We start from the raw sequence: 57,237 nt of genomic DNA on the forward strand, positions 1-57,237 counted from the left end.
GCTTCGCTCCAACGTTCCACTCAGTCCAGAACCGGGGGCGGGCCGCACCATGGGGTGAATGTTCTTTGGGGCTGGGGAAATCGGTGCGGATGAGAAGCTGGGCTGACGCCGTTAAGCTGCCCGCATGGCAGGCAGGTGGAATGCGCTGGGGAAGCAGTTGGGGCTCGTGGCCAAGGAGCAGGGGTCGCAGCTGGTGAAGCAGCAGGGTCCGAAGTTGATCGGGCGGGTGGCGCAGTCGTTGGCGCGGGGGCGGGCGGTGGCGCGGAAGCCGAGTGCGCCGACGGTGCGGCCGACCTCCTCGGCGGGGGTGCCGTCGCGGGAGCGGGCGCGGCAGATCGTGTACAGCCCGCAGTTGGACGGGCGGGCGGATCCGGGGGAGATCGTATGGACCTGGGTGCCGTATGAGGAGGATCCGAGCAATGGGAAGGATCGGCCGGTGCTGGTGGTGGGCCGGGAGCGCGGCACGCTGCTGGGGTTGATGCTCTCCTCCAATGAGGATCACGCGCATCACGACAATTGGGTCGGGATCGGGCCGGGGGCGTGGGATCACGCCGGACGGCCGAGCTGGGTGCGGCTGGATCGGGTGCTCGATGTGCCGGAGGGTGGTATCCGCCGCGAGGGCGCGATCGTGCCGCGCAAGACATTCGACCTGGTCGCGCATCGGCTGTGCGCCGAATACCACTGGTACTAACCAATATTTATCCGAGTGTATTGACGGATCCGAGTAATAGCCCGAGACTCTCCCCGTGCGGGCGGGTGAAATGTTCGCGGGCTTTCGGATCGAACGCAAGCTCGGCGCGGGCGGTATGGGTTCGGTATATCTGGCGCGCCATCCGCGACTCCCCCGGCAGATCGCGCTCAAGGTGCTCTCGGAGACAAGCAGTTCCGATGCCGAGTTCCGGGCGCGCTTCCTGCGCGAGGCCGAACTCGCCGCGCGGCTGGCGCATCCGAACGTGGTCGCGATCCTGGACCGCGGTATGGAGGGCGAATCCCTCTGGATCGCAATGCAATACGTACAGGGCTCGGACTCCGCCGAACTGCTGCGCAAGTTCCCACTGGGCCTTCCCGTCGAGCGCGCGGTGCATATCGTCACCGAGGCGGCGCGCGGACTCGATGCCGCGCATGCGGCGGGAATGCTGCATCGGGATGTGAAACCCGCCAATATCCTGGTCTCGCCCAGCCCGGACGGACCGGATCGGGTACTGGTCACCGATTTCGGAATCGCCCGCGCCATAGGCGAATCCACCGAGCTCACGGTGGCCGGAGAGGTATTGGCGACGGTCGCGTACGCCGCACCCGAGCAGCTGCGCGGTGAACCCCTCGATCATCGCGTCGATGTCTACGCCCTCGGTGCGACGCTGTACCAATTGCTCACCGGCTCGACACCTTTCCCCTACACCTCGGCGGCGGCGGTGATGCAGGCGCATCTGGCGGAGCCGCCGCCGCTACCGAGCATCGCCAATCCCGCACTGCCGCAATACCTCGACCGGGTGATCGCGCGGGCGATGGCGAAGGAGCCGGATCAGCGCTATCAGAATTGCGGCGAACTGGCAGCCGCGGCCGCCGCGGCGCTGCGGGGCGAGCAGGTCGCGGAGGTTCCGCGCGCCCGCACCGGCGGCAAACGGCTGCTGTCGACCGCGATCACCCTGGTCGCGCTGGCGCTGGCGATCACCGCCACGGTCTTCGTGATCAGCCGGGACGGCTCCGAAAGCACCTCTCCCCCAACGGCTTCCCCCGCTCCGATCGCCGATGATTCCGGCCCCTGGGGTACGGTGGGATTCGCCGTCGCCGCCTTCCCCAAGCTGCTCCCGCATTCGCCGACGAGCAGCGGATTCCGCGGACTGTGGTGTGAAGCCCACGATCAATCCAGCCATGTGGTGCCCCTGGATGTACGTCGGCCTTTGGTCTGGCTCGAGTGCAGCGCCGACGGCGATCCCGTTGACATGATCTGGCTGGACTGTATGACCAGCCGTTTGACCTGGCCGGATAAGACCTGGGAGATCACCGCATCGGGTGAGCGGCAGTGGACGCGCGGTAACAGCACCGGCCGAATCATGTGGGGCGACAACCAGGTCAACGGTCATCGCCAGGGCAATGTGCGCATTAATTTCGATGATCCGGGGCGCAGCTTCTGTGTGATGGAGTTGTTCAGCTCGACCGTCTCTGGACAGGACATCCTCGACACCTGGTGGCCCGATGCTCCGATCTAGATTCGCGGCCCTCAGCCCGGGCCGCCGAATATTCGCCGCGCTGTCCTGCCTCGTCGTCGCAATCCTGGTGGCGGTGCTGTCGTGGGGCGCGCGCACGGTGCCCGGAACACCGGTCTCGGCCGATATCTCGTTGAGCGACTTGGACTTCGGCGAGTTCGGTGCGGAGACGCTCAGCGAGCCACGCAATGACAAGGAACGCTACAGTCGGCTCATCGAATCGGCGCGCATGTCCGAGGCGGTGGCCGATCCACGGGAGGTCGACGCGTCACTGAGCCCGCGCGCGCCCGCACCGATACCGCGCGCGGCCGATACCACCGGCATTCTCGCCGATGTGGCCAGCCCGATTCTCACCAAATACGGGATGCTGGCGGGATATTCGGTGGTCGGCTGCCCACCGGCCAACTGTCCGACCTTCAATCGCCCATGGTCGCTGCGGATTACCGCACTGCGATTGCCCGATGATGCGGCGGCCCGCAGCGCGGCCACCGAGATCGAGGCGGCCGATTTCGCGGTGAGCCCGGACAATGTCGCGGTTACCCTGCCGGAATATCCTGCGGCACACGGCCATTGGCGTCCCACCGTACCGACCCTCGGCATAATCCTGGCGCACGGACCATTCGTCGTCACCATCTTCGTCACCTATCCGAATCCGGATCTGGGCGAACTGAGCACACTGGCCACCAAGGCACTCTCGGTGCAGGTGCCGAGACTGGACCGCTTCGCGCCGACCCCGGTCGCGGAAATGGCGAATCTGCACCTGGATTCGGACAACATGCTGCGCCGCATGGTGCCCACCACGCGCGGCGAGTGGTCCTATCCGTACATCAGCAAGCTGCAAACGGAGAACGCGGCGGGCGAAGGCATCTACGTCGAATCGAGCGGGGTGGTGTTCGGCCACACCGGTGCCGCACATGCCATTCCCGGGGCCGCCCAAAGCGCCGGAATACCCGCCGACGCCATCGAGAGCATTGCCATGATCGACCGCAATTGGATGATCCGGCTGCGCGATGCGCCCAGTGCCCGCCGCCTGGCGGCCGAGGAATCCAGCTACGGCCGCAACCAGTCACCGATGGCGGATCCGGCCGTGCCCGATACCAAATGCCTTCGGCGAGAAGGAATTGTGCCGGTCTACTACTGCGTCGTTCGGGACGGCCGCTATGTGGCGGTGGTGAACGCGACCGATGAGAAGACCGTTCACCAGCGTGCCGCGGCACAGTACGCGCTACTCGTGCGGAACAGGTAGGGCCGCGAGTGCGCACACTCGGGCCGGGTGCCCTGGTCGCCGGATATCGCATCGAACGACGTATCGGCAGCGGTGGAATGGGCAGCGTGTACCTCGCCCGGCATCCGCGACTGCCACGCTATGACGCGCTGAAGATCCTGTCGCACGGGGCGGACGAGGAGTTCCGGGCGCGCTTCCTCCGTGAGGCCGAATTGGCGGGGCGGCTCGATCATCCGAATATCGTCGCCATCTACGACTGCGGCAGCGATGACGACATGCTGTGGATCGCCATGCAATTCGTCGACGGCTATGACGCGGCGAAGCTGTTGAAGGAGCAGGAACGAGGACTACCCGCCGAACGCGCGGTGGCCATTGTGACCGGGGCGGCGCGGGGACTGGACGCGGCGCATCGCGCCGGGCTGCTGCATCGGGATGTGAAGCCCGCCAATATCCTCATCGCGCCCGGCGGGGCGGACGGGACGGATCGGGTGCTGGTCGCCGATTTCGGAATCGCGCGTGCGACAACGGAATCCGGTGGGCTGACGGCGGTGGGTCAGGTACTCGCGACGCTGGCGTTCGCCGCACCCGAACAGATCAGCGGCGGTGCCCTCGATGAGCGCACCGATGTGTACGCGCTCGGCGGCACGCTCTACCAGTTGCTGACCGGTGCGGCGCCCTTCCCCCGGGACACCGTCGCCGCGGTCATGCACGCGCATTTGACCGCGCCCCGCCCCGCACCCAGTGTCATCGAGCCGGCGCTGCCCCGGGCGCTCGATTCCGTTGTGGCACGGGCCATGTCGATCGATCCGGCAGGTCGCTACCGCAGTTGCGGCGAGCTGGCGGAGGCGGCGGCCGGGGCGCTTTTGGTGCCGAACGCACCGTTGCGGCGCGGATGGATTCCGGGCCGGGATCGGCGGCGCGGCGCAAGCGGACGTGACGGCGCGAGCGGACGTGACGGCGCAAGCGGACGTGGCAGCGCAAGCGGGTACAGCAGGGCAAGCGGGCGCGGCCGGGTCGGGCGCGGGCGTGCGGTGGTGTTGATCGCAGCGGTGACAGCGGTGGTAGCGGTCGCCGCTGTCGTCCTGGTGGCCACCCATACCTCCGGTTCCGATGCCGCTACCGCCACCGGTACCTCGACCACCGTCGCCGGATCTCCCTGGCACGCTTTCGGTTTCATCGCCGATGCCTTTCCCGCACTGCTGCCGTCGACGCCTTCGGGTCGCGGGTATCAGAACCTGCGCTGCACCGCCTCCGATAATGCGAGCAAGGCGGTGTCCATCGACGAGGCCCTGGATCAGCCGGTGCTGGTCTGCACGAACGGCGATATCAGCCTCTGGGCGACCTGCAATACGAACCGCTCGGCCATGCCCGCGCTGGAGATCACCGATAAATCACTCGGCAATGCAGCCTGGTCGCGCACATCCGGCACCGGGGCGGCGGAGTGGACGACCTTCGAGACCGACGGACAAGCCCGGGGCCAGTTGAAAATCCACTTCGACGACGCCGCGCGTAGCTTCTGCAAACTGCGGATCACCGGCGCGAACTCCGGTCGCGAACTCTACGACCAGTGGTGGCCCAACGCCCCGATCTAGCGAGGACCAGGTTGTGACGAACGAACACACGCGGCGGGCGCTACGGCGCGCGGCGACCATCGCGGCGAGCCTGACCCTGCTGGCCGGCCTGCTCAGCGGCTGCGGCGGTGATGTCGTACCGGGCAGCCCGCACCCGGCCGCACCGGATCTGTCCGGACTCGACGTGGGCGAGCTGCCCACCGAACAGAGTGCCGCGCCCGCCAATGACAATGACACCTACGGGCGGGTCCTGGAATCCGTGCGCCTGGGCGAGGCGGTGATCAAACCGACCGATTTCGACAAGGATCTGGTCTACGGCGGTTCGGCACTGTTGCCGACCGCCGGTCGCGCCGCCGTGCTCGCACCGGAGATCGCGCTCGAACCCATCGCCGAGCTCGGCATGATCGCCGGTTACGCCGTCAACGGCACCGATGATCCGAACGCCCGCGGGCCGAAGATCGGCGAGTCCAAGGTGCTGCGCCTGACCGTACTGAGCTTCCGTGAGGACCCGACCGCGCGGCTGGTGGCCGGGCGGATCACCGCCGCGGCCGCCGCCCTCAGCCCGGATACCCGCCGCGTCGACATCCCGGGATTCGCCGACGCGTACGCCGTTTCGCGACCGCGGTCACCGGTGCTGGTCACCGCCATCGCGCATCAGTCGTACGTCGTGGTGGTGTATGTGGCCGATCGAGTTCCGGATACCGTCGCGCTGGCCGCGCGCACCGCGGCCGCCATCACCGCGGAGCTTCCGCTCCTGGACGGATTCACGCCGACAGCATCGGACAAGCTGTCCGCCATGCCATTCGACAGCGACGGGATGCTGCGCCGACTCCTGCATCCCGATCCCGGGAAATGGCCGTACCCGGCGGCGGATCCGCTCGGCGCGACCCCGGTGGATACGACCTGGTTCGCCTTCGCCAATGGCACCGGTGTCGTCTACGGGCCGCGCGCGCTATCCCACCTGTTCGGGCGCGGCCCGGCCACCGGTGAGACCAATCACGATGACGTCGAACGCGCCGCCTTCGCCGGTAATTGGTGGCTGCTGCGGCTACCGGATGAGAATCATGTGGCCACCATGTACGCCCGTGTCCTGGCCAAAACGGCTGCGAATGGCGATATTCCGGCCTCCGCCCCCGTGGGAGTCCCCGGCTCCGCTTGTTTCCGGGCGAAGGACGCCGATGACAACCATCGCGAAACCCGCTACCGCTGCTATGTCTCCGACGGCCGCTACTGGGCGGTCATCACCGCCCAGGACGAGAAGACCGTCCGCCAACGCGCCGCCGCCCAATACGCGGTACTCGTCCGCAACCGCTGACCCCCGTGCATAACCGCCACCCCCACAACGGCAGACCCAACCTGTCGGCCCCTCGACGGACTCGGGGGACCGGCACCACCTCTCGCCACGGCCCCGAGCCCCGCTCCGCGAGACAGGGGCCCGGTGATCTCGAAAAGCTGTCAGCTCAACATGTTTCGCGACCGGCCGAACAGGAGCCCGTAGACCAGAGCACCCAGCACACCGCCGACGAGTGGGAAGACGATGAAGACCCACAGCTGCGCGGGCGCACCATCCTGGAAAAATGCCACCGCGATACTGCGCGCCGGGTTCACCGAGGTGTTGTCCACCGGGATCGAGATCAAGTAGATGACGGACAGCGTGCCACCGATCGACAGACCCGCCAACGGCACATCCGAGAGCTGATCGGTGGAGGCCAGCACCACGAACACCAGCAGCGCGGTCAATACGACCTCGACGGTGATCGCCGCCGCCAGCCCGTAGCCATTGATGGTGATCCCGGCGAGTTCGACTCTGGACGGGCTGTGCGCACCCCAGCCGTTCGCGCCCAGACCATCCTTGGCGCGGTCATAGGACGGCAGGTTCTTGGCGATCGCGTAGATCACGGTGCCGGCGAGCAGACCTCCGATGATCTGCACCACCCAGTACAGTCCGGCGACCGCGATCGAAATCCGGCCCAGCAGTAGCTGACCCACCGTGACCGCCGGATTCACATGGCAGCCCGAGATCGGGCCTATCGCGTACACCAGGAACATCAGCGTGAGGCCGAAGGCCAGCGCCACACCGAGCGCACCGACCCGATTACCCGCTAGCACTGCGGTACCCACGCCGCCGAGCACCAGTACGAAGGTGCCCAACGCCTCCGCGAACAGTTTCCTGCCCAGTGCGATCGGTTCGAAATCGGCGATTTCCTCGGTTACTTCCTGCGCTGTGGGAGACATCAGCCACCTTCCCGGATCGACCCGCCCTGAAGGGAGAGCACCTGCGTTCTGCTGCATCACGCGTCACGCGAGTCGAGTGATCTCCACTTCCACTTCCAAATCAGTCGACCCGCTTCCGCTGAAGATACCTTTCAACGGGGGCACATCCGCGTAATCACGGCCAACTCCGACCGAGACATGTTGCTCGGTGACGGGGATATTGTTGGTCGGGTCGTAGCCCCACCACTGGCCGGTCCAGGCCTCCACCCAGGCGTGCATCTGTCCGGCGACGGTGCGTCCCACCTCGGCGGCGGGGTCGGGGTGCAGATAGCCGGAGACGTAGCGACTGGGAATTCCCATGGTGCGCAGCAACAGCAGGGTCAGGTGCGCGTAATCCTGGCAGACGCCCTGCCTTTCGGCGAACGCCTCGACCGCGGAGGTGTGCACATCGGTGGTTCCGGGTAGATAGTTCATTTCGCGATGCACCCACTCGGCTCCGCGCACAACGGCTTTGGCGGGTGGGACGCCGCGCGCGAGCTGCCGGGCGACCGGGGCGAGTCTGCGTTCGCGCGGGACATACGCGGTGGGCGTGAGCAATTCGTCGAAGCAGTCGATGACCTCTTCGGCGCGTAACTCCTCCCAGGACAGTTCCTCGGCGGGTCCGGCGAAAGGTTCGGTCTCCACCACCGATGCGCTGGTGACCTCCAATTCGGTATGCGGGGCATGCAGGTCGAAGGCCGTCACGATGGTGCCCCAGTAGTCGACGTAGCGAAAGGAGCGGGTGGAGGGCACCGTCTCGACCCGATTGAGGATGACGTTCTGCCTGCTGTCGGCGCGCGGAGTCAACCGCGCCTCGTTGAACGAGCGGGACACCGGCGTGTCATAGACATACCCGGTGGTGTGCACCACTCGCATTCTCCAGCTCATGCCGCGCCCCGGGGGTACGTGCCCAACGCGCTCATGCTGTGTCCTTTCCGGCATGAACGGGCGCACCGCGTCTTTACGCGGGCTGCCTCCTTCGTGCCCAACCCGTTCATACCGTGTCCTTTCCGGCATGAACGGGCGCACTGCGTGGTTACGCGGGCTGCCTCCTTCGCGCCCAACCCGCTCATACCGTGTCCTTTCCGGCATGAACGGGGGCACCGCGTGGTTACGCGGGCTGCCTCCTTCGTGCCCGACCCGTTCATGCCGGCTCCTCGACCCTCGTACCGTTGCGGCCGTGCAAACCGGTCCAGGCGACCCAGGATTCGGCGTGGAAGTACTGCGACGCCACGGCTTCTCCGACCTCGTGGCAGGTTTCCTGAAGCCAGAGCAGGCGGCTGGGGAGATCCTCGAGCAGGACCGAGGCGGGTAGGTATTCGAGTTCGCTCCGCGCCCGGCCCAATAGTCGATGCGCCTCCTGCCGGGCGGCGAAACGACTGTTGGGGCGTTGATCCAGTTCCTGTAGGCAGGTTTCGGCCACCTTCAGGGAATGGAATACCGAACGCGGGAAAAGCCGGTCCAGCAGGATGAATTGGGCTATTTGATTGGCATCGAGAACGCCACGATGCGTTCGCAAATAGGGGTCGTGAGCTCCGGCCGAGCGCAATACCGTCACCCAGGCCGGGGAAGAGGTGCGATCACCCGCACGTGAAAGCAATAGGCGCACAGTCATATCGACGCGTTCTATGGATCGGCCCAGCAGCAGAAAACGGTAACCGTCGTCCCGGCTCATTGTGGAATCTGATAGCCCGGCGAACATGGCGGCCCGATCGGTGATGTAGTGACAGAACTCGTGCGGCCCGAGCGCGCGTGCGGCGCGTTCGGCGGCGGCGAGTCCATTATAGGTGGCATTGAGACATTCCCACATTTCAGTGGAGGCGACTTCTCTTGCGCCCCTGGCATTTTCGCGTGCACGACCGACGGAATCGACTATCGAGCCGTCGCGATCACGGCCGAAGGCGACGCGCTCGGTCACCGACCAGACATCGAGCTCCTCCTCCGGTGGATCAATACTCAAGACCCGCAACAGGACTCGGGAGGTTCGATCCGGGTCCACCGTGGCGTCTTCGAGTAATTGATGTACCGCGACATCGAGAATACGCGCCGTGTACTCGGCGCGTTCTATATAACGGCCGATCCAGAATAAAGATCCGGCATTGCGCGCCAACATAATTCAACCGCCTAGCTATATCTGATCCGCCTCCGCTGCGCTGCGGCTTTCGTGGCCCGTCCCGCCGCTTCCCGCCTCCGCTCCCCCGCTCCGTCACTCCAGAACCGGGCGGGCCACGAACTTCAGGTTGGAACCGATGGAGCGACTGTTATTGCTGTTGTTGATTCGCCCGTACGGGCAGGGATTCCGGCGACTGATCGCGTTCACCGGGAAGGGCCATTTCGCCGACCAACTGATCACCGGACAGTTCCCGCTCGGCCACAGAGGTTCTCGGAGCCAGCACCCAGGTGTCCTTACTGCCACCGCCCTGGCTGGAGTTGACGACCAGGGAGCCCTCGGGGAGTGCGACCCGGGTCAAACCACCCGGCAGCACCCAGATGTCGTCGCCGTCATTGACGGCGAAGGGGCGGAGATCAACATGTCGGGGTGCCAAGCACGGGCCGATTTTGCTTGGCACAGTGGACAATTGGACGACGGGCTGGGCGATCCAGCCGCGCGGATCGGCGCGCACCTTGCGGCGCACCGCGTCCAACTCCTTCTGGGTGGCATCCGGGCCGATGACGATGCCGTAGCCGCCGGAGCCCTCCACCGGTTTGACCACCAGCTCGGCCACCCGATCGAGCACCTCGTCGCGCTCGTCGGGTTCCCAGCAGCGGTACGAATCCACATTGGGCAGAACGGGTTTCTCACCCAGGTAGTACTCGATGAAGGCGGGCACATAGGTGTAGACCAGCTTGTCGTCGCCGACGCCATTGCCGACGGCATTGGCCAGCACCACCGTGCCCGCGCGGGCCGCGTTCAGGATTCCGGCGATACCGATCATGGAGTCCGGGCGGAACTGCATGGGGTCCAGGAAGGTGTCGTCGATACGGCGGTAGATGACATCCACCTGCCGCTCGCCCGCCGTGGTGCGCATATAGACGGAACTGTCCCGGCAGAACAGGTCCCGGCCCTCCACCAGTTCCACGCCCATCTGCCGGGCCAGCAGCGAATGTTCGAAGTAGGCGGAGTTGTACACACCCGGGGTGAGCACTACCACGGTGGGATCCGCCTCATTGGGCGCGGCGGCCGCGCGCAGGGCGCGCAGCAGATTGCTCGGATAGTCGCCGACCGCGCGCACCCGATGCGAGGCGAACAGGTCCGGGAAGACGCGCGCCATGGTGCGGCGGTTCTCCATCACATACGAGACACCGGACGGTGAGCGCAGATTGTCCTCGAGCACCCGGAAGTCGCCGTGCTCATCGCGAATCAGATCGATACCGGCGACATGAATGCGAACGCCATTGGGCGGAATCAATCCGGTGGCCTCGCGATGGAAATGCGCGCAGGAGGTGACCAGGCGTTTGGGGATGACCCGGTCGCGCAGAATCGTCTGTTCACCGTAGACATCGGCGAGGAACGCCTCGAGCGCGCGCACCCGCTGTTTGATGCCGCGCTCGAGTTTGGTCCACTCCGTGGCGGCTATTACCCGGGGCACCAGGTCCAGCGGGAATGGCCGCTCCTGGCCCGAGAGCGAGAAGGTGATGCCCTGATCCACGAACGCGCGGGCCAGCGCCTCGGCCCGGGCCGCCAGGTCCGATGCGTCGATGGCGGCCAGGGCGGCGAAAATGCCCCGGTACGGGGCGCGCGGCCGGCTCGCGGGATCGAACATCTCGTCGTAAGCCTGCGCATAGCGCCCTGGACGGTATCCGGCGAAGACTCCGGTGTGCGCACCGTCGATCTCGGCGCGGCCGTTCGGTTCGGGAGCGGCCGCGGCCGCTCGTGCGGCTGCGGCGGGGGTCATGCAAAAATAGTCCATCACGCAGGAGCAACACGCAGTTGGACCGGGATAAATTTCTCGTATCGGGGGGATTGCGAGCGGGGTCGATTTCATACCCCGAAGCGTTGCCTGGTAACCTCGACCGTCGGTGCTGCGCTACAGGCTGCATAGTGCGCCCGAAGAACTTTGCTTCCCGCATAAACCACCACACGAAGGAACACGAGGAAACAAGCGTGGCAAACATCAAGTCCCAGATGAAGCGGATCCGCACCAACGAGCTTGCGCGTCAGCGCAACCAGTCGGTCAAGTCCGCGCTGCGCACCTCGATCCGCAAGTTCCGCGAGGCCGCTGCCGCGGGCGAGAAGGACAAGGCGATCGAGCTGCTGCAGTCGGCGAGCAAGAGCCTGGACAAGGCCGCCTCGAAGGGCGTCATCCACGCCAACCAGGCCGCCAACAAGAAGTCCGCGCTGTCGCTGGCCTTCAACAAGCTCGGCTGACAACCCCGGTAGACATACCGAACTTCATGCTTGGAACAGCCACCGTGGCCACGATGACCACGGTGGTTCTTGTTGTATCAGCCCTGGGGACTTGCTGAGTCGCGCGGTTCCCTGCAAGATGGCTGCCATTGGGCCGGGGGCCCGTTCGAACGTCGGGGGACGTTGTTCACCACCTGCGTTGGGAGATCTCTTGACACCGCTACGTCGTACGAATTCGTCCTTGATCCGTGTGGCGGTGGCCGCCGGCGCGGTCACGCTCGCGGTGATCGGCGGGGTTGGCACGGCTGCCGCCCGGCCGATCGGACCGTTCGATGTGGGCGGGGCGATCGAGGTCGAGTACGACCAAGCGGGTGGGCCCGGATTCTTCGGTGATCCGACCGGACCCGAGAGCGATGCCGCGGGCGGGGGCAAGAAGCAGGAATTCGCCAATAACGTCTCCATCTACTGGACACCCGCGACCGACGCGCACGCCATCGGCGGGGCCATCCGCGAGAAGTGGCGCGCGATGGGCGCGGAGGCCGGGGCGTTGAAGTTCCCGACCACCGATGAGGGCGCGACCGGGAAGCCGGGACGCTTCCAGCACTTCCAGGGCGGGTCGATCTACTGGTCCATCGGATCCGGCACCCATGTCGTGAGCGGCGCCATTCGCGACAAGTACGCGGCGGCCGGGTGGGAGAACAGCCCGCTGGGGTTCCCCATCTCCGATGAGGCCAAGACCAACAAGGGTGACGGGCGCTACCAGATGTTCGAGGGTGGGGCGATCTACACCTCGCAGAAGGGCGGAACCCGGACCATCTGGGGCGCGATTCGCGACGAGTGGGTGCGCAACGGCTCGGAGAACGGGCGCTACGGGTACCCGACCAGTGATGAATTCGATTACAAGGACGGCAAGGCGCAGCAGTTCGAGGGCGGTCAGATCACCTGGACACCGTAGAGCGGTCAGATCGGACCCGATACAGCAAAGCGCTACCCGTCATTCCGGCGAGCTTTCGGCCGGAATCCACACGGCCCGGTCTGGCTTTCGCGGTGTGGATCCCCGCCAATAACATGCTGCGATAACGACGGGCGACCCCATGCCGGATGACGACGGGCGACCCCATGCCGGATGACGACGGGCGACCCCATGCCGGATGACGACGGGCGACCCTGAGGCCGGTCCATCCTCAAGCGCGACCGATGCGGGAACCGGTGCCGTTCAGGCGGATTCGCGGAGGTCCAGAATTCGGGCGAGGGCGTGTTCGAGCGCGTAATTGGTGTCCGCCGCACCGCTCAGGCCGACTCGCCGCACCGCTCAGACGGACTCGCTGCACCGCTCAGGCCGATTCGCTGCGCCGCTCAGACGGATTCGCGGAGGTCGAGGATGCGCGCGAGGGCGTGTTCGAGCGCGTAATTGGTATCCGCCGCACCGCCTTTGACATCGGCGTTCAGGCCCGCGACGATCTTGAGGGCCGCGCCGATGGACGCGCCGTTCCAGCCGCGGGCCTGGGCCTGGGCCTTCTTCACCTTCCACGGCGGCATGCCGAGATCGCCCGCGAGTTTGAACGGGTCGCCGCGGCCCGCGGAGCCGACGCGGGCGATGGTGTGCACCGAATCGGCGAGGGCATCGGCGAGCAGCACTGCGGGGACACCGCGGTCGGTGGCCCAGCGCAGCGCCTCCATGGCGGCGGGGCGGTCGCCGGAGACGGCCAGATCGGCGACGTCGAAGCCGGTCACCTCGGCCTTGCCGGAGTAGTAGCGGTGCACCGCGGCGATATCGATCTTGCCACCGGTATCGGCCACCAATTGTGAACTGGCGGCGGCCAATTCGCGCAGATCGGAGCCGATCGACTCGATCAGGGCCTGCACCACGTCCGCCGAGACGCGGACGTTCGCGGCGCGGAACTCATTGCGCACGAACTCAATTCGCTCACCGGCCTTGGTGAGTTTGGCGGCCGGATGCACCACCGCGCCCATCTTCTGCAGCGCCGGTGCGAGTGCCTTGGCGCGCCCGCCGCCGGCGTGCAGCACCACCAGCACCACGCCTTCGGGCGGTGCGGAGGCGGCATCGGTGAGCACCGCGACCGCATCCTTACCCGCCTCGGCGGCGGCCTCGAGCACGATCACCCGATCCTCGGCGAACAGGGAGGGGCTCAGCAGCTCGGCCAACTCCGGGGCGCTGGCATCGCCCGCCCGCAGCCGATCCACCGGCATCGAGTCCGGCTGGGACGAGGCGGCCCGGGCCTGCGCGGTAATCGCCGACACCGCCCGCTCGATCAGCAGTTCTTCATCGCCGAGCACGAGATGCAGGGGTGCGGGTCGTTGGCTCACGCGCTCGATCCTACGAGCCCGCCCCGACAACCCCGGCACCCGTCACCCCGCGCCGAGTCGCGTACGCGATCCCGCGATGACGAGAACGCACAGCACCGCGGCGATCACCCCGGAACGGACTCCGGTGGGGAGTGTGATCGAGGCGCCGAGCGCGGCGGCGTGATCGGCGACGGTGAGCAGCCACCAGAGCGGTGGTGCGGTGCAATACAGCACCAACTCCCCGAGCGGGGCCCAGCCGCAGGCCAGCAGCGCCCCGATCGCTCCCAATACAGTGATCGGCGCGATCACCGGTTCCACCAGCACATTGACCACGATGGCCACCAGGCTCAGATGCCCGGTGATGGCGATGACAACGGGTGTGGTGACCACGAACGCGGCGGCCGCCACCGCGAACGCGTCGGCGGGCACCCGCCACCAGCCGTGCGCGCGAAGCCGATCCGACCATCCGGGCGCGAGCACTATGAGCCCGGCCGTGGCGAGGACCGAGAGCGCGAACCCGGCGTCCACCGCCAATCGTGGCGACCACGCCAGCAGCGCGATGATCGCGGTGCACAGCGCGGGTAGCGCCTGTTTGCGCCGCCCGGTGCACAGGGCCAGCAGCGCGACCGCGCCCATGACGGCCGCCCGGAGGACGCTCGGCGAGGGCCGGGCCAGAATCACGAAGAGCAGCAGGGCGATTCCGGCCGCCACGGCTCCCACGCGCGGGTCGACGGTCAGGGTTCGCATCGAAACCACCACGGCCCCGAGCAGAATGGTGATATTCGCGCCGCTGACAGCGGTCAAATGCGCCAAGTCCGTCTCGCGGAAGTTCTCCCGCACCTGCTCGGGCAGCCGCGAGGTATCCCCGATCACCAAGCCCGGCAACAACCCTGCCGCATCGCCGGGCAGCGCGCGCTGTGCGGCCAGCGCGAAGTCCGCCCGCACCCGCCCGGCCCCGCGCTGCCACCAGGGTGGGACCCCCACCGCCGACGGCGGCCCCTCCGCGCGCAGTACGGCGACCGTCAGATCCGCCCGCCAGGCCGCCGACACCCGAGCCCGAAACACCACCTCCTGTCCCGGCAGCAATCCCTTCCAGCCCACCTCGGGCGCCAGCACCGTTACCGCACCCCCACCCCGCACCACTTCCCCGCCCACCCGGAACTCGACCAGATCAGCCCGCACCAGCACCTTCTTCCCCCCGAACCGCTGCTCCCCCAACTCCTTCGGATCATCCGCGACCACCACACTCACCCGCACCCGTTCCTCCTTCCCCACCGCCCGCAACGGATGCCCCTGCACCCGCCATTCATGCCAGGCCCCCGCCCCCGCAAACCCGGCCCCCACCGAAAACGCCCCCAACAACACCCACCCCATCCCCTTGCGCCACCCCCGCCCCTCCGGTCGAATCATCAACCCCCACAACCCCACCGCCAACAACAAACACCCCACCGCCGTACAAACCCCCACCCGCCACCCACCCACCAGTGCCACAATCGTCGCCCCCCAACAACACACCGCGGCGGGCACCAACCGAGCATCCAACTCCTCCGGCGCTTCCTCGCCTTCGGCGGCGGCTCGCCGGGCATTCTCATCGACAGCCATCACCCCGCCGTTCTTTCGCTACCACCGCCGGACCGGTCGCCCGGAGGATGTCCCCGGCTTCCACCGGCCGGACCACCTCGGCGCTGCTTGCGCCCGCCGTCTTGATTCGGCCACGCGGGCGGCCGGATACTCCCGAGATCGGCTGTGCCACCGAGGGTGTGGATTCCGGCCAAAAGCGCGCCGGGATGACGGGGGACGACGCGACCCCACCGTCGACGTCAGCAGGAAGCCGCCGCAGCCCGCCGAGATATGTGCCGTTCATATGGTCACCGCCGTGCGGAGGCGGTTCAGGCGGGAGGGGCCTATGCCTTCTATTTCGGACAGTTGGTCTATCGAGGTGAAGCGGCCGTGTTGGGTGCGCCAGGTGAGGATGGCGCGGGCGGTGATGGGGCCTACGCCGGGGAGGGTGTCGAGTTGGGCTTCGGTGGCGGTATTGAGATTGACCTTGGCGGTGGGGCCGGTGGTGCGGGACGGGGCGGTGGATGTCCCCGCGGTGGAGGGGGTTCCGGTCGCGCTGATGACCTTGCTGCCGACCTGGACCTGCTGGTTCGCGGGGCGCGGGCCGGTGCGGCCGATTACGAGTTGATCGCCGTCGCAGAGGTGCTGGGCGAGGTTGAGGCCGGACAGGTCGGCTTCGGGGCGGGGAGTCGCCGCTTTGAGGGCATCGGCCACTCGGGCTCCGGAGGGGAAGCGGCGCAGGCCACCGTGCTCTACCAGTCCAATGACGCTGACGACCAATTCACCGGTGGAGGCGGGATGGCCATTCACATCGTTCGGTGACCCGGCTGACGGATTCGGTACGGCCACGGGAGCTTGCGGCCCCGGAGCCGCACCGGGTGGGACGGCGGGCGCGGCTGCGCGGCCGGTGGACACGGTGGACCCGCCGGATTTGGGAGCGGAACCGTTCGGAGCGGCTCCGGGTACCGCGGCTGCGGCGTTCTCTCCCGGTGCGGTGGCCGCGCCGGGCATCGCGGTTTCTCCGACGGTAATCGGTGGAACCGGTTGCACTACCGGCCTTTCCCGGAATGAGACGAGTGCCGCCAGCACAACCGCGACCGCCGCCACTGCCGCCAGCACGAGTGCACCGCGCGGACCCGGATCCCACCTGGTTCCACGAAAACGCTCGGGCACCAGGCGCTCATGCCAGAGCGAGACCGGGCCGCACGGCTCGGAAAGCCATGCGGGCGTGGATGACCCATCGGCACCGTGCGTGTCGGCCTGCGGGTCGGGATCATATCGGCCTGCTGAGTCCCGCGCGCACGCCGAGGAGTTCGGAAATCCCGCGCGCTCATCGGAGTCCGAGTCCCGCTCGCGTGGGGACGGATTCGGCTTCGTAGCCGCACCGGGCTCCGAACGCCGCTCATTGTCGGACGGGTCGGTGTCCCAGCCGTCGGCGTCGCAGTTGCGGATGGTTCGGCCGGGGGTGGCGAGGGATTCGGCGTTCCAGCGGGGTGGGTGGGGCGGGGTCGGGGTGAAGGGGGGCGGGTCGGTGAGGCCGCCGAGGCGGCGGCTGACCTCGCTGCGTTCGTCGGTTTTCGGCATGCGGTCGACGGTATGACCGGCGGTGGGTTCAGCCTCGGGGGCGACCTGGGGTTTTCGCTTGCCTGTGGATACTCTCCAGCGTTGTGGAGAGCGTGATTCCAGATTCGGCGCACCGCACCGGCAGCGCTACGACCTGCTAATTCATCTTCTCAGCCGCAGCCGCCGGGTACGACGAGCGCGCCCACCGCGCCCATCCCCAGGTGCACTCCGAGGGTTGGTCCGAACTCGGTGACGATCAGTTCGCGAATGCCGGGGATGAGGTCGCGGAGCTGACCGGCGACGGTGCTCGCGGCCTCCTCCGCACCGAGGTGCTGGACCGCCACCGCGGCTCCGTCGTCACCGGCCGCATCGACCGCCGCCGCAACGAGTTTGGCGAAGGCTTTGGAGCGGGTACGGGCTTTCTCCCGCAGTTCCAGCCGGCCCTCGACGATCTGCAGAATCGGTTTGGTCACCAGCTCGGTGCCGAAGAACGCCGCCGCGGTGCTCAAGCGCCCACCGCGCCGCAACTGTTCGGTGCGGTTGACCACGATGAACGCGCGCCCGCGACTGGCCGCGGCCACCGCCGAGTCGTAGACGATATCCAGGGAGGCCCCGGAGCGGGCCCGGCGCGCGGCGGCCAGCACCGGCAGTCCGGTGCCGAGTCCGGCACTGAGCGAATCGACCAGCCGCACCCGATCGGCGGCGTCCATATCGCGCACCGCCTGCCGCCCGGCCTCCCAGGTTCCGGAGAGTTGCCGCGAAATATGCACCGCGACAACACCGTCTCCGCCGCTGAGGTCGAGCGCCCGCTCGTACGCGGCCTTCAGATCACCCGGTGACGCCCCGGAGGTCGTGACCGTGGACGAGCTGTAGTCGATATCGCAGTCGTCCACGCCCTCCCGGATCTCCCGGTCGTCGACGAGCACATGCAGCGGTACCGCGAGCACGCCCAGTTCGGCGACGAGATCAGCGGGCAGGCCGGCCGACGAGTCGGTGACAACCACGACGGCCATCGGCTAGCGATCCTCCTCGCGCGCAACGCCTTTCATACAGTCCGAACCTGCCCGGCGGTCACTTCGGAAAGCACCTTCACCATGGCCTGGGCGACGGCGACATGCCCCTCCCAGCCCCAGTGGATGCCATCGGGATTGGCGTCACCGTGGAAGACGTTCTCGCGCACGGCTTCTCCGAGATCCACCAGCGGCACCGAATGCGCCTCGGCCCACTTACGCGTCGCCCGCACCATGGGTTCGCGTCCACTGTGATGCCGTGCGTACGCGTCACACTGATGCACGGACGGCAGCACCGCCACCATGGGCAGTTCGGGCCGCAAGCCCGCCAGCGCGTTTCGTGACTGTTCGAGGTAGTCCACGCTCACCGCGGGCGGCAGCGCCACCGGCCATCCCAGTGGAGAAAGCTTGGGCTGCAACCAGTTGTACGCGGTCCGCACCTGCCGCCGCGCGAAAGACGGTCGCACATAACGGATCAGCTCACGCAGCGCGGTCGGCAGCGGTGACGGCAGGGAATCCATCCCGCCGGTGGCGAACACCACGGCTCCGGCGCGCGGCACGCTCGCCCACACCCGCGGATCACCGATCAGCGCCCAGTAGGCGTCGCGGCAGGTCCAGCCGATGCGCGCGACCAACTCCACATCCCAGCCGAGTTCGGCCGCAACGAGATTCGGCCAGATCTTGGGATGGTTCGCGGCCAGCCCGCCCTTGGGTCCGAAATAGGACAGCGAGTCAGCGATGACCAGCAGCACCGGGCGTTCGCCGGGCATGGCCGGTGCGGGGGTGTCAGAGGACATCGGGAGCTACCTTCGCCAGCGCGTTCCATACATCGAGACGCCAGCCGGGCCGATCCAAGCTCGGACCGTGACTGGTCAACTGCACCCAGCTGGTATTGGCCAGCCCGCCCAGGGCGGGCCAGTTCACCGGGGGGAGGTCGAGAATGGCCGCGGTCAGCGCCGCGATCAGCCCGCCGTGCGCGACCAGGATGATGGTACGGCCGGGCCAATCCGCGCGCTCGGTGAACAGTTCCTGCACCACCGGCAGCGCTCGCGCGCCGACCTGCAACTTGGATTCACCGCCCGGCGGGGTGAAGGCGGCGTCGAGCCGCCATTCCTTGCGCGCCCCGGGGGAAATGGCGTCGACCTCGTGATGGGTCAACCCCTCCCACTGGCCGAGGTCGGTTTCGCGCAGCCGGGTGTCGGTGACGACCGGCAATCCGGCGTGTTCGCCGACGCACAGCGCCGTGTCGTGGGCGCGCCGCAGATCCGAGGAGATGATGGCGATGACATCACCGGTCGCCATCTCCGGTGCGCAGTCCTTGGCCTGGCGGCGGCCGATATCGCTGAGTTCGGTGTCGATCTGGCCCTGCATGCGGTCGGTGGCGTTCCATTCGGTCTGCCCGTGCCGCAACAGGATCAACCGGCGGACGCCGGCGAGCTTGCTCACTACTCGGCTCCGGCCTCATCGTCTCCGGCAGCGGCTGCCTGGGCGCGCTGGTCTTCGAGTCCTTCGACGGGCACCTGCGGGCAGTCCTTCCACAGGCGCTCGAGGCCGTAGAAGTCGCGCTCGTCATTGTGCTGGATGTGAATAACGATCTCGACGTAATCCAGTAGCGCCCAACGGCCTTCGCGGGTGCCCTCGCGGCGCACCGGCTTGTACCCGGCGTCGCGCAGCTTGTCCTCGACATTGTCGACGATGGCGTTGACCTGGCGCTCGTTGGGCGCGGACGCGATCACGAAGCAGTCGGTGATCACCAGCTGTTCCGAGACGTCCAGAATCACTACGTCCGATGCCAGCTTCTCGTCGGCCGCCAATGCGGCCACCGTTGCCATCTTCACCGCTTCGACGGATGCGCTCACCCTGTTGCTACCTTCCCGTTGCTGTCCGGCACATACAGGTGCCGCTTGGATATGTATTGCACGACCCCGTCTGGGACGAGGTACCACACCGGCCGACCTTCGCTCGCCCGTTTCCGGCATTCGCTCGATGAGATCGCCAGGGCGGGAATCTCGATCATGGTGACGGCGTCGGCGGGGTAGTCGCGAAGGTGTTCGGCCAGATGGTCGATATTCAATTCGTACCCCGGACGACTCACTCCGACGAATTTCGCCAGTTCGAACAATTCGGCCCAATCCTGCCAGGTGAGGATGCTGGCCAGCGCGTCGGCACCGGTGATGAAGTACAGATCCGCTTCCGGATACTGTTCTCGCAGCTCACGCAGGGTGTCGACGGTGTAGGTTTTTTTGCCGCGGTCGATATCGGTACGGCTGACCGAGAAGCTCGGATTGCTCGCGGTGGCGATGACGGTCATCAGATAGCGGTCCTCGGCCGAGGAGACGTACCGGTCGGCTTTCTGCCAAGGCTGTCCCGTCGGGACGAACACCACCTCGTCCAGCGCGAACCGATTCGCCACCTCACTGGCCGCGACCAAGTGCCCATGGTGGATGGGGTCGAAGGTGCCGCCCATCACCCCCAACTTGCGGCGCCCGTTCGTATGCACAAAAACCGAGCTTACCGGGGGGCGATTGGATTAACCCGGCAGTGGCGTTCCAGACCATGCCGACCGAGCGGTTCGCCCGGCCCCCCGACCCGCCCAGCGCGCATACCTGTGACGCCGATCCGCCCGGTGACGACCGCGCATATGCCGAGGTACACGCGCCGATTCCGACTGCGGCCACCAAATTCCGGCAATGAGCAGGGGCCCCGCCACCGCCAACTGCCCGAGCACGACCATCGCGAAGGTGACCCACTGCCCCATCCCGTTCACAGCCCACCACCGAAACTGTGCAGCCGCGGCAGGACCAACTCCGGCTCGCCGACAATAAGATGGCAAACCCGCCGCACCACCTCGGGCGCACCGACATGCTCGAGCGTCGGGGTAACCACCGCCCCCGCACCCGTGCGGCGCACCACAATCAGCAACCGCGACACCGGTTCCCGCACCTGGGCCCCAACCCGCAAGGTCTTGACGAGGTCGTACCCGTGCTCCCCCGCCAACTCGAGCAGATCCAATTCCGCCCGCTCCCAAGCACTTCCGCTCAATTCCAACCGCAGATAACCAACCGCCTTCGGCAGCGACGACCTCAAAGGCTTCGGAGCCATATACGGACGAGTCATCCCGAACCTCCCTGTGTCGGTGTGAATGAACTCAGCTTGGGTGCCGCGCCGGGCACAGGCGACGGCCGATAGCGCACCTGCCGTACGTGCAGAATCTGCCGTTGACAAGCAAAGATTGCTCTGATCGGCGTTGCGGGTTTCGAGCCGCGACCTAAAGTTCCTGCATTGGCATCGACGCGGGGAGGGCCCGATGGACGATGAAAGCAGCGGTGCGATATGGGAATTCGCACCCTTTCGCCAACTGTTGGCGGCAGGCCGAATCGGCCCGGCGCTGGCGCTGGTCCGAAAGGCGATGGGGCTGTCACAGGCTGATTTCGGCGAACTGCTGCACTGGGATCGTGCCCATACCGGCCGGGTCGAACGTGGCGACGTCGCAACGGTTTTCGACGTACGTGAACTGCGGCGGATCGCCGACGCGCTGGGACTTCCACGCCTGGCGCTGCTCCCGCTCTTGCTCGAATCGGACGATGCGCGGACGATCGGAATCGGGGGCCGAGAAGGAGCCGATGACGTGGATCGACGACAGTTCGGACTAGCGGCCGCCGTGGCGGGTACCGGAGTAACGGCGTGGGCGACACCGATTCAGGTCAAGCCAGCGCATCTGACCTACATCAAGACACTGACCGAGCAGTTGTGGGTGCATGACAATCTGCACGGTGGTGGCGGGATCGCTCGACGTGCGAATCGGCAATATCGATTCGTTCGCCGACTGATGGACAACGGCATCTACAGTCCGTCGGTCGGTCTCGAACTCACCAGCGCCGTGGGATGGCTGTCGAATACGGTGGCCTGGCTGGCCAGGGACTGCGGCCGACCACAATTCGCACGACAACAGCTTATGGAATCGGTACTGCTCGCCGAGCAGAGTCGCGATTTCACCCTGCTCGCCGCGACCGTTGGCGACCTCGCCACTCTCGCGGCTGCCGCCCCCACCACGAACCTCGAACCGGTCCGCCTGGCTCAGCGTTCGACCGAGCTCGTTCGCAGCGCGTCATCGGTCCGACTGAACGCGCTGAAGGCCGCGGAGGAGTCGACGGCATACGCGGCGGTCGGCGATCACCGCGAGTTCGAACGTGCCCTGGGCCGGGTCGACCGGGAACGTGACCGCGGCCTCGACGGCGACGACCACCCCGCCTGGCTGAATCACGTCACCGAGGCCGAACTCCGAGTTCATGAGGCGCGGGGCCGAAAACTCTTGGGCCAGCACACCCTGGCCGCAGAGCTGTTCCGCGAAAGCATCAGTCGCCCCGAGAACCTCCCGCGCGATGAAGCCTCCTACCGCGCGTACTACGCCGCCTCCCTCACCGGCTTGGGCGACACCACCTCCGCGATCACCGCCGCCCACACCGCCCTCGACCTCCTCGAATCCCAAGTGAATTCACCCCGCCTGGTCGCCGAACTCCACCCGGTCAACCGCGCGGCCCAACGCCTCCGCACCCCCGAAGCCCAACACTTCACCCAACGCTTCAACACCCTCACCCGAGCCGCTTGATCCAGGCCAACCCCGGCCAACGCCTCGTTTGTCTTGCCCACGGCCCGTCCTTCCCCGCGCAACGTGAGTTTCGGCCCCTGCCCGCGATCCGATCCGGTCAGCAGTCTCACGGGCCATGTGCTGGCCCGCCCGGGGGTGGCGCAGACCCGAGTTCGGCCCCTTCGTGGGGACGCGCCGGCGGGGAAGGCGCTGGCGAGCGTGACGACCGCAATCGCCGACCTTCGGGCACAATTCGCCATAACCGCAGGTGCGGCTCCCGACGGCCTCCGGTTTCAACCGGTCGCGGGAGACTCGTTCGGACGTTTCTCCGAACAGGGCGGCCGGAGCTCGGCAAATGCTGTGTTGATCCGACTTGCATGCCGTATGTACGGCAATATGCTGTCTATTGTGACGAATTTGCGGATCAGTGATGCGGCGTCGCTCATGGGGGTCAGCGATGACACCGTGCGTCGCTGGATCGAGCAGGGGCGGCTCGAATCGATCCGGCTCGAGAACGGGCGGATGGGGGTGCGCGGGCAGGACCTGGTCGAGGTGTTGAAGAGTGCGCATGCCGAAACACCCGCACCGGGTGTGATTGTCGCGGCTTCGGCCCGGAATCGGATGCGCGGCATCGTGACTCGCATTGTGAAGGACACCGTCATGGCCCAGGTGGAAATGCAGGCCGGGCCGTTTCGGCTGAGTTCGCTGTTGAGCCGGGAATCGGTGGACGAACTCGGTCTCGAGGTCGGCAGTATCGCTGTCGCCTCGGTCAAATCGACCCATGTCGTGGTCGAGATACCAGAAAGTTGATGAGGATGAAGACATTCCGCACCCTCGGCGCGATCGCAGCCGTATTCGCTGTCACCGCCGGGCTCGCCGGATGCGGTTCCGACGATAAGACGACAAGTACGCCGTCCGGTTCGGATCAGATCAGCGGAACGGTCACGGTGTTCGCGGCTGCTTCCTTGACCGAGACCTTCACCAAGTTGGGCAAGGACTTCGAGGCCGCCCATCCGGGTGTGAAGGTGGTGTACAGCTTCGGGGGCAGCTCGGCACTGGCCGAGCAGATCAAACAGGGTGCGCCCGCCGATGTGTTCGCCTCGGCGGCCCCGGCGAATATGCAGCAGGTCGTCGACGCCGGTGATGTCACCGGACAGCCCGCCACGTTCGTGAGCAACCGGCTGGAGATCGCTGTACCCAAGGGCAATCCGGGGCATATCACCGGGCTGGCGGATTTCGGCAAGTCCGATCCCAAGCTCGCGCTGTGCGCCGAGCAGGTGCCGTGCGGCGCGGCCGCCAAGAAGGTGTTCGAGACCGCGGGCATCACCCCGCAGCCCGATACCCGCGAACAGGATGTGAAGGCCGCACTCACCAAGGTGACCTTGGGCGAGGTCGACGCGGCGCTGGTCTACCGCACCGATGTGCAGGCCGCCGGTGACAAGGTCGAGGGCATCGACTTCCCCGAGTCGACCAAGGCCGTCAACACCTATCCGATCGCCCCGCTGGCCAAGGCCCCGAACACGGCCGCCGCCAACGCCTTTGTCACCTTCATCAAGTCCGATCAGGCGAAGAAGGTGTTCGTCTCCGCCGGATTCGACACCCCGTGAGTGGTTCGGTGATGCGCGATGCCGCGAGGCCGACTCGCCACGAAGACCGTTCACAGGTCGACAAGGCCCGCGACCGAGCCTCGGTGCCGGTGGCAATCGGCACCCCGGGCAATCGCGATTCGGCGGGGCAGCCCGCACGGCACTCCGCCGACCGTGGCAGCCTGACCCTCGGCCCCGCCTCGGTACCGGCGGCCATCGGCACCCCGGGCAATCGCGATTCGGCGGGGCAGCCCGCACGGCACTCCGCCGACCGTGGCAGCCTGACCCTCGGCCCCGCCTCCGTGCCAGCGGCAACCGGCACGCCGGGCAATCGCGATTCGGCGGGGCAGCCCGCACGGCACTCCGCCGACCGTGGCGGCCAGACCCTCGGCCCCGCCTCGGTACCGGCGGCAATCGGCACGCCGGGCACTCCCCATTCGGCCCATCGGCCCGCACGGCACCGGGCCGATGGGCGGGTGCGTACCGCGCATTGCCGATTCGCCGAGATGCCTCGATGAGGGCTACCTCGGCTCGGCGGCGGGTAGCGCGTAGACGACGACCGGTCATCCTCGTGCTGCCCGCCGTGTTGGCGCTGGCCTTCCTGATCACGCCGCTGATCGGCTTGCTGGCGCGCACGCCCTGGCCCACCCTGACCGATCGGCTGTTCAGCGCCGAAGTCGGTCAGGCGCTGCGGCTTTCACTGATCTGCGCGACGCTGGCGACCGCGATCTGCATAGTGCTGGGGATTCCGCTGGCCTGGCTGCTGGCGCGGGCGCATGTTCCGGGGCAGGGCATTATTCGCGCGCTGGTGACCGTGCCGCTGGTGCTGCCGCCCGTGGTCGGTGGTGTGGCGCTGCTGCTGGTCTTCGGTCGGCGTGGGCTGCTCGGGCAGTACCTCTACAACTGGTTCGGGGTCTCGCTGCCTTTCACCACTCCCGGTGTCGTGGTCGCGGAAGCCTTTGTGGCGATGCCGTTTCTGGTGATCTCGGTCGAAGGCGCGTTGCGCGCGGCCGATTCGCGATATGAGGAAGCCGCCGCGACCCTGGGCGCATCACCCTGGTACATCTTCCGCCGCGTCACCCTGCCGTCCGTGCTGCCGGGCGTGATCGCCGGAGCGGTACTGTGCTGGGCGCGCGCCCTCGGCGAGTTCGGCGCGACCATCACCTTCGCGGGCAACTTTCCCGGTAAGACCACCACCATGCCGCTGGCGGTCTACCTCGCGCTGGAGACCGATCCGGATGCCGCGATTGTGCTCAGTCTCGTCCTGCTGACGGTTTCGGTCGTCGTGCTGGTCAGTCTGCGGGAGCGCTGGATTCGAGGTTCGGTATGACATTGCGAGCCGAATTGCGGGTCGAGCGCGAGCGTTTCCGGCTCGATATCGCGCTGACCGTCGAGCCCGGCGAAGTGGTCGCGCTGCTCGGACCCAATGGCGCGGGCAAGTCCACCGCCCTGCGCGCGCTGGCCGGACTGCTGCCGCTCACCGGCGGGCGGATCTCCGTGAGCGATCAGGTGTGGGATGAGCCGCCCGCGGTATTCGTGCCCGCCGAGCATCGCCAGGTCGGTGTCGTATTCCAGGATTACCTGCTGTTCCAGCACCTTTCGGCGCTGGAGAACGTGGCCTTCGGGCTGCGCGCCCGTGGTGTGCGCCGCGCCGATGCCCGCACGCGCGCCGCCGAATGGCTGGACCGGGTCGGCCTGACCGAGCGCGCGCACGCCACCCCGCGCGCACTCTCCGGCGGGCAGGCGCAGCGGGTCGCGCTGGCGCGAGCCCTGGCCACCGCACCCCAATTGCTGCTACTGGATGAGCCACTCGCCGCGCTCGATGCGAGCACCCGGCTACAGGTACGCACCGATCTCTCACATCACCTGCGCGACTATTCCGGGCATACCGTCCTGGTCACCCATGATCCGCTCGACGCCATGGTGCTGGCCGATCGGCTGATCATTCTCGAGGATGGTGCGATCATTCAGCAGGGCGAGCCCACCGAGATCGCCCGTCGACCACGTTCGGAGTATGTGGCGAATCTGGTGGGACTCAACCTGTTTCGCGGCACCGCCGCCGGAACGACCGTCGACATCGACACCGGCGGCAGTCTCACCATCACCGAAAACGCCACGGGCCCGGTATTTCTGGCGTTCCCGCCGACAGCGGTGAGCCTGCATCCCGAGAAACCCATCGGCAGCGCGCGCAATACCTGGCCCGTCACGGTCGCGGGAATGGAGCAGCACGCCAACATCACTCGCGTTCGCCTGGACGGCGCGCCCCCTGGACTGGCCGATATCACCCCGGCGGCCGTCGCCGACCTGCGCCTGCAACCCGGGATGCGGGTCTGGGCGGCGGTCAAGGCCACCGAGGTGCACGCCTACCCGGCCTAGTGGAACCCGTTGTCGGCGTGCACGATCACCGTGGCGGCGGACACGGTCGGGCCCGCGAGCATCGCGGCGGTGAGCAGATGGGCGAGGGAACGTCGGCGCATGCCATCACGGTGCGACCTGGCCGAGTTGCTGCTCGCCGAATGTGACAACCGGGCACGGCGCCGCTCCGAACGCCGCATCCGTGCAGCCGGGTTCCACGCGATAAATCGTTGCGAGCCTTCGAATTCGAGGCCACCGCTGTTCCAGGTTCTCACCGAGCGCGAGGAAACAAATTCGGTGGCCATTGCTTCCACCGAGGCGTTCTCCGGCTGGTCGAAGACCTTTTCCGAACCACGGCTCTGCGCCGCAATCGTCGACCGGCTCACTGTCGGCGGGCAGATCATCGAAACCGGTTCCGACAGTTACCGTCTCGCCCGCACCGCCCGCAACCATGCCGCCGGCACCACCGCACAATCACCCGCACAGCAGAAACCAGTAATCACCGACACTCAACAGACACTGGAAACCGTGCCCTGACCAGCAGACTATCGGCGAATCACGACACCACCAGACAACCTCGATCGGCAAACACCGGGCCACCCACACCGGCGGACCCCGGACGGACCAGCGCAGGAAGGCGCGTCACCAGCGAGCACGCCCGAGGGCCCCGATTCGCATCACCCCGAGTGACGCGATCGAATGCGATTACCTGTTGCCGGGTTTAGGGGCGATTGGTCATTTCGACGCAGCGGGTCGTGGCCGTGACCAGTTCGCGAATGATCAACCCTCATCCTCAGGATTTGTCACTGTCTCATTCGCGTACAGCCGCACGGCGCGTTCAGCGGCTGGGGCGTTCGCGAACCGTGCCAGGATCTCTGCATGTGTCTCGGATGCGACCTGAGCCGTGACGGTGTCCTCGCCTTCGTCGTCCCAGTCGATCAGCTGCTCGTAAGCCGCGAGGCCGACTTGGATAGCAGGATCGTCCGCATAGTCACGTTTCGCTCGATCGAGGAATTCCCTGATCTCGTAGCTGTGTTGGCCGCCGTAGTCGATCGGGTATCGCTGTGACGGCTCCGATGGGGGAACCCAGCGCAGCCCGTGAGCGTCGACAAAGTCGTTGACCGCGCTCAGTTGGTCCAGGGGGGTGGCAAGGTTCGGTAGCTGACCCCGATAGATTTCGCCGGCCAACGATGTCTCACCGAATAGCTGCTGGAACTGTCGATCCGCTGACCGCTCCGGTGTCGGGGCCCCATCGACTATGGCGTCCCAGACGGGCTGCGCAATCAAGGCGAAAACAATGACGGCACCATCCAAGACGGTCGATGCGGAATGATGGTCGCTACCGATCGCGGCGTTGGTGCGTTCTATGAGTTGCAGCAACTCCTCGATGTCGCTGTCAGAAGTCAGTTGCTCGCCTTTGTTGATCTGGTTTTCGGCAAACAACCTGCTGTCGCGGTGCCGTTCGACGAAGTACCGCAGAACAAGTTGGGTGTTCAGGTTCTCGCGGACTCCCTCGATGCTGCCGGTTCGGTCGTAGGTGCCCGTGATGCCCAACGTGATCGGACGGTAGCCATCGCCCTCACATTGCAGGACGACCAAAGTGGCGTCGATGCCCGACAAACTGACGCCGGTGATCATGCAACTGCAGTCGTAGAAACCCATTGGTGCCGAAACCCGTTCCTCTGTGATGCCACACCTTATGCGGCCGACCGGTCTGCGGCTGGTCGACAGCTTCGTCCACGGTAGCCACTTCCCATCCTTGGTAATCCACAGTCGGGACTACCTCCGGGTGCCGGCACTTCGAGGTCGCCCACAAAACCTTCCGACCCGCCCGAGAGAGCGGACATGCCACCGGAGCGACAGCAATATTCACCGATACACCCGCCCGGGATCGAGCCCAAGTGACGCCAGGATTCACCGACAACTGACGTCAGAATTCATCCTTACGGCCACGTCGGGATTTCGGCAACGTGGCGACGATCGCCTCGTAGGACTGGTCGATGAGTTCGCGGAGCTCGTCGTCGGGCACCTTGCCGCCGACCTTGATCAGGTTCCAGCCGTACCTGCCGATGTAGTGCGAGACCGAGACATCGTCGGGGTAGATGGCGACGAGTTCGTCGGCCTCGGTCCGCGTTCCGCATTTGAGACTCACCGCCTCACCGCTCCCGATGAACGCGAAGATCTTGTCCCCCGCCTTGGCGACGATATCCCCCTCCCACGGTTCGTCCTGCCAGGCACCGGGTTTGGTGAGGCAATAGGTGAGAACGTCCACGGCGGTCTCCTCTAGACGGGCAATAGTCGGCCGACGACGGTGGTGAGTTGGCGGGCCGAGCGGCATTCGTGCATCTCGATGACTTCGGCGTATTTCTTGGCGGCGGAGTCGCCTGTGCCCCACAGCTTCTCGGCTTCGGGGTTGAGCCAGTAGGCGTGTTTGGCCACGGCGACGAGTTGTTCGAGGGTGGCCAGGGCCGGGTCGCGGTAGTTGTTGCGGGCGTCGCCGAGGATGAGCAGGGAGGTGCGGCTGGTGACGGCGTCGGGGAAGTTCTCGGCGAAGCCCTCGAGGGCGGAGCCGTAGTCCGAATGTCCTTCGATACCAACGACATCGGCTTCGGTGAAAATACGGCGGGTGATCTGATCGAGGGGGGTCACCGAGTCGAAGAGCTGGGTCACCTCGTCGGAGCGGTCCACGAAGGCGAAGATGCGCACCCGGGAGAACTGTTCACGCAGGGCATTCACCAGCACCATGGTGAAGCTGGAGAATCCGGCCACCGAGCCCGAGATATCGCACAGCAGTACGAGATCGGGACGACCGGGGCGCGGCTTGCGGGTCTCCAGGTGAATGGGCACACCGCCGGTGGACATGGATTTGCGCAGCGTCCTGCGCAGATCGATCTCACCGCGCCGGGCCCGGCGACGACGAGAAGCCAGGCGGGAGGCCAGGATTCGTGCCAGCCGCTGACTGGAGCGGCGCAGATCGTCGAGCTCATGCTGCGAAATGCGCAGGAAGTCGGCGTCCTCGGCCTGCCGGGCCACACCGTAGGTCGCGACGCGCTCGCGGCCGATGCGCTCGGCGACGCGGCGGCGGGTCTCGGCCTCGACGGTGCCGCGGAAGGATTTGATGCGCTGGCGGGCGGTGCGCCGGGCGACCTCGGTATCGAAGTCGGAGTTGTCCATCCCCGCGGTGAACCCGGCGATCAGTTTGGCCACCAGGATCTCGGGCTGGAGATCCTTCATGGTCTGATACGCCGAGAAGGACGGGCCACCCGACGCTTGATACTGGCCCATCTGTTCGACCATCTGCGCGGCCAGCGCTTGCAGCGCTCGCTCCCGCTCCTCGGAGGGACTCTGAACGAGCAACTCCGCCAGCATCTTTCGCAGTTCGATAATGTCGACCGCGCCGTCCGGCTTGTACGGGATCTCGACCTCTTCGGCTCCGACGCGCTCACCGAGCGCGGCCGGGAACCACAGATCGAACAGCCCGTCGAAGGTGGCGCGCTGGGTGGTGCGCCTCAGCAACGCGCACGCCAAACCCTCGCGCAGCACCTCGCGATCCATCAGATCCAGCACCGTGACAACCTGTGCGGCATCGACGGTTTCGGAGGGTCCGACCGGAATTCCCCTGCCGCGCAGTGCCTCCACGAATCCGACCAGATGCCCGGAGAATCCGTGCTCGGCCGCCGGCCCGGGCGCGGTGGCGGGTTTGGCGGCTCCCGCTGTCCCGCTCACCGCCCGCACGGCCGCCGAGACCAGCCCGCGCGGGGTGTTCGATGCGCCCGCCATGGCCTCAGGCCAGCTTCAGCTCGGACTGCGCGCGCAGATGATCGGCCTGATGCTTGAGCACCACACCAAGCGTCGCGCGCACCGTCTTGTCGTCGAGATCCTTTGCGCCCAAGGCCAATAGCGTGCGCGCCCAGTCGATGGACTCCGCGACCGAGGGCAACTTCTTGAGCTGCATCCCGCGCAGTACGTGCACGACCCGCACCAGTTGCGCGGCCACGGCGGGTTTGAGCTCGGGAACGCGGCTGGCCAGAATGCGGCGCTCGAGATCCTCGTCCGGGAAGTCGATGTGCAGGTAGAGGCAGCGCCGTTTCAACGCCTCGGACAGCTCGCGCGTCGCGTTCGAGGTCAGCACCACGAACGGTTTGCGGGTGGCGGTGATGGTGCCCAATTCCGGGACGGTGACCGAGAAGTCGCTCAGGATCTCGAGCAACAGACCCTCGATCTCGACATCGGCCTTATCGGTCTCGTCGATGAGCAGCACGGTCGGTTCGGTGCGCCGGATGGCGGTCAGCAGCGGCCGTGCGAGCAGGAACTCCTCGGTGAAGACATCGGATTTGGTTTCGGCCCAATCGTTCTCCGACGACGCCTGGATCCGCAGAATCTGCTTGGCGTGATTCCACTCGTACAGCGCCCGCGCCTCGTCCACGCCCTCATAGCATTGCAGGCGAACGAGTTCCGCCCCGGCGACCTCGGCGACCGCCTTGGACAGCTCGGTCTTGCCGACACCCGCCGGGCCCTCGATGAGCAGCGGCTTGCCCAGCCGGTCCGCGAGGAAAACCGAGGTGGCGGTGGCCTTGTCGGCCAGATAGCCGGTTCCGGCGAGGCGCTCGATCACATCGTCGACCGACGAGAAGATCGGCTCCTGGATCGGTGCTGTAGGAGCCACGGATGCTGCCCTTTCTTCGAAGTGCTAGACGGGCCGGATCTGGCCGTCGCCCCACACAATCCATTTGGTGGAGGTCAGTTCCGGCAGGCCCATGGGGCCGCGCGCATGCAATTTCTGAGTGGAGATGCCGATCTCCGCGCCGAAGCCGAATTGCTCGCCGTCGGTGAAGGCAGTCGAAGCATTGACCATGACGGCCGCGGCGTCCACCCGGCCGGTGAATTGGCGTGCCGCCGCGAGATCGCCGGTGATGATGGCCTCGGTGTGGCCGGTGCCCCAGAGGTTGATGTGCTCGACAGCGGCATCCAGATCGGGCACCACCTTCAAAGCGATATCGAGCGAGAGGTATTCATCGGCCCAGTCGGTATCGGTGGCGGGCACCAGACCGGGCAGATCACCGTGGATGGTGACGCCCTTGTCCTCGAGGGCCTTGATCAGGCGCGGGACCGCGGTCTCGGCGATGGCCTCGTCGATGAGCACCGTCTCGGCGGTATTGCACACGCTCGGGCGACGGGTCTTGGCATTGATCAGAATGGCCTCGGCCATCGCCAGATCGGCAGCGCGGTGCACGAAGATGTGGCAGTTGCCGGTGCCGGTCTCGATGGTCGGCACCAGGGCATCGCGCACCACGGCATTGATCAGGCCCGCGCCGCCGCGCGGAATGACCACGTCGACCAGGCCGCGGGCCTGGATCAGATGGGTCACGCTGGAGCGGTCGTCGGCGGGCAGCAGCTGTACCGCGTCCTGCGGAAGGCCCTGTGCGGCAAGCGCTTCGCGCAGTACGGTCACCAGCGCCACATTCGAGCGCACCGCCGAGGAGGAGCCGCGCAGCAGCGCCGCGTTACCCGACTTGAGCGTCAGCCCGAAGGCGTCGACGGTGACATTGGGCCGCGCCTCGTAGACCATGCCGACCACCCCGAGCGGCACCCGCGTCTGCCGGATCTCCAGACCGTTCGGCAGCGTCGAACCGCGCACCACATCGCCCACCGGATCCGGCAGCCCCGCGACCTGACGCAGTCCGGAGGCGATCCCGTCGATGCGAGCCTCGGTCAGCCGCAGCCGATCCAGTTGCGCCTCGGCGGTACCGCCCGCGCGCGCGAGTTCGATGTCCTCGCCATTGGCGATCAGCAGCCGGTCCTTGGCGGCGAGCAACGCATCGGCGGCGGCGTGCAGCGCGGCATCCTTCTGCGCCGTGGTGAGCTGGGCGAGCGTGCGCGACGCCACCCGGGCCCGGCGCGCCGCGGCATGCACCACCTCGCGGACGTTGTCCAGTTCAGTGGTGGTCGAAGCTGTCATGGGTACAGCCTACTTACCCGGTCATAGCGGTCATTCAGCGACTTCGCACCGGATGCCGATCGGACCCGCCGCCGCGCATCGCGTGCCGCGTGCCCCGGCCGGGTGGATTGCGCGGCAGCCGCGCATTGCGCTCCGAGCTGAATCAACTCGCCCGGCGAATCATTCACCCGGCCGCAGTCGGTGCCCCGGGCTAGTTTGGGCAGATGACCGCGAGCATCAAGCTGTCCTCCGCCGCCGGACGTTGGGTTCTGCTGGCCACCGTGCTCGGTTCCGGAATGGCGATGCTCGATGCCACCGTCGTGAATGTGGCGCTGCCCAAGATCGGGGACGAATTCGGCTCGTCCATGGCCGGATTGCAGTGGACCGTCAATGCGTACGCGCTCACCCTGGCCGGGCTGATTCTGCTGGGCGGTGCGCTCGGCGATCGGTACGGGCGGCGGCGCGTCTTCATTGTCGGCGTCATCTGGTTCGCGCTCGCCTCGGCGCTCTGCGGTGCGGCACAGGATGTTTCGATGCTCATCGCGGCGCGAGCGCTCCAGGGTGTGGGCGGCGCGCTGCTCACCCCCGGATCGCTGGCGATCATTCAGGCGTCGTTCGAACCGCAGGATCGGGCCCGCGCGGTCGGGGCCTGGTCCGGACTGGGCGGTGTCGCCGGTGCCATCGGCCCGTTCCTGGGCGGCTATCTGGTGGAGTACGCGGGCTGGCGCTGGGTCTTCCTTTTGAATGTGCCGCTGGCGCTGCTGGTCATCGCGGTCGCCGCACGGCATGTACCCGAAACCTACGACGCGCAGGCGCATGGGAAATTCGATGTGTTCGGCGCGGCCATGGCGGCGCTGTGCCTGGCCGGAATCACCTACGCCCTCACCACCGCACCGGAGCGAGATGCCAACCGCGCCTTGGTGATAGGCAGCGCGGCGATGGGCATTGCCGCGGGTATCGCCTTCGTGCTGGTCGAACGCCGCCGCTCGGCCCGCGCCGACGGACCCGCCCCGATGGTGCCGGTGGATGTGTTCGCCTCCAAACAGTTCACGGCCATCAACGGCGTCACCTTCGTCATGTACGGCGCGATGAGCGTGGTCTTCTTCCTGCTGGTGCTGACGTTGCAGGTGGTCTCCGGATTCAGTCCGATCGCGGCGGGCACCGCCATGCTGCCCGGCACCATCCTCATGCTGCTGTTCTCCGCGCGGGCGGGCGCGCTCGCGCAGAAGATCGGCCCGCGCAAACCCATTACCGCCGGGGTCCTGCTGGCCGCCCTCGGCATGCTGCTCATGACCCGCATCGGCGAACACTCCTCGTATCCGACCGTGGTGCTGCCCGCCGCGATCATCTTCGGCATCGGCCTCACCCTGGCCGTCGCCCCGCTGACCGCCACCGTGCTGGCCACCGCCGACGAACGGCACGCGGGCGTGGCGAGCGGGGTCAACAATGCGGTGGCCCGTGCGGCGGGACTGCTTGCGGTGGCGGCCATTCCGCCCCTGGCGGGCCTGACCGGCGACGCCTACGGCAACCCCTCGACCTTCCAGCACGGTTTCCGCATCGCCCTGATCACCTGCGTCGTCCTCATGGTCGCCGCCGCCGGGCTGGCCTTCCTCACCGTCCGCGACGACGCGCTGGCCACCGCGCCCGCCGACGCCGAGCCGCTGTGCAAGGTGAACTGCCCCATCGGCGCACCCCCGCTCGAGCCCGGCCGCGCGGTACCCGCGACCGGCCGCGACGACAGCTGAGTCGCGACCTACCCGTATCGGCACCTCGGCACGACTACCGTGGCGATCATGGCGCGGATTGTGGTGGTGGGCAGCATCAATATGGATCTGGTGACGACCGTCAAACGACGACCGGAGCCGGGCGAGACGGTGTCCGGGGAGAAGTTCTCGCTGGTGCCCGGGGGCAAGGGGTCCAATCAGGCGATCGCGGCGCAGCGGGCCGGGGGTGAGGTCGGGTTCGTCGGGGCGGTCGGGGACGATGTCTTCGCCGATGAGCTGCGCCGGGTGCTGGTCGATGCGGGCGTGGGGGTTTCGCGGTTGCGGCGGGCGCACGGGCCCAGCGGCGTGGCGGCCATCATCGTCGACGACGGCGGGGAGAACAGCATTATCGTGGTGGGCGGGGCCAACTCTCGGCTGACCACCCTGGACGAGGACGATCTGGAGGCCATCGCCCAGGCCGATGTACTGCTGTGCCAGTTGGAGATTCCACTTCCCACGGTGCTGCAGGCGGCCCGGCACGCCCGCGCGCACGGCACCACGGTGATTCTGAATCCCTCACCGGTGCGCGAACTTCCGGAGCAGGTGTGGGCCGAGATCGATATCGCGGTGGTGAACGAGGGTGAGGCGGCGCAGCTGGGCGCGGCCCTGGACGCGGTGCCGCATGTGATCACCACGCTCGGCGCGGACGGCGCGATTTATCGCGGCCCGGACGGCATCACCCTGCCGCAGCCGGGAGTTCGGGTGGAGGTGGTCGACACCACCGGAGCCGGAGACACTTTCACCGGTGCGCTGGCGGCGCATTGGCATGACGGCCCGGAGATCGCGCTCGCCTGGGCGTGTACGGCCGGGGCACTGGCGACCACGAAACTCGGTGCCAGCGCGTCGATTCCGACGCGCAATGCCATCGAGCGGCTGCTCTCGCGCTGACTCAGGCGGCCGTGGTGCTCTTACCGGTGTGTACGGCCACCAGCTCGGCGAGCTGCTTCCCGGCGCGCTCCAGCGGTTCGGTGGAGCGGGTGGCCAGTGACATGATGACCGCGCCCTCCACCGCCGCCACGATGGTGGTGGCCAGCGAGCGAGCGGTATCGGGCGCTACGGCCTCGGCCTCGAGCCGGTCGGCGAGGATGCCCTCCCACTCCAGGAAGGTCGCGCCCGCGACATCGGCGGCCTCGGGGGATTCCGAGCGCCCGAGCGCCGCGGCCACCACCGGGCAGCCCGCGGTGAAATCGCTGGAGACCACCACCTCGCGCCACATGGCGGGGAAGGCGGCGAGCACGGTGGCCAGATCCGCGCCCGAGGTCAGGGTGCGCATGAGCGCGCTCGACGCCTGTCCGGCGGTGCGGGTGGCCTCGGCGATCAGTTCGGATTTGCCGCCGGGGAAGTTCAGGTAGACCGAGCGCCGCGAGATCCCGCTGTGCTCGAGCAGTTGCGCGATGCCGGTTCCGGCGATGCCTTTACACCGCATGAGGGCGATGGCGCTGTCGATGAGGCGGTCGCGGGCTCCCATATCGACTTCCTTCCTTGCTGTATACCGATCGGTGTACTACCGTTCGAGATATACCGATTGGTCTACCACTCGAGTGTAGACCGCAGCCACCGACTCGACGACGAACCGGGGTCCACCCACATGCCTGCCGAGCACACATCCCTGCACGATCCGCTGCCGCTGGCCAGTGGCCAGGTGTTGCCGAACCGTCTGATGAAATCCGCCCTGAGCGAGGGACTCGGCAATTCCGCCTTCGCCCCCGACGAACGGCTGCAACGACTCTACGCGCGCTGGAGCGCCGGCGGGTACGGGTTGATCGTCACCGGCAATGTCATGGTCGACAGCCGTCACCAGGGCGAACCCGGCAATGTGGCCATCGAGGACGAACGGCATCTGGACGCGCTGACCCGCTGGGCCGAAGCGGGCAAACAGGGCGGCGGCAAGCTGTGGATGCAGCTGAATCATCCGGGCCGGCAGGCCAATCCACTGGTGACCCGCAATCGCGCGGTGGCCCCGTCCGCGATAGGTATGAGCATTCCGGGCGTGCCCGCACCGCGCGCGCTCACCGAGGACGAGATTCTGGACATCATCCGGCGGTTCGGCACGGCGGCCCGCGTTGCCGAGGCCGCCGGATTCGACGGCGTGCAGATCCACGGCGCGCACGGATACCTGGTGTCGCAGTTCCTGTCTCCGCTGTCCAATCAGCGCACCGACGCCTGGGGCGGTGACGCCGAGCGGCGCAGGCGGTTCGTCGTGGAGGTGGCGCGCGGTATTCGCGGTGCGGTGAGCCCGGGCTTCGGCGTCGGCATCAAACTCAATTCGGCGGACTTCCAGCGCGGCGGGTTCACCGAGGACGAATCGCGCGTGGTCATCGAGACGCTCTCCGCCGAGAGTCTGGATCTGATCGAAATCAGCGGCGGCAGTTACGAATCCCCCGCCATGCTGAATCGTCCGCGCACGGTCAACGCCAGTACGAAGGCGCGTGAGGCGTACTTCCTGGAATACGCCGAATCCGCGCGCAAGGCCGCCGGTGCGGTACCGATCGCGGTCACCGGCGGGTTCCGCTCCCGCACCGTCATGGCCGAGGCGATCGCCGAGGGCCATTGCGATGTGGTCGGCCTGGGCCGCCCCGCCGCCGTAATCCCCTCCGCCGCGGCCGATCTGCTCAATGGCGCGGAACGCCTGCACGCACCCGCGATCTCGCTGAAACTGCCGTCGCAGCTCGCGGCCAATAACGGCCTGAAGGCCTTCGACGGGGCGCTGGACCTGCAATGGCATACCGACCAACTGCATCTGCTGGGTGCGGGCGATGATCCCGATCTGGACCGCTCCCCCTGGCGCACCGCGGTAACCATGCTGCGCCGCAATGGTTTCGACGCCCTGCGCAGTAAGCGCTCGGCGGGCACGCCCACCCCGGACCGCACCGCCGCCAAATTCCGCCGTGAGCGCGCCCTGGGTCGCTACGTCATGAACCCGGCCGTTCGCGCGCTGAGCCGGGTGGGTGTGCGCACCGCATTGGCCACCGAGATCGAGACCATCGGGCGCAAGACCGGTCAGCCGCGCCGCGTCCCGGTATCGGTGCTCTTCGACGAGCGCGGGGCCTGGGTCATCTCCCAGCACGGCTCCCGATCCGGCTGGGGCGCGAACCTCACCGCCAACCCGGAAATCCGTGTGCGCCAAGGCAATGACTGGCGCACCGGCACCGCCGAATTCCTCCCCGAAGACGATGTGGTGGCCCGCGCCCGCACCTTCGCCCCGCACCCACTCCTGGCCCCGATCGCCACCCGCACCTTCGCCGCCCTGCAAACCACCCCGATCACCGTCCGCATCACCTTCACCGACAACTGAACCGCCTCAGCGCGTACGCCCGGACAGTGTCAGTAGAGATGCGAAGGCATCGGCATCGACGAATTCCGGCGATGCGCCGGTAGCGGTCGAGGGTGCCCGCGTCATACGCAGCACCGTGGACCGCAGGACCCGCCGGGCGATGTCCGAAGGCGGTTCATAGGTAAGGCCGAGCGCGCACGCCAAGTCCCACGTGTGGATGACCACATCGCCGATGTACTCCTCATAGAGGGTCGCGATGTCGATCTCCGACTCGAGCCCGGGCACCCGGCAGCGCCGGGTCGGGTCCGTGATCGAGGAGAACGCGACCTCCACGAGCCCGGCGGCGTATCGATAGCCGACCTCCAGTCCGGCGCTGCCGTAGTAGGGGTCGGCGGCCGCTTCGGGAGATGTCCCGTCCAGCATTCCGCCCCACTGCCCACCCGAGATCGGCTCGGCCGCAATGGCGGTGGCGACGGCGATACTCCGGTCGATGAGGTGGCGGTACACACCGCGCACGTCCCGGGCGGAGCTCGGCGCCATGCACCCGAGGTCACCCCGGGTGACCTCGGACAGATAGGAGGCCAGGTCCTCGGTCAGGCTGTGCAGTACGGATACGTCCACGGCTGGTTCTCGCTTTCACCGTCGGTGGTCTCCACACACCGGTCGGTGCGAGAGACTGACTGAACGCGCCGGGTACCGGCACTGGATTTCATCTACCACAGTAGATCATCTACCACGGTAGAGCATAGCGGGAAGGATGTCGATGCCCAAGGAGAGCGAGGCCGGGGACGAGCCGGATCTGGCTGCGCTGATCTTTCGGGTGCTGCCACAGCTGGCGGCACTGGAGGAGCCGATCCTGCGCGAGGCGGGATTGTCCATGTGGGAGTACGCGATCGTGACCGAGCTGGCCTCGGCGGAAGTCGTGTCCCAGGTCGAACTATCGGCCCGCACGCGGCGCGATCCGACTCGACTGGGCAGGCATCTGGACGATCTGACCGCGCGCGGAGTGGTGGCGCGTGCCCGCGCGGCGACCGATAAGCGCCAGCGCACCGTCCATCTGACCGACAGCGGACGCGCCCTCTACGCGACGGTCAAGCAACGCGTCCGAGCCAAGGAGGACGAGTTCCTGTACTCGACCCTGGCCACGCGCGAAGCCACCAGCTTCCGAAACCTGCTCGCCCGGCTCGCGGCGACCAGCACCACGGCAGGCAATCCGTAAGCACGGCAATCGATGACGGCCGAATCGGCCGAATTGCGTTATCGGATATTAATTTTCGTGTGATATGTTGAATGCGAATCCTAATTTTCCTGTCTAACATCGGTTTTCCCGACTGTTTCGGAGGAGAATTCAATGGATGGCGGACCCAGCAGAACCGCGATGATGGCGGCGGGCGGGCGCGCGGCGCATCTCATCGTGGACAGCGCGCCCTACCTTTTTCAGGACACGGTGGCCGCCGATCTGCTCGGCGCGCAGGCCGAGGAGGTCATCGGCTATCACCGGCGGTTCGGCGATCATGTGGTGCTCAGCGGTACTCGTGCGCAGGTCAATGCCCGGAGCAGCTATACCGAAGCGCGTGCGGGCGCGGGTTTTCCACAGTACGTGATCCTCGGGGCTGGTCTGGACACCTTCGCCTATCGCTCGGCTCTCGCCCACCGGATCGCCGTTTTCGAGGTCGATCATCCGGCGACTCAACAATGGAAACGAGAACTCCTGGAAAATGCCGGGATCGATGCCACCGCTTCGCGATTCGTCGGTGTGGATTTCGAACGGGATGATCTCGCCGCGGAATTGTCGGCGCACGGATTCGACTCCGGAACACCGGCATTGGTGAGCTGGCTCGGGGTGAGCATGTATTTGAGCGAGGCGGCGATCGACACCGTGCTCGCCGTGCTCGGCGGTTTCGCGCCCGGGACAGAATTAGTGCTGGAATACGCGCTACCACCGGAGCTGCGCGATGAATCCGGTTCCGCCTTCGCCGAATTCGCCCTGCCCGCCGCCGCGGAACAGGGTGAGCCGTGGCTGAGCTGCTTCACCCCGCAGGCCCTCACCGAACTCCTCGACAGGCACGGATTCACAGTGGCCGAACATGTTTCCCAGCGCGATGCCGTCACACCGGAGCTCTGGCAGCGCACCGACACATTGCGCCCGGCGGATCTGTGCCGGTTGGCGCGCGCCACACTTCGAAGCTGATCCGGGTCACCCGACAACGCCGACCCGTCTGGCATCGGGTCCGCGCTGTGCGGGTGGCTACAGGTTCGGGCGGACCAGGATTTGGATGTGGTCGTCCGGATGGCGGAGGGATTCGATGGCGTCGGCTACGCCGTCGAAGCCGACCTGGGTGGTGACCAGGGATTCGGCGTCGATGACGCCGTCGGCTATGCGGTGCAGGGTTTTCGCGTACTCCTCATGCGGGTAGACCATGCACATTTGCAGGGAGATGTCCTTGTAGATGCCCACGATCGGGCGGATCACGTCATCGGACATGATCGAACCGATCTGCAGGATCGCGGTCTCCCTGGGGACCTTGTACATGAGTTCGTTGAGCAGGCCGGGAACACCGGCGCAGACCCAGACGTGCAACTTCTGGCCCGGCGAGGCCAGCTCCTGCCACACCTCGACGGGGTCCACGACGCCCGGGTCCACGACACGGTGCGCACCCAGGCGCAGGGCCGCTTCTCGACGCAGTTTGGACGGGTCCGAGGCCACGATGGGCGCCACCCCGCGCTCGACCAGGGCCGCGACGGCACCCAAACCGACGGGGCCGCAACCGATCACGATGCCGGTGCCCTCGGGGCCGATACCCGTGCGCCCCACATTGCCGAAGCCGACCGCGAGGGGTTCGGTCATGGCGGCCACATGCGGCGGGACATGTTCGGGAATGGGTTCCAAGGCCATGGCCTGCAACACCATTCGCTCGCCGAAGCCGCCCGGATAGTCATTGGAGTAGCCGACGCCGTGAATGCCACCGGCCGCGTCCAAGGCCCAGGGCAGGGCAACGACGTTCTGCCCCTCCACGAAAGGGGTGTCCGGCCCCGCACCGATGACGCGGGCGGAAAGCTCATGCCCCATCACCATGTCGCGGCACGGATCGAACAGGAAGGTGGGCACGCCGCTGTCGCGGGACGCCTGTAGGAATTCGCCGGTGTAATCCAGGGCCGCCCTGTCCGAACCGCAGATGCCACAGGCGATGGTCTCCACCAGCACCTGACCGGGGCCGGGTACCGGATCGGGCACCTCGTCGACGACGAGTGTGCGATTGCGCATCACTACCGCGCGCATGTCACTTCCCTTCGGATTCGGGGGTCAGGGCGGCGGCCAGCGCCTGGCCGTGCCGCTCGAACGCGGCCTCCACACCCGCGCGCATACCGGACATGAGCCGTTCGCTATTGGCATTGGCCCAGTCCAGCGAGGCGACACGACTGCGGTTCGCACCGGTGAAATGCGGAATCACATGCTCGGCGAAGAGTTTCACCGACCGCCGAGAGGCTTCGGGATCGGCGACATTGAGCGCCAGCACCAGGAAGGTGCCGAACCCGCCCGACTGTTCGGCCAGTGCCTCGATGGCCGCGATGGCGTCATCGGGTGAGCCGATGGTGGCGCGACCGAAGGCGGGGAAACCCGGTCCGGTCCACAGGTCGACGGCCGCGGCGGCGGTATCACCCCACGGCACCTCCAAACCGCTGAGCCGCTTGATGTAATCCACCAGATGCCCTACGCCCCACTCGGCTTCGCGGCGCGCCTGCTCGCGGGTCTCGGCGAGATGCATGGGCGCGACCAGCCGCCACTTCGAGCGATCGACGGTATGGCCGTTGGCGGCCATGGTCTGCTCGTAGACCTTCCAATTCGGCAGCAGCGCTTCATACCCCGAGGGATCGGAGGCGGCCAGCGACAGCAGTCCCGCACCGTGCTTACCGGCCAGCACCGAGCCGGACGGCGAAATGGTCGAGGCCACAGCCATTTCCAGGCCACCCCGCTGGTACGGCAGCAATTGCAGCCGCGCCTCGTTGAGCTCGAACCACTCCGTCTTGGCGGTGACCACCTCACCGCGCAGCAAGCGCACGATGGTTTCCATGGATTCGTGCATCATGTCGCGCTGCCGCGGCTGCGGCACGCCCATCATGGAGGCGTCCGAGGCCAGCTGACCCGGGCCGATGCCCATCATGACCCGTCCCTTGGTGAGATGGTCGAGCAGGCAGAGCCGGTCGGCCAGCATCATGGGCTGGTGGTAGGGCAGGGAATTCACGCCGGTGCCCAGGCGAATCCGGCTGGTGCGTTCCGCGGCCGCGGCGAGGAAGACCTCCGGTGCGGCGATGATCTCCATTCCGGCGGAATGATGTTCGCCGACCCAGGCTTCCTGATAGCCGAGTTCGTCCGCGAGCTGAACCAGTTGCAGATCCCGCTGAATCTGCAAGGTGGGATTGCCGTTGAGCGGATGGTAGGGCGCGATGAAGAATCCGAACCGCGTGGGTCCGAATGCGGTGGGCAGAGACAACTTTCGACGCTCCTTTGCGATGTATTCAGTTGTGCTCCGAAACGGCCGCGTATCCGCCGGGGCTCTGGCGGATACGCGGCCGGGTCTGTGTGAGCGGTCAGCCCCTAGCCCACTCGTGGCCCCAATAGCTGTCCGCGGTCATCTCCTCCGCGACGTAGTCGTCGCCGACCAGCATTCCCTCGCAACCGAATTCGAGATCCCAGTTGCCGGGGGTGCGGACGTAGAAGGAGATCATCTTGTCGTTGGTGTGGCGGCCGAGCGTGGAGGAGAGGTGGTAGCCCGCTTTGGTGACCCGATCCAGGGCGCGGCCCACATCGTCGAGCGAGTCGACCTCGACCATGATGTGTACGATGCCCGGACCGTCCGGACGCGAGCCCGGAATCAGCGCGAGGCTGTGGTGGCGCGGGTTCACACCCATGAAGCGAATCCAGATCGGGTCCCCGGGCGGGCCGACGCGGAAGGAGCCACGCGCGGCGAAACCCAGTACCTCGGTGTAGAACTTGCGCGCGTCCTCGATATCGCGGACCGGCAGCACCACGTGGCCCAGGCCCAGATCGCCGTTGACGAAGCGTGCGCCGTGCTTGGTGAGCACGGGGGTGTGATCGAGCAGCGGGCCGTGGAAGACCTCGACGGTGAAGCCGGACGGGTCGACGAAGCTGATGGCCTCCTCGACGTGCCGGTTCGCGGCGTCCTCCACACTCAGTGTGGCGACGGCGATTCCGGCCTTCTCCAGGGTTTCGCGCACCAGGGCGAGCGAGCGGGTGTCGGCGACCTGCCAGCCGATGGCAATGACCTCGTCGCGATCGCCGGGCACCAGTTCCAGGCGGTAGGTGTGCTCGTCGGTGCGCAGGTAGACCGAATCCGGATTCGGCCCGTTTCCCTCGGCGAAACCGATGGTGTCGAAGGCGAATTCGCGCCACGCGTTCACGTCCGCGATGCGGGCCCGCACGTAGCCGAGGGAGCTGAAGGCAGCCATGGTGTACTCCTCGATCTTTCAGGAATAGGTGACCGAGACGTCGTCGGTCACCGGAATCGCCTGGCAGGCCAGCACATAGCCGTCGGCCAGGTCGTCGTCTTCGAGAACTTCATTGCGCCGCATGGTGACTTCGCCGGAGACCACTCGGCACACGCACGCGCTGCACGCGCCTTCCCTACAGGAGAAAGGTGCTTCCAGGCCCTTGGCGAGCAGCACATCCAACAGTGTCCGCTTGCGCGGCCAGGTGATTTCGTGGTTTTCACCGTCGAGTTCGACTTCGACGGTCGCAGTTTCACCATCGGCCGCGGCGGCTTCGACATCGACGGCTGTGCTGTCGGTTTCGAAGGGATTGCCGGACAGCGAGACGAATTTCTCCGAATGCACGCGTTTGCGATCCGCGCCGAGTGAGGTCATGGCCGCGCTCACCGCAGCCATGAACGGGGCGGGTCCGCAGACGAACGCCTCGCGCTCGGCCCACGGCTTGGCCAGCGCGGCAAGCTGTTCCACCGTCGGCAGGCCCTGCACCGACTGCAACCAGTGCAGTACCAGCAGTCGATCCGGATGCGCGGCAGCCAGTTCCGCGAGCTCGGCCGCGAAGATGATCGAGTTCTCGTGCTGATTGGCGTAGATCAGCGTCACATGACCGGAGCCCTGCGCCAGTGCGGATTTCAGAATGGAGAGCACCGGGGTGATACCGCTGCCGCCGCCGAACAGCAGCAAATCGGTATCGAGGGTGCTCGGGGTGAACAGGCCGGCGGGCGGCAGCACATCCAGGGACATGCCCTCGACGGCGTTGTCGCACAACCAGTTCGAGCCGTAGCCCTCGACCGTCCGCTTGACGGTGACCTTGAGCGGCCCCTCCTCGTGCGGTGCGCTGGACAACGAATAGCACCGGCTCACCGAACCGGTGAGCGCACTCGGAATGCGCAGGGTCAGGAACTGGCCGGGCTTGTACCCGAACCGCCCGGCATGACCGTCCGCCGGCGCGAGCTCGAGTGACACCGCGTCGTCGGTCTCCCGCACCACGCGCACGATCCGCACCGACGCGACGCCACCGGCACGCTGCGCCGGCTCCGGCTCCGGCTCGATGTCAGTCACCGTCATCGCAATTCCATTCCTATGCTGTCCAATTCGGTCGAGCTGCCCTCGTCATCCCGGCGCGCTCGTGGCGGGATCCACACGTCTCGAGTGGGTCACCGTTTATCCCGGCCACATGCATGCCGGGATGACGGGGAATCCTTCATGCCAAGGTTCGGCCCCTGGTTTGCACATCCACATCGCGGGTGCTGGCGCTCAGCTCACCCGCGGCCACCGCGGCGTCGATGCTGTCGCGCAGGGCGTGGCAGGTGTGCGACTTCAGGCCGGCGGTGGAGAGCCCCGTGCAGGCCGCCACGGCGGCGTTGTTCCACTGCACGCTGGTGTGCTGGGGGCTGAACTTCTCCACCAGTACGCAGGTCCCGCAGGACCGGCACGAAACCTCGTCCATGGCAGTGCCTCTCAGGCGTTGGCTTCGGCGGTGTCGGATTCTCGGCCAGCCGAGGCGCGCTTGGCCAGGTTGTCGGCCACTTCGGCCTCCCAGGCGGTGACCGCGCGGGTGGTGTCCACCTCGAATTCGAAGCGGGTGGTCATCTCCTCGGTGACGGCCGCGGCATCGGTGTAGAACTGCTCGTACCAGCGACGCAGCTGGTAGACCGGCCCGTCTTCCTCGCACAGCAGCGGATTGTTGATGCGCGACTTGCGCTTCCAGATATTGGCGTCCTGTTCGAAGCCCTTACCCAGCCCGCCGACGAACTTCTCCGCGATCTCCCGCGCCTGCTCCGGCGAGACGCCCTCGGGCTTCTTGGCGATGGCCCCGTACATGAGCACGAACTGGTTCTCGTTGACCGGGTAGTGGCAGTTGATCAGATAGCCCTCCACGACCAGACCGTTGGCGCTCTCGCTCTCGAGATAGTCGATCATGTAGGACGGGCCGTAGTAGGCGGCCTCGGATCGCAGAACGTTCTTGCCGCCCAAGGCTTTCGCGGTCGCGCCCATCATGTCCTCGCGCGAGACCGAGGTCATGTACTGGCTGGCGATATGGCCCTCGAAGACATTCTTGAAGAACGTCGGGAAGCCGTAGTGCACATAGAAGAAGTGCGCCATATCGACCACATTGTCGATGACCTCGCGGCAGTTGGCGTCCACGATCATCGAGTTCCAGGTCCAGTCGGTCCACTGGTCGTCGAAGGCGGCGTCGATACGCGGGATGGCCACCTCGGCCGGGGGCTGCTTGCCCTCCGGGTCGTTCCACACGAAGAGCTGCTTGTTCTCGACCATGGTCGGCCACGCCTTGGTGCGGGCCAGCGGCGGGACGCGGCGCGCGTACGGAATGCCGGTGCACTTGCCCTTGCCGTTCCAGCGCCAATCGTGGAACGGGCAGGCCAGCGAATCACCCTTGACGGTGCCGTCTGCGAGATTGCCGCCCATATGCGGGCAGTACGCGTTGAGCACGTTCAGGGCGCCGTCCTCGGCGGCGAACACCACGATCTCGGTGCCGAATGCCTTGATGGTGTGCGGCTTTCCGTCACCGAACGAGTCGGCCAAACCCAGACAGTGCCAGCCACGCGCGAATCGAGTGGGCGGGGCGCCCGCGTCGATCACGCGCACCTCGGCATCGGTGGTGGTGGTCATGTTGATTCCTCTCCCTTGCCTTGTATCGATGGTTGCGGCCCATGTGACGCCGACGACAATGGCTGTCCCACTGGCCGGGAGGTAGCTACTGGTGTGCGAGACGCCCGAATCCGGCTCGATAGAAGAGCAGCGGGGTGGCCTCGGAGTGCTCGTCCAGACCGGTCACGCGGGCAATGACCACCGTGTGGTCACCACCGTCGACCTCGTCGCGCAATTCGCAGTCGATGGTTGCCAGCGCACCGGTCAGCAGCGGTGAACCGTTGTGCGACGGGGTCCACTCCACGCCCGCGAACTTGTCCGCGCCGGGGCGGCCGAGCTGACGGCACACCGAATCCTGGTGGTCGGCCAGGATATTGACGGTGAAGCGCCCGGCGCGGCGAATGCGCGGCCAGGTGCTCGAGGTGCGCGCGGGGAAGAAGCTCACCAGCGGCGGATCGATGGACAGCGAGGCGAAGGACTGGCACGCGAAGCCGACCGGTTCGCCGTCGTCGATGGCGGTGATCACAGTGACCCCGGAGGCGAAGCGCCCGAGAACTGCCTTGAATGCGGTCGGATCGATCGCGGCGGCGCCGCCCACGTGCTCGGCTGACACCCGATCCACCTCCAGCACCGGTTCCACGGTGACTCCCTCTTTATTTCGGTTCGAAATATGGCTGCCAGTCATAACACCAGGTCAGCGCCGGGAGGCGTCAATATCGGGGTTCGGTCACCGAGACATGAATCCGTAGAACGGGACAAAAGCTACGTAGTTCTCCCGATTCCCCCGCGTGTGGTCCAGGGCACTGTGATGGGTAGCACAAGGCCCGAAACCGGAACATACCTAATCGGCATATCCCTAGACTGGATGTCTGCACCAACGGAGGCTCAAATGTCCGTCGCCATGCTCCCCTCGGCGGAGGCACGAAACACCCACGCCCCTATGCGCGCCAAGGAATCTCGCAACACCGGCGCCGAAGTTCCGGTCTCGATGATCGAGCGCATGACCCTCATCCTGGACGCTTTCGACGCCTCCACCCCCACACTCACCCTGCTCGGCCTGGTCGAGCGCACCGGTCTGCCGCGCTCCACGGTTCACCGGATCCTCGATCAGATGATCAAGCTGCGCTGGCTGGCGCACACCTCCGGCGGCTACCGCCTGGGTATGCGCGCCCTCGAACTCGGCGGACTCACCGCCGATCACAATGAGATTCGCGATGCGGTCAGCCCGCTGCTGCACGAACTGAGCCAGCGCACCGGCATGGTCGGCCACCTCGCGGTGCTCGACGGCCGCGATGTGGTCTACCTGGACAAGGCCGGCGGCCGCTTCGCCGCGAGCCTGCCCACCCGCCTGGGCGGCCGGATGCCCGCGCACGCAACGGGTGTCGGCAAGGCCATGCTCGCCTGTCTGGAGCCCAATATCGCCGAGGCCGCACTGCGCAATCGCCTGCCGCGACTGACCCCGCGCACCATCTGCGAACCCGAGGCGCTCTCGCGTGAACTCGCGCAGATCCGCCTGCGCCAGGGCGTGGCCATCGACCGGGAAGAGGCCGTGGCCGGAATCGCCTGTGTCGCAGCCCCGCTGCGTGGTCGCGGTACCGCGCCCGCCGCGCTCTCGCTCTCGGGTCGCGCCGACGGTATGAGCTATGACCGGCTGGCCCGCGTCGTGCTCGAGGTGGCGCACGAGGCCGGGCGCACCCTGTTCCCGCGGCGCGCGCACTGGCGCTGACCGGACCCGATGCTCAGGATAGAGAAGGCAGGCATATGCGGGGGCGAATCCCTTCAGCCATGACCGATGGCGCGGCACGCGGAGCGCATGACGAAGAGCCGCAGGCGATTCCGGACCTGCCCACCACGGCGTGGGCCGTGCTCGGCATGCTCTCGCACGCCGAGGAGCTCTCCGGGTACGACCTGAAGAAGTGGGCGGACTGGAGTCTGCAGTTCTTCTACTGGAGTCCGTCGTTCAGCCAGATCTACGCCGAACTCAAACGCCTCGAGAAGCACGGTTACGCCACCTCGCGCACCGTGGTCTCCGAGGACGGTATGCGCGGTAAGCGCATGTACGCCATTACCGCCAGCGGCCGGGAAGCCGCCGCGCACTGGGTGAACCACTCCCCCGTCGAGGCTCCCGTGCTCAAGCACAGCGTGATGTTGCGGGCCTGGCTGGGCCATCTCGCCGAACCCGATCGCATGCGCGAGATCCTCACCCAGCACATCGACTACGCCGAGAAGATGCGGCGCAGGGCGCAGATCGACGCCGATGGCGCGGACACGAATCCGGAGTGGGCGTACCCGAGCGCGGTACTGCGCTGGTGCGTACGGCATTACGAGGCGGAACGCGAATTCGCGCAGGATCTGCTCTCCGATTTGGACAAATTGGCAAGGCAGCGTACGCGCCGCAAGTCGACCAAGGAACACAAACAATAAAGTTCCTACCGTGATCCTCGAAATTCTCCACTCAGCGGATTCCTCCATAGGCGGCGGCCACGGGCTGTGACACGGTTCACGAAATCGTGTTACCTACCCACTGGAGGACGCAATATGTCCACCTCCGTCGCCCCCGAGGTGCCGCCCGGCGCCAACGATGACACCGGTCGCCTCGACGGTGCGTCAAAGCTTCGGATTTTCTCCGTCCTCGCGGTGATCGTGCTGTTCACCGAGGTCGCGCCCATGCAGTACGTGATGGTCTCGGCCGCACTGCGCCAAATCGCGCCCACATTCCCCAGCCATGGCGCGAACATCAACTGGGCCATCATCATCTTCGGCGTCGTCGGCGCCGCCACCTCGCCGGTCATCGGCAAGCTCTCGGACATCGTCGGCAAGAAGCGGATGTTCCTGGTCTGCGGTGTGCTGTTCATGATCGGCTGCGCCCTCTGCGCGGTCACCAGCAATTGGATGCTGTTCCTGATCGGCCGCGGCCTGCAGGCGACGGCCATTGCCACTGCGGTCATCTCGTACGGCCTCATTCGAGACCTCATGCCCCGCAAGCTGGTTCCGGTCGGCCTCGGCATCGCCTCCACCGGCCTGGGCGTCTCCGCGCTGGCCGGTCCGCTGATCGGCGGCTGGATTGTGGAGAACCACAGCTGGCGCGCCATCTTCTGGTTCCTGTTCGCCTTCACCGTCGTGATGATTCCGCTGGTGATCGCCATCGTGCCGGAGTCCAAGCTGCGGGTGCCGCAGAAGCTGGATCTTGTCGGCGCGGTACTGCTCGGCGCGGGTCTGGTGCTCACGCTCATCTACCTGGACAACGGTCAGCAGTGGGGCTGGAGCAAGCCGTCCAGCCTCGCCTGGCTCATCGGCGGCATTGTCTTCCTGGCGCTCTTCCCGATCGTGGAGATGCGCGTCAAGCAGCCCATCATGGATATGAAGCTGCTGTTCACCCCGCGCGTGAGCGTGCTGCTGTTCATCGCGCTGCTGGCCTCGTTCATGATCGGCTACCAGTCCTACGCCACCGGCTATATGACGCAGTCGCCGCCGTCCGCCGAGGTGGTCGAGCAGGTCAAGACCGCGACCTGGGATCAGGTGAAGGCCGGTGCGCTGCAACAGGCGCAGGCCCAGGCCGAGGCGCAGGCCAAGGCCGCGCTGCCGCCGGGCGTGGAGCTGCCGCCGGGTGCGGTGGTGGTGCCGCCGGAGGCCGTGTACTCCCAGTTGCCGCCGAATATGGTTGACGTGCAATTGAATCCGGGCTACTCGTACGGTGACGGATTCAGTCTGCTCGAGTTCGCCACGCACATCACCCTCGCGCAATCGTTGATCGCCATGCTCTTCGGCTTCCTCGGCGGGCTGTGGATCCGGCGCTCGGGTGGGCGACAGCCGCTGGTGTTCGCACTGGTGATCTTCGTCGGCGCGGCCATCGCCTACGGTGCGACCTCGCACGGCTGGGGTATGCAGGCGCTGATCAGCGCGGTGTTCGGTATCGCCTTCGGCCTGTACTACGCGGCCACGCCGAACCTCATGGTCGAGGCGGTGCCCGCGGAACAGCAGGGCATCAGCGCGGGCATGCTGGGCGTCATGCAGGCCATGGGCGCGGCCGTCGGTCTCGCGGTGGCCACGGCATTCCTCAATGCCAATCCGGTCAAGGCGGATGTGACGGTGACGGGTGCGCCCACGGTCACCAAGGAAATCCCGATGTTGTTCGCGGACAAGGGCTATGAGATCAGCTTCTATGTCATCGCGGCCACCTCGGCGATCGCGCTGATCGGCGCGATCATCATGAAGGCCGGACGCTCGGCCGCCACCGGCGGCACCGCGTACTGATCCTGAACGAATCACGGCCCGCAGGCGTATCGCCTGCGGGCCATGTTCTTTTCCGGTGAGCGGGATCCCACCTCGCTGTTCCGCGCCCCTCATATTTCTATTAGGCATAACAGAGGAGGTGGTCGACGATGACCGGTGCACTCGACACAATCGCCACGGCGGTGGCCGCGATCGCGGCGGGCGGCATGGTTCTGGTGGTGGACGACGAGGACCGCGAGAACGAGGGCGATCTCATTCTCGCCGCCGAGAAGGCGACGCCCGAGAACATCGCCTTCCTGGTGCGCCACACCAGCGGCGTGGTGTGCGTCCCCATGGCGGGCGAGGACCTCGACCGATTGCAGCTGCCACCCATGACCGCGGTCAACCAGGATCCCAAGGGCACCGCCTACACCGTCTCGGTCGATGCCGTTTCCGGTGTGAGCACCGGCATTTCGGCCGCCGACCGCGCCCGCACCATGCGCACGCTCGCCGATCCGCGCACCACTCCCGAGGAGCTGTCGCGCCCCGGCCACGTCTTCCCGTTGCGCGCGAATCCCCGTGGGGTGCTCGCCCGTCCGGGCCATACCGAGGCCGCCGTGGACCTCATGCGTCTGGCCGGACTACGCCCCGCCGGCGTGATCGCCGAGGTCGTCAATGACGACGGTTCCATGGCCAGGCTCCCCGAACTGCTGGTCATGGCGGCCGAACAGGGGATCCCGATCATCTCCATCACCGATCTCATCGCGTACCGCCGCGGCTTGGAGAACGGCATCACCCGCATGGTGGAGACCCGGCTGCCCACCCGCTTCGGTGACTTCCAGGTGCTCGGTTATGCCGACGAGCATTCCGGCGCAGAGCATTTGGCGCTGGTCTACGGCGATCCCTCCGGTGCGGACGCGCTGGTGCGCGTGCACTCCGAATGCCTCACCGGTGACGCCTTCGGCTCGCGGCGCTGTGATTGCGGTGAGCAGCTCGACGCCGCGATGGCGGCCGTGGTCGAGGCGGGCCGCGGCGTGGTGGTCTACCTGCGCGGTCAGGAAGGCCGGGGTATCGGGCTGCTGAACAAGTTGCGCGCCTACGAACTTCAGGATCAGGGCGCGGACACCGTGGACGCCAATGTTCAACTCGGCCTGCCCATCGACGCCCGCGACTACGGCGCGGCCGCGCGCATCTTGGCCGATCTCAGCGTGAATTCCGTTCTGCTGCTGAGCAATAACCCCGCCAAGCAGTCCGGCCTGGAAGCCCACGGCATCGCGGTGGTGGCCCGCGTTCCGCTGCGGACCCAGCCCACCGAGCACAATGTCCACTACCTGCGCACCAAACGCGATCGCATGAGTCACCACCTCGGAGAAATCAACGCGGCGGGATAGCATCTCGGCAGAGTCATGACCGAAGGATGTGCCATGTCTATGCCGGGGTATGGGCCGCCGGAGCCGGGGCGCGGGTTGCGATCACCGGTGGCGGTGTCCTGGGTTTCGGCGGTGCTGGGCATCGTCTGCGTGATCGCGGCCATCGCGATGTTCCTGCTGTACTCCGGGGAGCATCGTGCGGTGCAGCGCGCGGGGAGCGCCGAAAACCAGCTGCGACAGGATCTTTCGGAGGCCGACCGGAACGCCGATCGGCGGGCGGCGGCGCAGCGGGCGGCCTGTGATTTCGCGGTGTCCATGGCGACCTACGACTACAGCGATATCGAGAAGTATCGGGTGGCCATGCTGGACGGGTCGACCGGTGAGTGGCGGCAGTCGTTCACCCAGAACTGGCCGTCCCTGCGGTCGGTGATGACGCAGACGCAGAGCCGGAGCAAGGCGGGTGAGACGCACTGCGGGCTCTCCGCGCTCAGGGCGCACGATGCCGAGGTGCTGGTGTACACCACGCAGGTGGTCACCACCGCGGGCAGCGATTCGCATGCCAGTTCGCTCTCCACGGTGACCCATCTCGACGAACAGGCCGACGGCCGGTGGCTGGTCAGTGAAATGAAGGTGCCCACGGCATAGCGGGCCGGGCGGTATGGTCGCCGCATGACGGCGTTCCACGCATCTCGGGCGAGCTTCCTGAGCCGCCGGGTAGTCCCGGCCTATCTGCGGATCATCCGGGCCAATCGGCCATTCCTCACACCCGGGCCCGCGCGCGAACATCTCCGCGACCGGAGCCTGCGGCCCAAGACCTACGGTCCGCCGCGGCGATTGCGCTCGGATGTGGTGGTGTCGGTGGATCACAGCCGGGGCCTGCCCATCTACACGCTCATCCCCCGCACCGGACGGCCGCGCGGCAATGTCGTCTACGTGCACGGCGGCGCGTGGGTCAATGAGATCGCGGTGCAGCATTGGCAGCTGGCGGCCGATATCGCCGCCGAGGTGGGCACCACGGTGACCGTGCCGATCTATCCGCTGGTGCCGTTCGGGACCGCCGCACAGGTGGTGGCCGCCATGGCGAAGCTGGTGCTGGACAACAGGTCTCGCTATGGCGAGGTATGCCTGGCGGGCGACTCCGCGGGCGGTCAGATCGCGCTCTCCACCGCCCAGGTGCTGCGGGACGAGCACGGGGTGGCGCTGCCGGGGACCGTCTTGATCTCTCCCGCGCTGGAGCTGTCGCTGAGCAATCCCGAGATCGATGTGGTGCTGCCCAGCGATCCGTGGCTGGGCAAGGAGGGCACCCGGGTCTTCATCGACCTCTGGCGGGGAGAGCTGCCGCTGACCGATCCGCGGGTCAGCCCGCTGCTCGGGGAGATGCGCGGACTGGGACCGCTGACCGTTTTCAGCGGCACCCGCGATATCGTGCTGCCCGATACCCGGCTGCTGGTGGAGCGGGCGCGCGAGGCGGGCGTCGCGGTCGACTATCACGAGGGGGCGGGGCTGGTGCACGTCTACCCGCTCACCCCGACCCGGGAGGGCAGGCTCGGCAGACAGCAGATTCTGGATGCGTTGAGCAAAGCCCTCGCACCGGCGAAAACGACTGCGCCGTAATTACTTCGGCGGGTTCTCCGCGAGCCATCGGCGCGCCCGGGTGGCCGAGGCCCGTGAGAGCCAGGCGTCCTGGATGACCTCGGTCAACTCCCGCAGGCTGAGTTCCCGCAGCCGGCAGGCACGCAGCAGCACCGAGGTGTGGCCGTTGAAATGCGGTGTGGTGAAGAACGGCGAGTCCGGATCCTGCACCAGGGCTTGCTTATCGGATTCCGACGGTACCCAGAAGATGATGACGTCCCGATAGCGCTCCCCGGTCTCGGGATCCACCGCGTCCGGCCGCGGGGTGCGGAAGAAGACGAAGGACTTCCCGCCGACCTGATAGACCGGGTTGTCGGCCACCGGACCGCGTACGACGGTGACATGCGGCATGCTCTCGGCGATCGCGTGAACATCGGCGAGGCGAGCGCGGCGCGCTGTGGACGGCACGCGGTCCAGTCTAGTTTTCCAGGCCGCTTCACAGGCGGCGAAGACATTCGCCGGAGTTCGCTAATTATTCGCCGCGCGCATGACTCGACCCGGCAAATCGGACAGTCCCGGAACGACGCGGCAGGTCCGCCGGAATCCTGTTGTAAGCGGGGGCACAGTGCTCGACAAGCGCTTACCAGACGGCGCGAACTGCGTTTATGGCCCCGGTGGTAGCAGGGAGCGTCGCGAATCACATAGGTTGGACCCATGGCGCGGCGTGGCAATGGAAACCTCCCCGCGGAGGTCACCAGTTTCGTAGGCCGCCGCGACGAGCTGGCTACCGCCAAAAGGCTGCTGCCCACCACACGGGTCTTGACGCTGCTCGGTCCCGGCGGCATGGGGAAGACCCGATTGTCTCGGCAGATCGGGCAATTGGTCGCGCGCGCGTTTCCCGACGGGGTGTGGCTGGTCGAGCTCGCCGATCTCCAGGATCCGAATCTGGTGACGCTCAGCGTGGCCGAGGCGCTGAATCTGCGCGATGAGTCCACCGCACCGCTGCCCCGGCTCACCGAATTCCTCGCCGATAAACGACTACTGCTGATTCTCGACAATTGCGAACACCTCATCGAGGCGTGCGCGGCGCTGGTCGGCCGGATCATCGCCACCACACCGGATGTGCGGGTACTGGCGACCAGTCGCGAAGTGCTCGGCATTCCGGGCGAACAGGTGATGCCGGTGCCGCCGCTCACCGTGCCCGACGCCGATACCGGCGGTGAGAGCGATGCGCTGCAACTGTTCATCGAACGCGCGAGCGCCGCCAATCCGGGATTCAAGGCGACCCCGGCCAATCGCGCGGTGCTGGCCGAGATCTGCCGCCGGCTCGAAGGTATGCCGCTGGCACTGGAATTGGCGGCGCTGCGGTTGCGCATGTTCACCCCCGAACAGATTCTGCACCGGCTCGACGACACCATGGGGCTGCTCAGCGCCGGACCGCGCACCGCGCCCGAACGCCAGCAGACCATCGAGGGCGCGATCCGCTGGAGTTACAACCTCTGCACGCCCGCCGAACAGTCTCTGTGGGAACAGCTTTCGGTCTTCGCGGGCGGTTTCGACATCGAGGCCGCCGAAACGATCTGCGACCTCGGCGCGGGCTCGCTGGTGGGCGCGCTCACCGGGCTGGTCGACAAATCCGTGGTGGCGCAACGCTATGACGGCGATGCCGCGCGGTACTCCATGCTGGAGCCGATTCGCCAGTTCGCCGCCGATCGGCTCGCCGAGCGCGGGGACGCGCAGGCGGTGCGGGCGCGGCATCGCGCGCACTACCGGGATCTGGCCATGCGCGGGCAGACCGCGTACTGGACCGCCGATGATGTGCAGTGGTTCCGCGAGCTCACCCGCGAACACGCGAATCTCCGTGCGGCACTGCGCTCCGGGCTCGAGGACGAGCCGCTGGAGACCATTGCCACGGTGACGGTGCTGCGGCCGTTCTGGGAGCACAATCGTTTCCTCTCCGAGGGGTACCGCTGGCTCACCGAGGCACTGGAGCGTAATCCGGAGCCGACGGCCGAACGCGTCAAGGCGCTCTCCTCCGCGGCCTCGCTGGCCGCCCTGCTCGGCGATCGGGAGTCGGCCGCCCGGCTGGTGCGCGACTGCCTGGAATTGGCTGTCACGCTGGAAGACTCGGAGATCATGGCGGAGGTGACGCTGGATCGCTCCCTGCTCGCCTTCGCCGACGGCGATCGGCAGCGCTCACTCGAATTGGGTCGCGCCGCCATCGAATTGGCGGTCGAGCACGATCAGCACGCCATCGAGATGGACAGCCACGCCTTCGTCTTCATGTGCGCCATGGTGCAGGACGCGCCGGGCCGCACCGAATTGGCGGAACGCTTTTTGAAGCTCACCACCGCCAGCGGCTCACATCTGCTGGGCGGACTCGCGCTGTGGACGGTCGGCATCGATCACTGGCGGCTCGGCGAGTTGGCCGCGGCGGCCGAATTCCACGGTCGCGCCATCGAACAGCTGGCGCTGTTCGAGCGCTGCGTCTGGCTCTCCTCCGCCTTCGAGGGCCTGGCCTGGACGGTCTCGGCCAATGGCGACTACGAGCGGGCGGCGCGCCTGCTCGGCGCGGCGGAATCCTTGCAGCGCAGCACCATTCGCCTGGCGCATACGATCACGATCGCGGTCGGCGACAAGGAGCGGCTCACGGTGCGAGATGCCTTGGGCGAGGAGGCTTTCCGCGCTGCCTTCGGCGCCGGGGCGAATTTGCCCCTCAATGAGGCCATCGACTACGCGCTGGGCCGCAGCGCCGCCCGCGCGCCGGAACCGCCGGAGCCCGTGACCGAGCGCGCTCCGCGTAAATCCGCCGCGAGGGCCGCGGAGACCAATATCCTCACCCGCCGGGAGAAGGACGTCGCGCGCCTGGTGGCCGCCGGTCACAGCAATAAGCGGATTGCGGCGGATCTGGTCATCTCCATTCGCACCGCGGAGACGCATGTCGAGCACATTCTCACCAAGCTCGGCTTCACCTCCCGCACCCAGGTCGCGGCCTGGGCGCACGAGAACGGCCTGTGATCAGTAACCGGTAGTGCCGTCGATGCGTTCGCGCAGCAGATCGGCGTGACCGTCGTGGCGGGCGTACTCCTCGATCAGGTGCAGATAGATCCAGCGCAGTGAGATCTCCACGCCGGTGCGCGGATGCACGGTGGCGTGATCGAGCGGCAGCGCGGCGATCGCCCTGTCGCACAGCGCGACTTCCTCGAGGTAGCGGGTGTAGTCGCCCTCGGCCTCGGCGGGGACGATATCGTCGAAATCGCCGTCCAGATTGGTGTCGTCACTGTAGATGTACTCGAGCCGCTCACCGGCGGCGCGCATCCGGAACCAGCCGCGCTCGGTCTCGGTCATATGCCGCAGCAGGCCGAGCAGCGACATAGAGGACGGCTCCACACTGCGGGTGGCGAGCTGAACCCCGGTGAGCCCCTGGCATTTCCACAGCAGAATATTGCGGCCCCGGTCCAGCATGGATTGCAGCATGGCCCGCTCGTCACCGACGAGCAGCTGGGTGGTTCGTTCGACTTCGGGCGCTGTCCACGTCATATCCGCACTGTATCGCCGCACCCGTCGACCGCAACCGAAATACCGCCGCACCCCAGCGAAACCCCGCCACAGCCCGTCTCGACGAAAAACGCCTCGCGCCCGCCACCGGAGCGATCCGGGGCGGGCGCGAGGCGGTGATTTACAGGCCGTTCTCCAGGAATTCGATCACAGCCCGTTCGAAGGCGTCCTTGCGCTCCACCATCACCCAGTGCCCACAGCGCGAGAAGATGCGCAGATCGGCATTGGGGAGCTGGCGGGCGGGCAAGAGCGCGCCCTCGACCGGGGTGACGCGATCATCGCGCCCCCACAGCATGAGGACCTCATGCCGCAACGACTTCAGCCGAGCCCAGAGCGGCAGCGGCTCAGCCATTTTCGGGTTGTAGAAGGTGGCGTAGGCATCGCGCAGCGCGGCCTGGCCGCGCGGGTCGGCCGCGGCCTTCAGCCGGGTCGCCACCAACTCCTCGGTGAGGGTGGCCTCGTTGAAGACCATCGCGCGCAGGAACCCCATCGCACGCTCGTCACTCGGGTTGGCGTTGTACTCCATCAACCGCCGAATGCCTTCGGACGGTTCGGGTCCGAGCACATTCACCCCGACGCCGCCGGGAGCCATGAGCACCACGCGGCCCACCCGATCCGGATGGTCCAGCGCCAGCATGGCCGCCACACCGCCGCCCATGGAATTGCCCAGCAGGTGCGCCCTGTCGATGCCGAGCTCGTCGAGCAGCCCGATCACCGCGTCGGCCGCGATGCGAAGGTAGTTGCGCTCGTATACTTCCGGGCGTCCGCTCGCGCCGAAGCCGGGCTGATCCAGGATCAGGCAGCGGAAGTGCTCGGCGAGCACGGGCAGATTATTGCCGAAGTTCGCCCAGCCGGAGAC

The 57,237-nt window shown here is 66.9% G+C and carries 55 protein-coding genes and 2 pseudogenes (1 of these 57 only partly in view); 27 read left to right on the plus strand and 30 right to left on the minus strand.

All coding sequences use genetic code 11. The annotated features are described in order from the left end of the window. Positions 1 to 124: 124 nt before the first annotated feature. From NA10_RS16810 to NA10_RS16830, 5 genes are read left to right on the plus strand one after another with little or no spacing between them, the layout of a single operon-like run. A complete protein-coding gene (locus NA10_RS16810; RefSeq protein ID WP_067568795.1) occupies positions 125 to 691 on the plus strand; it encodes a type II toxin-antitoxin system PemK/MazF family toxin in 567 nt (188 codons plus the stop codon). Between the two features lie 55 nt (positions 692 to 746). Beyond that, on the plus strand, positions 747 to 2,210 hold the full coding sequence (locus NA10_RS16815; protein WP_067568796.1) for a serine/threonine-protein kinase: 1,464 nt from the start codon (positions 747 to 749) through the stop codon (positions 2,208 to 2,210). Next, positions 2,197 to 3,453, plus strand: a complete 1,257-nt coding sequence (locus NA10_RS16820) for a DUF7373 family lipoprotein (protein WP_157556573.1) — start codon at positions 2,197 to 2,199, stop codon at positions 3,451 to 3,453. The genes NA10_RS16815 and NA10_RS16820 overlap by 14 nt, the downstream gene beginning before the upstream one ends. An 8-nt stretch (positions 3,454 to 3,461) precedes the next feature. Continuing rightward, the gene (locus NA10_RS16825) at positions 3,462 to 5,024 is read left to right on the plus strand and encodes a serine/threonine-protein kinase (RefSeq protein ID WP_067568798.1); all 1,563 of its coding nucleotides are present in this window, start codon (positions 3,462 to 3,464) and stop codon (positions 5,022 to 5,024) included. A 13-nt stretch (positions 5,025 to 5,037) separates the two neighbouring features. Next, positions 5,038 to 6,318, plus strand: coding sequence for a DUF7373 family lipoprotein (locus NA10_RS16830; RefSeq protein WP_067568799.1), 1,281 nt, complete (start codon positions 5,038 to 5,040; stop codon positions 6,316 to 6,318). 140 nt (positions 6,319 to 6,458) lie between these two features. On the opposite strand, the gene NA10_RS16835 is transcribed toward NA10_RS16830, so the two are convergent. From NA10_RS16835 to NA10_RS16850, 4 genes are all read right to left on the minus strand, one after another. Continuing rightward, positions 6,459 to 7,238, minus strand: coding sequence for an aquaporin (locus NA10_RS16835; protein WP_067568800.1), 780 nt, complete (start codon positions 7,236 to 7,238; stop codon positions 6,459 to 6,461). A 63-nt stretch (positions 7,239 to 7,301) separates the two neighbouring features. Beyond that, positions 7,302 to 8,144, minus strand: a complete 843-nt coding sequence (locus NA10_RS16840; protein WP_084514830.1) for a transglutaminase family protein — start codon at positions 8,142 to 8,144, stop codon at positions 7,302 to 7,304. Positions 8,145 to 8,400: 256 nt separating this feature from the next. After that, positions 8,401 to 9,369 carry an alpha-E domain-containing protein gene (locus tag NA10_RS16845; protein ID WP_067568802.1) on the minus strand — a complete coding sequence of 323 codons (969 nt, stop codon included), beginning with the start codon at positions 9,367 to 9,369 and terminating at the stop codon, positions 8,401 to 8,403. Positions 9,370 to 9,517: 148 nt separating this feature from the next. Continuing rightward, complete coding sequence (locus NA10_RS16850; protein WP_067568803.1) at positions 9,518 to 11,152, minus strand: circularly permuted type 2 ATP-grasp protein; 1,635 nt, start codon at positions 11,150 to 11,152, stop codon at positions 9,518 to 9,520. Between the two features lie 209 nt (positions 11,153 to 11,361). Between NA10_RS16850 and rpsT the strand changes: the two genes are divergently transcribed. Then, positions 11,362 to 11,625: a 30S ribosomal protein S20 gene (gene rpsT / locus NA10_RS16855; protein ID WP_067568804.1), complete on the plus strand. Its 264-nt coding sequence runs from the start codon at positions 11,362 to 11,364 to the stop codon at positions 11,623 to 11,625. Positions 11,626 to 11,854: 229 nt separating this feature from the next. Next, positions 11,855 to 12,559: an LGFP repeat-containing protein gene (locus NA10_RS16860; protein ID WP_307188398.1), complete on the plus strand. Its 705-nt coding sequence runs from the start codon at positions 11,855 to 11,857 to the stop codon at positions 12,557 to 12,559. Positions 12,560 to 12,960: 401 nt separating this feature from the next. Here the strand turns inward: NA10_RS16860 and holA are convergent, their stop codons facing one another. The 9 genes from holA to NA10_RS16905 form a co-directional block, all read right to left on the minus strand. Further along, positions 12,961 to 13,932: a DNA polymerase III subunit delta gene (gene holA, locus NA10_RS16865; protein ID WP_067568805.1), complete on the minus strand. Its 972-nt coding sequence runs from the start codon at positions 13,930 to 13,932 to the stop codon at positions 12,961 to 12,963. A 42-nt stretch (positions 13,933 to 13,974) separates the two neighbouring features. Then, a complete protein-coding gene (locus NA10_RS16870; RefSeq protein ID WP_245677500.1) occupies positions 13,975 to 15,168 on the minus strand; it encodes a ComEC/Rec2 family competence protein in 1,194 nt (397 codons plus the stop codon). 603 nt (positions 15,169 to 15,771) lie between these two features. Next, positions 15,772 to 17,055 (minus strand): ComEA family DNA-binding protein, encoded by a 1,284-nt coding sequence (locus tag NA10_RS38180; RefSeq protein ID WP_067568807.1) that lies wholly within the window; start codon positions 17,053 to 17,055, stop codon positions 15,772 to 15,774. 149 nt (positions 17,056 to 17,204) lie between these two features. Continuing rightward, positions 17,205 to 18,047 carry a DegV family protein gene (locus tag NA10_RS16880; RefSeq protein WP_067568808.1) on the minus strand — a complete coding sequence of 281 codons (843 nt, stop codon included), beginning with the start codon at positions 18,045 to 18,047 and terminating at the stop codon, positions 17,205 to 17,207. A gap of 32 nt (positions 18,048 to 18,079) precedes the next feature. Then, positions 18,080 to 18,841 (minus strand): diglucosylglycerate octanoyltransferase, encoded by a 762-nt coding sequence (gene octT, locus NA10_RS16885; RefSeq protein ID WP_067568809.1) that lies wholly within the window; start codon positions 18,839 to 18,841, stop codon positions 18,080 to 18,082. Further along, positions 18,831 to 19,490 (minus strand): histidine phosphatase family protein, encoded by a 660-nt coding sequence (locus tag NA10_RS16890; RefSeq protein WP_067568810.1) that lies wholly within the window; start codon positions 19,488 to 19,490, stop codon positions 18,831 to 18,833. Before NA10_RS16890 ends, octT begins: the two co-directional genes overlap by 11 nt. Beyond that, positions 19,490 to 19,903, minus strand: coding sequence for a ribosome silencing factor (gene rsfS / locus NA10_RS16895; RefSeq protein ID WP_067568811.1), 414 nt, complete (start codon positions 19,901 to 19,903; stop codon positions 19,490 to 19,492). The genes NA10_RS16890 and rsfS overlap by 1 nt, the downstream gene beginning before the upstream one ends. Then, complete coding sequence (nadD, locus tag NA10_RS16900) at positions 19,900 to 20,544, minus strand: nicotinate-nucleotide adenylyltransferase (RefSeq protein WP_157556574.1); 645 nt, start codon at positions 20,542 to 20,544, stop codon at positions 19,900 to 19,902. The genes rsfS and nadD overlap by 4 nt, the downstream gene beginning before the upstream one ends. Before the next feature lie 263 nt (positions 20,545 to 20,807). Further along, entirely contained in the window at positions 20,808 to 21,161 is a 354-nt protein-coding gene (locus NA10_RS16905; protein WP_157556575.1) for a hypothetical protein, read from the minus strand. 130 nt (positions 21,162 to 21,291) lie between these two features. Between NA10_RS16905 and NA10_RS16910 the strand changes: the two genes are divergently transcribed. The 7 genes and pseudogenes from NA10_RS16910 to NA10_RS35680 form a co-directional block, all read left to right on the plus strand. Further along, a complete protein-coding gene (locus NA10_RS16910; RefSeq protein ID WP_157556576.1) occupies positions 21,292 to 22,653 on the plus strand; it encodes a helix-turn-helix domain-containing protein in 1,362 nt (453 codons plus the stop codon). A gap of 387 nt (positions 22,654 to 23,040) precedes the next feature. Beyond that, positions 23,041 to 23,442 (plus strand): TOBE domain-containing protein, encoded by a 402-nt coding sequence (locus NA10_RS16915; RefSeq protein WP_067568890.1) that lies wholly within the window; start codon positions 23,041 to 23,043, stop codon positions 23,440 to 23,442. Then, positions 23,442 to 24,239: a molybdate ABC transporter substrate-binding protein gene (gene modA, locus NA10_RS16920; RefSeq protein ID WP_245677504.1), complete on the plus strand. Its 798-nt coding sequence runs from the start codon at positions 23,442 to 23,444 to the stop codon at positions 24,237 to 24,239. The genes NA10_RS16915 and modA overlap by 1 nt, the downstream gene beginning before the upstream one ends. Beyond that, positions 24,236 to 24,736: a hypothetical protein gene (locus NA10_RS16925; protein WP_067568815.1), complete on the plus strand. Its 501-nt coding sequence runs from the start codon at positions 24,236 to 24,238 to the stop codon at positions 24,734 to 24,736. The genes modA and NA10_RS16925 overlap by 4 nt, the downstream gene beginning before the upstream one ends. Further along, complete coding sequence (modB, locus tag NA10_RS16930; RefSeq protein ID WP_067568816.1) at positions 24,733 to 25,548, plus strand: molybdate ABC transporter permease subunit; 816 nt, start codon at positions 24,733 to 24,735, stop codon at positions 25,546 to 25,548. Before NA10_RS16925 ends, modB begins: the two co-directional genes overlap by 4 nt. Then, positions 25,545 to 26,594, plus strand: a complete 1,050-nt coding sequence (locus NA10_RS16935; RefSeq protein ID WP_067568817.1) for an ABC transporter ATP-binding protein — start codon at positions 25,545 to 25,547, stop codon at positions 26,592 to 26,594. Before modB ends, NA10_RS16935 begins: the two co-directional genes overlap by 4 nt. A 237-nt stretch (positions 26,595 to 26,831) precedes the next feature. Further along, positions 26,832 to 27,110 (plus strand): annotated as a pseudogene (locus tag NA10_RS35680) (ATP-binding protein); the annotation flags it as partial. Between the two features lie 243 nt (positions 27,111 to 27,353). Here the strand turns inward: NA10_RS35680 and NA10_RS16950 are convergent. From NA10_RS16950 to NA10_RS16970, 5 genes are all read right to left on the minus strand, one after another. Then, on the minus strand, positions 27,354 to 28,235 hold the full coding sequence (locus tag NA10_RS16950) for a hypothetical protein (protein WP_067568820.1): 882 nt from the start codon (positions 28,233 to 28,235) through the stop codon (positions 27,354 to 27,356). Positions 28,236 to 28,503: 268 nt separating this feature from the next. After that, positions 28,504 to 28,845: an MmcQ/YjbR family DNA-binding protein gene (locus tag NA10_RS16955; RefSeq protein WP_067568821.1), complete on the minus strand. Its 342-nt coding sequence runs from the start codon at positions 28,843 to 28,845 to the stop codon at positions 28,504 to 28,506. A gap of 11 nt (positions 28,846 to 28,856) precedes the next feature. Next, positions 28,857 to 30,308 carry a vWA domain-containing protein gene (locus NA10_RS16960; RefSeq protein WP_373862386.1) on the minus strand — a complete coding sequence of 484 codons (1,452 nt, stop codon included), beginning with the start codon at positions 30,306 to 30,308 and terminating at the stop codon, positions 28,857 to 28,859. Positions 30,309 to 30,357: 49 nt separating this feature from the next. Further along, positions 30,358 to 31,239, minus strand: coding sequence for an AAA family ATPase (locus tag NA10_RS16965; RefSeq protein ID WP_067568822.1), 882 nt, complete (start codon positions 31,237 to 31,239; stop codon positions 30,358 to 30,360). A gap of 24 nt (positions 31,240 to 31,263) precedes the next feature. Beyond that, positions 31,264 to 32,532 carry a glutamate-5-semialdehyde dehydrogenase gene (locus NA10_RS16970; RefSeq protein ID WP_067568823.1) on the minus strand — a complete coding sequence of 423 codons (1,269 nt, stop codon included), beginning with the start codon at positions 32,530 to 32,532 and terminating at the stop codon, positions 31,264 to 31,266. A 203-nt stretch (positions 32,533 to 32,735) separates the two neighbouring features. Between NA10_RS16970 and NA10_RS16975 the strand changes: the two genes are divergently transcribed. Both NA10_RS16975 and NA10_RS16980 read left to right on the plus strand, forming a co-directional pair. Continuing rightward, positions 32,736 to 34,256 (plus strand): MFS transporter, encoded by a 1,521-nt coding sequence (locus NA10_RS16975; protein WP_067568824.1) that lies wholly within the window; start codon positions 32,736 to 32,738, stop codon positions 34,254 to 34,256. Between the two features lie 48 nt (positions 34,257 to 34,304). After that, positions 34,305 to 35,162 (plus strand): ribokinase, encoded by an 858-nt coding sequence (locus NA10_RS16980; protein ID WP_067568898.1) that lies wholly within the window; start codon positions 34,305 to 34,307, stop codon positions 35,160 to 35,162. Position 35,163: 1 nt separating this feature from the next. Here the strand turns inward: NA10_RS16980 and NA10_RS16985 are convergent, their stop codons facing one another. Beyond that, the gene (locus tag NA10_RS16985) at positions 35,164 to 35,742 is read right to left on the minus strand and encodes a TetR/AcrR family transcriptional regulator (protein WP_067568825.1); all 579 of its coding nucleotides are present in this window, start codon (positions 35,740 to 35,742) and stop codon (positions 35,164 to 35,166) included. Between the two features lie 120 nt (positions 35,743 to 35,862). Here NA10_RS16985 and NA10_RS39360 point away from each other — a divergent pair. Then, a pseudogene (locus tag NA10_RS39360) lies at positions 35,863 to 36,843 on the plus strand (NADH:flavin oxidoreductase/NADH oxidase family protein); the annotation flags it as partial. Positions 36,844 to 37,188: 345 nt separating this feature from the next. Beyond that, a complete protein-coding gene (locus tag NA10_RS39365; protein ID WP_307188399.1) occupies positions 37,189 to 37,569 on the plus strand; it encodes a nitroreductase family deazaflavin-dependent oxidoreductase in 381 nt (126 codons plus the stop codon). A gap of 6 nt (positions 37,570 to 37,575) precedes the next feature. Here the strand turns inward: NA10_RS39365 and NA10_RS16995 are convergent, their stop codons facing one another. Further along, a complete protein-coding gene (locus NA10_RS16995; RefSeq protein WP_067568827.1) occupies positions 37,576 to 38,169 on the minus strand; it encodes a DinB family protein in 594 nt (197 codons plus the stop codon). A 142-nt stretch (positions 38,170 to 38,311) separates the two neighbouring features. Between NA10_RS16995 and NA10_RS17000 the strand changes: the two genes are divergently transcribed. Next, positions 38,312 to 38,767 carry a MarR family winged helix-turn-helix transcriptional regulator gene (locus tag NA10_RS17000; RefSeq protein ID WP_067568900.1) on the plus strand — a complete coding sequence of 152 codons (456 nt, stop codon included), beginning with the start codon at positions 38,312 to 38,314 and terminating at the stop codon, positions 38,765 to 38,767. A gap of 132 nt (positions 38,768 to 38,899) precedes the next feature. Further along, entirely contained in the window at positions 38,900 to 39,739 is an 840-nt protein-coding gene (locus NA10_RS17005; RefSeq protein WP_218021537.1) for a class I SAM-dependent methyltransferase, read from the plus strand. A gap of 57 nt (positions 39,740 to 39,796) precedes the next feature. Here NA10_RS17005 and NA10_RS17010 read toward each other — a convergent pair whose 3' ends face one another. The 7 genes from NA10_RS17010 to NA10_RS17040 all read right to left on the minus strand — a co-directional run bounded on the left by NA10_RS17010 (position 39,797) and on the right by NA10_RS17040 (position 46,306). Further along, the gene (locus NA10_RS17010) at positions 39,797 to 40,828 is read right to left on the minus strand and encodes a zinc-binding dehydrogenase (RefSeq protein WP_067568828.1); all 1,032 of its coding nucleotides are present in this window, start codon (positions 40,826 to 40,828) and stop codon (positions 39,797 to 39,799) included. Position 40,829: 1 nt separating this feature from the next. Further along, on the minus strand, positions 40,830 to 42,041 hold the full coding sequence (locus tag NA10_RS17015) for an LLM class flavin-dependent oxidoreductase (RefSeq protein WP_245677509.1): 1,212 nt from the start codon (positions 42,039 to 42,041) through the stop codon (positions 40,830 to 40,832). A 97-nt stretch (positions 42,042 to 42,138) separates the two neighbouring features. After that, complete coding sequence (locus NA10_RS17020) at positions 42,139 to 43,017, minus strand: VOC family protein (RefSeq protein ID WP_067568829.1); 879 nt, start codon at positions 43,015 to 43,017, stop codon at positions 42,139 to 42,141. A gap of 18 nt (positions 43,018 to 43,035) precedes the next feature. Then, the gene (locus NA10_RS17025) at positions 43,036 to 44,121 is read right to left on the minus strand and encodes a ferredoxin--NADP reductase (protein ID WP_067568830.1); all 1,086 of its coding nucleotides are present in this window, start codon (positions 44,119 to 44,121) and stop codon (positions 43,036 to 43,038) included. A 136-nt stretch (positions 44,122 to 44,257) separates the two neighbouring features. Further along, entirely contained in the window at positions 44,258 to 44,503 is a 246-nt protein-coding gene (locus tag NA10_RS17030; RefSeq protein ID WP_067568831.1) for a hypothetical protein, read from the minus strand. Between the two features lie 11 nt (positions 44,504 to 44,514). Continuing rightward, the gene (locus tag NA10_RS17035; RefSeq protein ID WP_067568832.1) at positions 44,515 to 45,687 is read right to left on the minus strand and encodes a 3-ketosteroid-9-alpha-monooxygenase, oxygenase component; all 1,173 of its coding nucleotides are present in this window, start codon (positions 45,685 to 45,687) and stop codon (positions 44,515 to 44,517) included. An 85-nt stretch (positions 45,688 to 45,772) separates the two neighbouring features. Further along, entirely contained in the window at positions 45,773 to 46,306 is a 534-nt protein-coding gene (locus NA10_RS17040) for a flavin reductase family protein (protein WP_245677513.1), read from the minus strand. Between the two features lie 249 nt (positions 46,307 to 46,555). Between NA10_RS17040 and NA10_RS17045 the strand changes: the two genes are divergently transcribed. From NA10_RS17045 to NA10_RS17070, 6 genes are all read left to right on the plus strand, one after another. Then, complete coding sequence (locus tag NA10_RS17045) at positions 46,556 to 47,392, plus strand: IclR family transcriptional regulator (RefSeq protein ID WP_084514841.1); 837 nt, start codon at positions 46,556 to 46,558, stop codon at positions 47,390 to 47,392. Positions 47,393 to 47,451: 59 nt separating this feature from the next. Next, positions 47,452 to 48,090 (plus strand): PadR family transcriptional regulator, encoded by a 639-nt coding sequence (locus tag NA10_RS17050; protein WP_067568834.1) that lies wholly within the window; start codon positions 47,452 to 47,454, stop codon positions 48,088 to 48,090. A gap of 114 nt (positions 48,091 to 48,204) precedes the next feature. Beyond that, positions 48,205 to 49,920 carry an MFS transporter gene (locus NA10_RS17055; protein ID WP_067568835.1) on the plus strand — a complete coding sequence of 572 codons (1,716 nt, stop codon included), beginning with the start codon at positions 48,205 to 48,207 and terminating at the stop codon, positions 49,918 to 49,920. A 128-nt stretch (positions 49,921 to 50,048) separates the two neighbouring features. After that, the gene (locus NA10_RS17060) at positions 50,049 to 51,269 is read left to right on the plus strand and encodes a bifunctional 3,4-dihydroxy-2-butanone-4-phosphate synthase/GTP cyclohydrolase II (RefSeq protein ID WP_067568836.1); all 1,221 of its coding nucleotides are present in this window, start codon (positions 50,049 to 50,051) and stop codon (positions 51,267 to 51,269) included. 33 nt (positions 51,270 to 51,302) lie between these two features. Beyond that, positions 51,303 to 51,893 carry a hypothetical protein gene (locus NA10_RS17065; protein ID WP_157556578.1) on the plus strand — a complete coding sequence of 197 codons (591 nt, stop codon included), beginning with the start codon at positions 51,303 to 51,305 and terminating at the stop codon, positions 51,891 to 51,893. A gap of 24 nt (positions 51,894 to 51,917) precedes the next feature. Next, positions 51,918 to 52,862, plus strand: a complete 945-nt coding sequence (locus NA10_RS17070; RefSeq protein ID WP_067568838.1) for an alpha/beta hydrolase fold domain-containing protein — start codon at positions 51,918 to 51,920, stop codon at positions 52,860 to 52,862. Here NA10_RS17070 and NA10_RS17075 read toward each other — a convergent pair whose 3' ends face one another. Next, positions 52,863 to 53,231, minus strand: a complete 369-nt coding sequence (locus NA10_RS17075) for an MmcQ/YjbR family DNA-binding protein (protein ID WP_067568839.1) — start codon at positions 53,229 to 53,231, stop codon at positions 52,863 to 52,865. A gap of 303 nt (positions 53,232 to 53,534) precedes the next feature. Between NA10_RS17075 and NA10_RS17080 the strand changes: the two genes are divergently transcribed. After that, positions 53,535 to 55,838 (plus strand): LuxR C-terminal-related transcriptional regulator, encoded by a 2,304-nt coding sequence (locus NA10_RS17080; RefSeq protein WP_067568840.1) that lies wholly within the window; start codon positions 53,535 to 53,537, stop codon positions 55,836 to 55,838. On the opposite strand, the gene NA10_RS17085 is transcribed toward NA10_RS17080, so the two are convergent. Together NA10_RS17085 and NA10_RS17090 are read right to left on the minus strand one after the other, a co-directional pair. Next, positions 55,839 to 56,360, minus strand: coding sequence for a DinB family protein (locus NA10_RS17085; RefSeq protein WP_067568841.1), 522 nt, complete (start codon positions 56,358 to 56,360; stop codon positions 55,839 to 55,841). Positions 56,361 to 56,499: 139 nt separating this feature from the next. Beyond that, on the minus strand, positions 56,500 to 57,237 hold the 3' portion of the coding sequence (locus NA10_RS17090) for an alpha/beta fold hydrolase (RefSeq protein ID WP_067568842.1). It continues 117 nt past the right edge of the window; 738 of the gene's 855 nt are visible here — the last part of the coding sequence; the start codon falls outside the window, past its right edge; it ends in the stop codon at positions 56,500 to 56,502.

Origin of the sequence: Nocardia acidivorans NBRC 108247 (genome assembly GCF_001625085.1) — a bacterium.
Classification (GTDB): domain Bacteria; phylum Actinomycetota; class Actinomycetes; order Mycobacteriales; family Mycobacteriaceae; genus Nocardia; species Nocardia acidivorans.

Bases quoted from the DNA above. Each gene is read 5' to 3' on its own strand.
- NA10_RS16810 (WP_067568795.1), top strand. From the start codon at position 125: ATGGCAGGCAGGTGGAATGCGCTGGGGAAGCAGTTGGGGCTCGTGGCC.
- NA10_RS16820 (WP_157556573.1), top strand. From the start codon at position 2,197: ATGCTCCGATCTAGATTCGCGGCCCTCAGCCCGGGCCGCCGAATATTC.
- NA10_RS16835 (WP_067568800.1), bottom strand. From the start codon at position 7,238: ATGTCTCCCACAGCGCAGGAAGTAACCGAGGAAATCGCCGATTTCGAA.
- NA10_RS16840 (WP_084514830.1), bottom strand. From the start codon at position 8,144: ATGAGCTGGAGAATGCGAGTGGTGCACACCACCGGGTATGTCTATGAC.
- NA10_RS16845 (WP_067568802.1), bottom strand. From the start codon at position 9,369: ATGTTGGCGCGCAATGCCGGATCTTTATTCTGGATCGGCCGTTATATA.
- NA10_RS16850 (WP_067568803.1), bottom strand. From the start codon at position 11,152: ATGACCCCCGCCGCAGCCGCACGAGCGGCCGCGGCCGCTCCCGAACCG.
- NA10_RS38180 (WP_067568807.1), bottom strand. From the start codon at position 17,055: ATGCCGAAAACCGACGAACGCAGCGAGGTCAGCCGCCGCCTCGGCGGC.
- NA10_RS16880 (WP_067568808.1), bottom strand. From the start codon at position 18,047: ATGGCCGTCGTGGTTGTCACCGACTCGTCGGCCGGCCTGCCCGCTGAT.
- octT (WP_067568809.1), bottom strand. From the start codon at position 18,841: ATGTCCTCTGACACCCCCGCACCGGCCATGCCCGGCGAACGCCCGGTG.
- NA10_RS16905 (WP_157556575.1), bottom strand. From the start codon at position 21,161: ATGACTCGTCCGTATATGGCTCCGAAGCCTTTGAGGTCGTCGCTGCCG.
- modA (WP_245677504.1), top strand. From the start codon at position 23,442: ATGAGGATGAAGACATTCCGCACCCTCGGCGCGATCGCAGCCGTATTC.
- modB (WP_067568816.1), top strand. From the start codon at position 24,733: ATGAGGGCTACCTCGGCTCGGCGGCGGGTAGCGCGTAGACGACGACCG.
- NA10_RS16935 (WP_067568817.1), top strand. From the start codon at position 25,545: ATGACATTGCGAGCCGAATTGCGGGTCGAGCGCGAGCGTTTCCGGCTC.
- NA10_RS16950 (WP_067568820.1), bottom strand. From the start codon at position 28,235: ATGGGTTTCTACGACTGCAGTTGCATGATCACCGGCGTCAGTTTGTCG.
- NA10_RS16970 (WP_067568823.1), bottom strand. From the start codon at position 32,532: ATGACAGCTTCGACCACCACTGAACTGGACAACGTCCGCGAGGTGGTG.
- NA10_RS16975 (WP_067568824.1), top strand. From the start codon at position 32,736: ATGACCGCGAGCATCAAGCTGTCCTCCGCCGCCGGACGTTGGGTTCTG.
- NA10_RS16980 (WP_067568898.1), top strand. From the start codon at position 34,305: ATGGCGCGGATTGTGGTGGTGGGCAGCATCAATATGGATCTGGTGACG.
- NA10_RS16985 (WP_067568825.1), bottom strand. From the start codon at position 35,742: ATGGGAGCCCGCGACCGCCTCATCGACAGCGCCATCGCCCTCATGCGG.
- NA10_RS39365 (WP_307188399.1), top strand. From the start codon at position 37,189: ATGAACCCGGCCGTTCGCGCGCTGAGCCGGGTGGGTGTGCGCACCGCA.
- NA10_RS17000 (WP_067568900.1), top strand. From the start codon at position 38,312: ATGCCCAAGGAGAGCGAGGCCGGGGACGAGCCGGATCTGGCTGCGCTG.
- NA10_RS17005 (WP_218021537.1), top strand. From the start codon at position 38,900: ATGGATGGCGGACCCAGCAGAACCGCGATGATGGCGGCGGGCGGGCGC.
- NA10_RS17010 (WP_067568828.1), bottom strand. From the start codon at position 40,828: ATGCGCGCGGTAGTGATGCGCAATCGCACACTCGTCGTCGACGAGGTG.
- NA10_RS17020 (WP_067568829.1), bottom strand. From the start codon at position 43,017: ATGGCTGCCTTCAGCTCCCTCGGCTACGTGCGGGCCCGCATCGCGGAC.
- NA10_RS17025 (WP_067568830.1), bottom strand. From the start codon at position 44,121: ATGACGGTGACTGACATCGAGCCGGAGCCGGAGCCGGCGCAGCGTGCC.
- NA10_RS17030 (WP_067568831.1), bottom strand. From the start codon at position 44,503: ATGGACGAGGTTTCGTGCCGGTCCTGCGGGACCTGCGTACTGGTGGAG.
- NA10_RS17035 (WP_067568832.1), bottom strand. From the start codon at position 45,687: ATGACCACCACCACCGATGCCGAGGTGCGCGTGATCGACGCGGGCGCC.
- NA10_RS17045 (WP_084514841.1), top strand. From the start codon at position 46,556: ATGTCCGTCGCCATGCTCCCCTCGGCGGAGGCACGAAACACCCACGCC.
- NA10_RS17050 (WP_067568834.1), top strand. From the start codon at position 47,452: ATGACCGATGGCGCGGCACGCGGAGCGCATGACGAAGAGCCGCAGGCG.
- NA10_RS17055 (WP_067568835.1), top strand. From the start codon at position 48,205: ATGTCCACCTCCGTCGCCCCCGAGGTGCCGCCCGGCGCCAACGATGAC.
- NA10_RS17060 (WP_067568836.1), top strand. From the start codon at position 50,049: ATGACCGGTGCACTCGACACAATCGCCACGGCGGTGGCCGCGATCGCG.
- NA10_RS17065 (WP_157556578.1), top strand. From the start codon at position 51,303: ATGTCTATGCCGGGGTATGGGCCGCCGGAGCCGGGGCGCGGGTTGCGA.
- NA10_RS17070 (WP_067568838.1), top strand. From the start codon at position 51,918: ATGACGGCGTTCCACGCATCTCGGGCGAGCTTCCTGAGCCGCCGGGTA.
- NA10_RS17075 (WP_067568839.1), bottom strand. From the start codon at position 53,231: ATGCCGCATGTCACCGTCGTACGCGGTCCGGTGGCCGACAACCCGGTC.
- NA10_RS17080 (WP_067568840.1), top strand. From the start codon at position 53,535: ATGGCGCGGCGTGGCAATGGAAACCTCCCCGCGGAGGTCACCAGTTTC.
- NA10_RS17085 (WP_067568841.1), bottom strand. From the start codon at position 56,360: ATGACGTGGACAGCGCCCGAAGTCGAACGAACCACCCAGCTGCTCGTC.